The organism is Cupriavidus sp. CuC1, assembly GCF_044627735.1.
Taxonomy (GTDB): domain Bacteria; phylum Pseudomonadota; class Gammaproteobacteria; order Burkholderiales; family Burkholderiaceae; genus Cupriavidus; species Cupriavidus ulmosensis.
The window spans coordinates 1-55,224 of record NZ_JBIUHC010000021.1; the positions used below are offsets into that span (position 1 = coordinate 1).

Consider the following 55,224-nt stretch of genomic DNA (forward strand, 5'->3'; position numbering starts at 1 on the left):
TGCCGCCTTCGCCAGCGGTGGCCGTGCCGTAATTGCCAGCGGTGGCCGTGCCGCCTTCGCCAGCGGTGGCCGTGCCGCCTTCGCCAGCGGTGGCCGTGCCGTAATTGCCAGCGGTGGCCGTGCCGCCTTCGCCAGCGGTGGCCGTGCCGCCTTCGCCAGCGGTGGCCGTGCCGTAATTGCCAGCGGTGGCCGTGCCGCCTTCGCCAGCGGTGGCCGTGCCGTAATTGCCAGCGGTGGCCGTGCCGCCTTTGCCAGCGGTGGCCGTGCCGCCTTCGCCAGCGGTGGCCGTGCCGAGGGAGCCGACCAGAACATTGAGCTTGTCGCCAACCAGGCGAACGGCGCCGATCACGTCAACGTTCGCGGCGCGGGGCTCGTGGGCAAGGATGTAGTCCGCCGCCTCCGACTTGGTGCCGACAAAGCGCACCGTGGCACGCGGGAACTTGCACTTGCCGCCCAGCATGACGATGTCCGCGCTCGGCACTTCGAGTACCAGCCACTTGGAGTTTTCCTCCTGCCAGTAGTTGACGCACGAGTGGTCGCCCTGGCCGTAGAGCCAACCGTGCAGGCCGTTGCCGCACTCCGAGTTGGCTTTCCAGTCCGGGGCTGCGACTTCGCCGCCAACTTCGGGCCATGCGAAGCCGCCGCGGCTGGTCATGTTGTGCCGGCAGACGCGCAGCACGAGGGACGTTTGCTTGTGTTCCATTACAGTTGCCTCCGATGCTTCGCCCGGTTGCGAGCCTTGATGGCGGCGCGCTTGTTCTGAGCGGTGGTGTTGCGGGATGCTGTGCGGCGGCCTTTGCCCTTGCCGCGCGATTCGTATGGGCCGATGGCGCTCATCGCTAGCTGCCGGGCGGAACCCTGTAGGGCCATGGCCGCAGCGATGGCGGCGAACATGGCCCGGGCGCGTGCGAAAGGCGCGCTCATGCCAGCGATTCCTCGGGGCTGATTTCCTTGGCGATCACCTGGTCGATGAAGGCGATGAACTCGGGCCACTGGTCCTTCTTGAGCTCTGTGGCCTTGGCGACGCCGAAGCGCGCGAGCGTGGCGCGGGTGGTGTCGGGCCCCTGGTCGGCAGCGAGACGCAGCACGCGGGCCTTGATGTCCTTGTCATAGTCCAGCGCGGGCGCGTCGGGCTTCTGCTCGCCGGAAGAGCTCGTGGCTGTCGACGCAGACTGTTGCGACGACTGCTGGGTCGAAGCCGAGGCGGAGCCCTGGACGTTTCCCTCGGTGGAAGTCGCCGGTTCGGTTTTGGTCTGCGCCGCTTCCTTCTTGCCGGCCGCCTTCGCGATCACCGCATTGGCGGCTGCAGGCGCGTCGATGCCGGCCAGGTACTGCGCCGCGGCAAGTGCGTCTTCCAGGCTGGCGGCCTGGGTGTTGAAAGTCGCCTCGCTGCCGTCGGTAAAGACGCGGCGGACGTGGACGGCTACCTCTTTGATGCTGGGAACTGCGGACATGGGTGGTTCTCCTGTCGATGGGTCGCCCGCCGCGCGGGCAGGTGGTTAGGCTTCGTCGGTGATTTGGTTCAGTGCGCGGTCGAGCGAGATCGGGACCTTGAGGCCCAGCTCGAAAAGCGATTCGCGGATCTTGCGAACCTGTGCAATGCGGGCGGCACGCTGACCCACCTCGTTGGCGTGGGCGAAAGCGGTGTCGCGCTGTTCCTTGGTAATGGCGCCGATGCGGCACAGGGCCTCGACGGCGAAGACGTAGCGCACGGGCTGTGTAGCAGTGACGTCCTGGTCGAAGTGCACGAAGTTGGAGACGATCTCACCGGTTGAGGTGAGCGCGACGACGTGGCCGTCGGTGTAGCGCACGACCTTGCGGGCGGCGCGTGGCCGGGTCGGCATCGTGCGGATGTTCACTGCAGTGCCGTCCGGGAAGCGGACGCGCCAGGTATGGATGGTTGCCATGACGTGGCTCCTCGCTCAATAGCCGAGGAGGTCGCGGGCCGCGGCCATGGTGGCCGGGATCACGTCCTGCACGACATGGGCGATGCCGTTGCGGCACTCGACGCTGGACACGGTCAACGTGCCATCGCCGTTGTCGACCGTGGCCTGCGGCCGGTCGTGGGTGTCGATCCACCGGATCAAGTTCTGAGTCGTCATCTTCCTGCCCCGTTTGCTAACGTTGTTTTCCGTTCCTGCGTTAGCAATTTAGCAGGTGGCTTTAGCAAAGGTCAAGAAGTATTTTTAGCGTTTGCTAACGGCTCGGGGCGTGAAAAAGCCACCCGAAGGTGGCCTGAGTGGGGCGGGGTGCTGCGAGCGTTACTTTGTGGGCTTTTCGTCCACGTTCAGCAGGGAGATGATCTTGCGCAGGTAGTCCTCGCTGATGGCGCCGCGCGGGCTGGCATTCTCCAGCGCCAGGTTCACGATTGTGGCGAATTTGGCGGGAGAAACCTCTAAACCCGCGTCCTCCAGGAGCGCGCCGACCGAGAGCACCGCATCGGTGACCAGGTTGCTGGCCGGTGGTTCCTGTTGCGGGCCGTTGATGTGGAACGGCACGAACTTCGCGCCCTTACCGGCCTTAGCGCCCATCGCTGGTAGGTGCGCCTTTGGTTCTTCGTGCTCGATATCCATCCAACCCTCGGAAAGCTTTAGCGCTTCCTCGATGGATCGCGCCCGGTCTTCCTTGATCGGCCGGTGGCCACTTGCTAACTGTGAGAGGTAACTCGCGGTCTTTAGACCCAGCAGATTGGCCACACGTGTTGGGCCGCCATGGAGCGTGTATATCCGCTTCAAGTTCTGTCTGCGCTGCTCCTCTATAGGGGAGAGTGGCTTTGCTGGCTTAAGGGCCTCTGTCATGGTCGGTCTGCCGCGTTTCTCGTTCTAGATAGCCCGCAGGGTACTAAAAGCTAACAATTAAAGCAACTGCTAAAAAGCTCTACACCGTGCGATGTACGCGTATGCTAAAGTCTACGTTAGCAAATAACGGACGGAGATTAGCAAATGGATGCTACCCAGGTGGAAACCAACGCACTAAGTGCGGTATTCGATGCAAGGAGGGCCAATCTGCGCCTGCTGGCAAGCAAGCACGAGAGCATTTCTGGCCTCGCTGCTAAGCTGCACATGCGCCACCCTTCGTACCTTTCCCAGCTAATCGGGCCCAACCCGCAGCGCAACGTTAGCGAACGGACAGCACGTGCGTTCGAGACCCGGCTCGGCCTGCCGGCTGGCTGGTTGGATCTGGCGCGGGGGTGAGATGGGAAACGCAGCGATCGCGGAGGCGGTTGACCTGTTCGCCGGGCTCGGGGGTTTTTCCGAGGGGGCGGAGATGGCGGGGATACGGGTCGTATGGGCCGGAAACCATTGGCGCGTTGCCGTCGACACCCATGCGGCAAACCACCCTGGCACACGGCACGCCTGTCAGGACTTGCACCAGGCCAACTGGGCCGAAGTGCCGCGCCACGATATTTTGCTGGCTGCTCCCTGTTGCCAGGGACACAGCAGGGCGCGCGGCAAGGCCGCCAACAACCCGCAGCATGACGCCAGTCGCTCGACGGCATGGGCTGTTGTCTCCGCGCTTGAGTATCACCGCACGCCGGCAGCGGTCATCGAGAACGTGCCCGAATTCCTCGAGTGGGCTTTGTACCCGGCCTGGGCCATGGCGATGAATCAGCTTGGCTACAGCCTCGCGCCGCACATCGTCGATGCTGCCGACCACGGTGTGCCGCAACACCGTCAGCGCATGTTCATCGTGGCGACGCGGAGCAAGCACCCGTTGCAGCTGACGCTGCCGAAGCGCGAGCACGTGCCGGTGTCCTCGATCATCGATTTCAGTGCCGGCAAGTGGTCGCCCGTGGAAAAGCCGAAACGCAGCCCTAAGACGCTCGCGCGCGTGGCCGCCGGCCGCGCTCGGTTCGGCGATCGTTTCATCATGCCGTACTACGGCAAGGGCTCTGGCCTAACAGGCCGCAGCCTTGATCGTCCCGTCGGCACCATCACTACGGTGGACCGCTGGGCCATCGTCGATGGCAACCGTATGCGCATGTTCTCCAAGGACGAGTGCCGAGCGGCCATGTCTTTTCGCGCTACCTACATCCTGCCGCGGCAGCACAAGCTGGCCGTGCACATGCTCGGCAACGCCGTCTGCCCGGTCGTCGGGCGCGACGTACTCGAGGCGCTGCGCGCTGCGGCTTGATTCGAAGGAAAACACATGACAAAGGGCAGGGGTTGATATGGCGGCCGTACTGAAAGAGGCGATGGCCGCGGCGGCCATTCAGGCGCCGGCGGCACTGCGGGCCTGCAAGGGCTGGCTGCTGTGGCGATTCGAACAGTTCGACGACGAGCCCAAGCCGCGCAAGGTGCCGTACTACGCCGGTGGCGGCAAGCGGTTCGGGGTGCAGGGGAACCCGCAGGACCGCGATAATCTGGTCACGTTCGACGTGGCCATGCGCGCGTACCAGTCGGGGCGCTATGACGGCATTGGCCTTGCCATGCTGACGGACTGGGGCATGGTGGCGCTGGACTTCGATGACTGCGTGGCCGGTGGGGTGGTCGATCCGCGCGTTGCCTCAGTGGTGGCGGGCACCTATTGCGAGCTGTCGCCGTCGGGGCGCGGCGTGCGCGCCTTCGTGCATGGCGCGCTCCCGGACAAGAAGTCCCGCGCGCGCGAAGGCTCGTTTGGCTTCGAGACCTTCCACGCGAAGGGCTTCGTCACCATCACCGGCAACGCGCTCGACATCTGCACGCTGGTGGGCGACGAGGACACCGTGGCGCCGCTGTCGCCCGCGGTGACGGCGCTCTATACCGAGCGGTTCGGCGCGGCGCGCCTGGTGGCCGCGGCGCCGGCCGGCGAGACGGAAGCGGATGCGCTCCTGCTCACGCACGCGCCGAAGCTGGGTGCCAAGCAGGAGGACCTGCGCGCGTGGCTCGACGAGATCGACGCCGATTGCGACTATGACACGTGGTCCAAGGCCGGCATGGCGCTTCACCACGAGTCGGACGGAGAGCCGTGGGGCCTAGATATCTGGGATGCCTGGAGCGCCAACGGCTCGAAGTACCCAGGCCACGATGCGCTTGAGAGCAAGTGGGCATCCTTCGGCCGCCAGACCGGTACGCCGGTCACGGCGCGCATGATCCGCCGCGCCGCCGGGGTCGCCGCCAGCAAGGGCGCGCCGATCCTCGATGCCAAAGACGTCATGGGCACCGCGCGCTCCATCATCGATCAGGAATATCAGGGCGACAGCGGCAACACGCTCGTGCGCACGCGCGGCCTGTGGTATGAGCACGCCGGCCCGTGCTATGCCGAGAAGCCCGACGAGTCGGTGCGCGCTTCCATGTGGCGGTTTCTGGACGGTGCGCTGAAGTACGGCAAGCAGGGCGCCGTCGAGGCCTTCAACCCCAGCAAAGGGCAGGTGGATAGCGCACTCGACGCGCTGCGGGCCCAACTGTTGGTGGAGAACGTTGCGCCGCCGTGCTGGTTCCCGGGCTACAGCGGGCCGGATGCTGCGCACACGGTCTCGGTCACCAATGGCTTGCTGCACATCCCGACGCGCCGCCTGCTGCCGCACTCGGTGGGCTTCTTCACCCTCAACACCTTGCCCTATGCCTGGGACGAGCAGGCGCGGTGCGCTGAGTGGCTGGCATTCCTTGACCGGGTGTGGCCTGACGACCAGGAGAGCAAGGACGCGCTGCAGGAGATGTTCGGCTACCTGCTGACGCCGGACACCAGCCAGCAGAAGATGTTCCTGCTGGTGGGCCCCAAGCGCTCGGGCAAGGGCACGATCGGCCGGGTGCTGTCGGCGCTGATCGGGCGCGAGAACGTGGTGAGCCCCACGCTCACCAGCCTTACCACGCAGTTCGGGCTGGAGCCGCTGATTGACAAGCTGGTGGCGCTGATCCCCGATGCGCGGGTGGGTGCTCAGTCCAACACCCAGGCGATCGTCGAGCGCTTGCTTATGGTCTCGGGCGAGGACCGCATCACGGTCGACCGTAAGAACAAAACGGCCTGGTCCGGCACGATGTCGGCCCGCTTCGTCGTGCTGACGAACGAGACGCCCCAGCTGGGGGACGCCAGCGGCGCGCTGGCCGGGCGCTTCATCACCATCGCCATGCAGCGCTCGTTCTTCGGCCAGGAGGATCTCGGGCTCACCGCGCGCCTGCTGGCCGAGCTGCCCGGCATCTTCCAGTGGGCGCTGGAGGGTCGCGCGCGGCTGCAGGCGCGCCGCTTCTTCACGCAACCGGAGAGTGGTCTGGAGCAGGCAGAGGAGCTTGCCGAGCTCTCCAGTCCCGTCTCCGCCTTCGTTAAAGACTATTGCGAATGCGGCTCAGCCTATGAAGTCGAGGCCTCGACGTTGTATGAGGCATGGCGCTCATGGTGCTCAACACAGGGCAGGGACCATGCCGGCACGGCGCAAACCTTCGGGAAAATGCTGCGCGCTGCGAATCCGCAAGTTTCGCATGTACGCCCGCGCGTTGCCGGTGGCGGGCAAATCCGCTGTTATCGCGGAATTAGGCTAAATCCGCTGGTTTCTGCGGATTTGAATTCGTTTTGAGTCTCACTGAGTTCTATTGAGTAATGACTCAACTCGTTACGTATGTATAGAGAAAAGAGGATATGTGTATATAGGCCGTAATGAGTTGAGTCACGGAGCACGCGGCTCACGCGACTCAAACAGCAATCCGCAAAATTTTGCGGGAAAGGAGGTCACCATGGTAAAGCGCATGGTTGCGATTAACGATCAGGGCTTGCGGATCGGTGAGGACCACCAGAATGCGAAGCTCACCGACAGCGACGTGGAGCGTATCCGCCAGCTTCACGGGGAGGGGCTGAGCTACCGGACCCTGGCCGACAAGTTCGAGGTGAGCAAGTCGCTGATTGCGCTCATCTGCCGATGGGAGCGTCGGGCACAGACCGCGAAGAACTGGAGGGCCGTGCACGTACCGGAAAGTTGATCCGATCCAATGGTGGCATGAAACTGACACCGGAAAAGCTCACTGCCTTCTGCGCCGCCCTCGCCGAGACCTGCCAGGTCGGCAAGGCGTGCAAGGCCGTCGGCATTTCGCGGCAGACTGCGTACCACTGGCGCGATGAGATGCCCGACTTCGCCGCCGCCTGGGACCGCGCCATGCGCATCGGCGTGACTGCCCTGGAGGACGAGGCCCACCGGCGCGCCTTCGAGGGCATCGACAAACCGCTGACGCACCAGGGGCAGTTCACCTACCTGTACCGCAAGGCCAAGGACGCGGACGGCAATCCGCTCCTCGACGAGCAGGGCAACCCGATGATGGAGCCCGTGCTCGACGAGCAGGGCAACCACAAAGTGGCCGCGGTGCGCGACTACAGCGACACGCTCGCCATCTTCCTGCTCAAGGCCCACGATCCCGAGAAGTACCGCGAGAACAGCAAGGTGGAGCTGTCCGGCAGCCTGGCCCTGACCGAGATGACCGACGAAGAGATCCGCGCGGAGATCGCGGCCCTGGCTGCCACCGGCGTGGTGCTGCCGGGCGCGCCAACCGATGGCAGCGAGTTCGTCTGAGCATCGCGCGCGCCTCGAGCGCGCATTGCTGCTAGCGCGCGAGCTCAAGCGGCGCCATCCGTGGTCCCCGCTCCCCGGCCCGCAATCTCTGGCCTACACTTCCCAGGCCAAGATCATCGGCTACGGGGGTGCGGCCGGCGGCGGCAAGACCGACCTGGCATGCGGCAAGGCGCTGACCCGGCATCGCAAGGTCATGATGCTGCGCCGCGTGGGTACCGAGTTGACCGGCATCGAGGATCGGCTCGAGGAGCTGATCAGCAACAAGCTGGGCTACAACGGGCAAAAAAAGATCTGGCGCACCCAGCGCCCCGACGGCAAGCCCTTGCAGATCGAGTTCGCCAGCCTGCCCAACGCGGGCGACGAGAAGGGCTACCAGGGACGCCCTCATGACCTGCTCGTGTTCGACGAGGCGGCCAACTTCCTTGAGGGCCAGGTGCGATTCCTGCTCGGCTGGCTGCGATCCGTAGATCCAAACCAGCACTGCCAGGCGCTGCTCACGTTCAACCCGCCCACGTCGGCGGAAGGGCGCTGGATCATCACCTTCTTTGCTCCCTGGCTGGACCCCAAGCACCCATGCCCGGCCGAGCCCGGCGAACTGCGCTGGTTTGCCATGATCGACGGTACCGAGATCGAGGTCCCGGATAGCACGCCGTTCATGCGCAATGGGGAGTTGATCACCCCCGAATCGCGGACCTTCATCCCCTCCCGCGTCGCGGACAACCCTTTCCTGATGGGGACTGGCTACATGGCTACCCTGCAAGCCCTGCCCGAGCCGCTGCGCTCGCAAATGCTCTATGGCGACTTCATGGCGGGCGTGAAGGACGACGCCATGCAGGTCATCCCCACAGCCTGGGTGGAGGCGGCGCAGGCGCGCTGGAAGCGGCACGATGCGAAGCCAGGCCGCATGGACTCCCTCGGGGTCGACGTGGCCCGCGGCGGCGAGGATCAGACCGTCATCTCGCGACGCCACGGCATGTGGTTCGACGAGCTGATTGCCTACCCCGGCACGCAGACCCCCGATGGCCCGACCGTCGCAGGGCTGACCATCGCGGCGCTGCGCGATCGGGCGCCCATCCACATCGACGTGATCGGCGTCGGCGCCTCGCCGTACGACTTCCTGAACCAGGCCGGCCAGCACGTGCTGGGCATCAACGTGGCGGAGGGCTCCACGGCTACCGACAAGTCCGGCCGGCTCACCTTCGCCAACCAGCGCAGCCAGTACTGGTGGAAGATGCGCGAGGCGTTGGACCCCGCCAATGCCACCGGCATCGCGCTGCCGCCTGATCAGCGGCTACTGGCGGATCTCAGCGCGCCGCGCTGGCGCCTGCAGGGCAGGACCGTCCAGGTCGAGAGCCGCGACGAGATCATCAAGCGCATCCAGCGCAGCCCGGACTACGCCAGCGCAGCCATCCTCGCGCTGATCGACACACCACACCTCGCCGACGTCCGCGCGCTCCAGGGCGGACGCAACAAGGAATACGACCCCTACGCCGCCAACCGTTGAGCGGTGCACTTACCTGGGCGGGCGCCGCATAGATTCGCGGCATGACGCGCATAGCCATCGTGAACCCCGCTGAGTGGATCCCCCGTATCGGGGATCTGCTCGCCGCTAATTGGGCCGAGACCGGTTTCGACTTCCCATTCGCGCCTGATGTCGAGGGCTACGGGCGGGCATTCGACGCCGGCCTGGTGTTCGCCGTGGCCGCGCTGGATGGCGAGTCGGTGGTCGGCTACTGCACGGTGGTGGTGACGCCGCACCCGCACAACCCCGCCGTGCTGATCGCCGGCAACGATGCGCTGTTCGTCGATCCCGCTTACCGCAACGGCCTGACCACTGGTCGGTTGCTCAAGGCAGTGGAAGCCGAGGCCAAGGCGCGCGGCGCGGTGCGGATGCTGTGGCATTGCCGGGCCGGCACGCCGCTGGCCGACATGCTGACTCGGCACGGCTATGCGCCTGTGGACATTGTTGTGATGAAGGAGCTTTGACATGGGCATCGAGATTGGAACCGCGCTGTGGGCCGCCGCCGCAGCATCGGCTGCAGGCGCAGCGGTGAGCTACGTCAACGGCCAGGCACAAGCAGGCGCGCAGAAGGATGCCGCTCAACAGGCCAAAGACGCAGCAACCGCGCAGGCCAACCAGGCTGACCAGGCCAACAACCGCGCCAACGCCAAGAGCCCGGACATCAACGCCATGCTCAGCGCGAACCAGCAGGCGGCCAAGGGCGGGGCATCCGGCACCATGCTGACCGGCACAACCGGCGTGGACCCGACCCAGCTGCAGCTCGGCAAGAACACCTTGCTGGGCTCCTGATCGATGAGCGACTACACCGGCGACAACCAGTCGAACGCGATGGCTCCCCCGCGGGACAAGATTTACACACGCTGGGGCCAGCTCAAGAGCGAGCGCGCCAGCTGGTGGGCCCACTGGAAGGAGATCAGCGACTACATGCTGCCCCGCAGCGGGCGCTTCTTCGTCCAGGATCGGAACCGCGGCGATCGCCGGCACAACAACATCTACGACTCGACGGGTACTCGCGCACTGCGCGTGCTTGCCGCCGGCATGATGGCGGGCATGACCAGCCCGGCCCGCCCGTGGTTCAAGCTGACCACGTCCGACAGGGAACTGGCGAAGTACGGCCCGGTCAAGATTTGGCTGAACGAGGTGACCGCGCTGATGCGCAGCGTGTTCGAGCGCTCGAACACCTACCGCGCGCTGCACTCGATGTACGAGGAACTGGGCGCGTTCGGCACGGGGTCGTCTATCGTCCTGCCGAACTACAAGAACGTCATCCACCATTACCCGCTCACCACGGGCGAGTACTGCATCGCCACCGACCACGAAGGCCAGGTCTCGACGCTCTACCGCGAACTGCAGAAGACGGTGTCCAACCTGGTCGGCGAGTTCGGGCTGAACAACTGCTCGACCACGGTCAAGAGCCTGTACCAGCGAGGCAGCCTCGACCAGTGGGTGACGATCATCCACGCCATCGAGCCGCGCTCGGACCGCGATCCGACCAAACGCGACGCGAAGAACATGGCCTGGAGTTCGACCTATTTCGAGGTCGGCGCGGAGCGGAACCAGTACCTGCGCGAATCCGGCTTCAAGGAGTTCCCCTCGCTGTGCCCGCGCTGGGCGACAGCCGGCGGCGACATCTATGGCAACAGCCCTGGCATGGAAGCGCTGGGCGACGTCAAGCAGCTGCAGCACGAGCAGCTGCGCAAGGCGCAGGGCATCGACTACAAGACGAAGCCGCCGCTCCAGGTGCCGACCAGCATGAAGGGACGGGACGTCGAAACGCTGCCGGGCGGCATCTCATTCGTCGATGCGGCCAACCCGCACGGTGGGATCAAGACCGCATTCGAGGTCAACATCGACCTGCAGCACCTGCTGCTGGACATCCAGGACGTGCGCCAGCGCATCAACAGCACGTTCTACGTCGACATGTTCCTGATGCTGGCCAACAGCGTCGATCAGCGCATCACGGCGACGGAAGTGGCAGAGCGTCACGAGGAAAAACTGTTGATGCTCGGCCCCGTGCTGGAACGCTTGCAGAACGAACTGCTGGGCCCGCTGGTGGAAATGGCCTTTGCACGCATCGTCGAGGCCGGCATCGTGCCGCCGCCGCCCGAGGAGCTGCAGGGCCAAGACCTGAACATCGAGTATGTGTCCCTGCTGGCACAGGCACAGCGCGCGGTAGGCACCAACAGCGTAGACCGCTTCGTCGGCAACCTGGGCGCGGTGGCGCAGTACAAGCCCGACGTTCTCGACAAGTTCGACAGTGACAAGTGGGCCGACGTGTACAGCGACATGCTGGGCGTGGATCCCGAACTGATCGTGGCCGACGACAAGGTGGCGCTCATTCGGCAACAGCGCGCGCAGGCGCAGCAGGCCGCTCAGCAGGCAGCGATGGCGAATCAGACGGCCGACACCGCGCAGAAGCTGGGCAACACCCCAACCACGGGCGGCAACGCCGCCAGCGACATCATGCAGATGTTCACCGGATACACGACAGGAGCCTAACCATGATTACCCCCAACGTTGGCCGCATCGTCCACTTTTATAGTCGCGCACACGTCGAACCCGAGGCCGCCATCGTCACGTACGTGCGGGGCGACCGCATGGTCAACCTGACTGTGTTTGACCGCAACGGCGATTCGCGTGCGGCCACGTCGGTGACGCTGGTGCAGGACGGCGATCCGACGCCGACCAATCACTACGCCGAGTGGATGCCGTATCAGAAGGGCCAGGCCGCAAAGACCGAAGCACTAGAAGCCAAGTTGCAAGGAGCCTGACATGGCGCTCACCAGCATGAAGCGGGACGCCGACGAGGCGTACGAGGTCTGCTACGACTCCAGCAAGTACGGATGGGGCCTGCAGATCAGCCTGGACTCGGACCAGGTCGAGAAGCTTGGCATCACCAAGGCGATGCGCGCCGGGCAGCAGGTCAGCGTGCGGGCGCTCGCCGTCGTCGTGTCCGTCACCGAGAGCTTGGAGTCGGACGGCGACAGCACGGGGCCGGACATCTCGCTGTGCCTGCAGATCACGGACCTCGATCTCACGCCCCAGGGCACGGCCAACGCCGCAAAGGCAGCGTCGATGCTGTACGGCGACGGCGAGTGAGCGGTGCACTTACCTCGTTTGCCTGCCGATAGATTGCTGCCATGAGCAATTACGACCCGCTGGATACCCGCAGCCAGGACCGCGCCAAGGCCGATAGCGACCTCCGCGCCAAGCTGGTTCGCGAAACCGAAGAGGCGGATCTCCGATGGCTCATGGGCAGCAAGCGCGGGCGCCGGATCGTATGGCGCTCCCTGGATAGGGCGGGCGTGTTCCGCCTCTCGTTCAACACCAACGCGATGCAGATGGCTTTCGCCGAGGGGAACCGCAACGAGGGGCTTCGCATGCTGGCGCAGATCCACGCGCTTTGTCCGGAGCTCTACCCGGTGATGGTCAAGGAACAGACAAATGTCAACCGAAACGCTGATGACGGAAACAACGGCCACAACGACCACTGAAGGCCAGCCTGCATCGGAAACGACCGGCACGCCCGCTACTGCTGCGGAGCAACCCGGTCAACAGCAGCAAGCGACCGAGGGGCAGACCACCGAGACGGCAAAGCCTGCCGGTGAGGGCGGCGAGTCGACGAGCGAGCAGGCGAAGCCCCAGGGCGCGCCGGAGAAGTACGAATTCAAGGCCGCCGAAGGGCAGCCGCAGTTCGACACCCAGGTGATCGAACAGTTCTCGGAAGTCGCTCGCGAATTGAACCTGCCCCAGGACGCTGCGCAGAAGGTGCTCGACAAGATGGCCCCGGTATTGGCCGCTCGTCAAGCCGACGCGCTGGAAGCCGCTCGCACACAGTGGGCGGAGACCGCGAAGGTCGACAAGGAATTCGGGGGCGACAAGCTCAACGAAAACTTGGCCGTCGCCAAGAAAGCGCTCGACCAGTTCGGCACGCCGGAACTGCGCACGCTGCTGAATGAGTCCGGCTTGGGCAACCACCCCGAAGTGCTGCGGGTGTTTTACCGGGCCGGTAAGGCAATCAGTGAGGACCGTTTTGTCCCCGGCGGCGCCGGCGGCAAAGGTCAGCAAGGCCAGCGCGATCTCGCGTCGGCCCTGTACCCCTCTCAGCAATCGTAAAGGAGCCTAAAACATGGCAACGCTTTCCACCACCGCGCTGACCCTTGCCGATTGGGCGAAGCGTATCGACCCCGATGGCCGCGTTCCGGTCGTCGCGGAACTGCTCTCGCAGTCGAACGAGATCCTGGAAGACGCGATGTTCGTCGAGGGCAACCTGCCCACCGGCCACCGCGTCACCATCCGCACCGGTCTGCCCCCGGTCTACTGGCGCTCGCTGAACCAAGGCGTGCCGCGCAGCAAGTCGATCACGGCCCAGGTGGATGAATCCGTCGGCATGCTGGAAGCCTACTCCGCGGTGGACGTGGACCTGGCCATGCTGAACGGCAATACCGCGCAGTTCCGCCTGTCGGAGGATTCCGCCTTCCTGGAGTCGATGAATCAGACCCAGGCACAGACCATGTTCTACGGCAACCCGGTCACCGACAACCGCCAGTACCTCGGCCTGGCGCCGCGCTTCGGCACGATCTCGGGCGCCGGTAATGCCCAGAACATCATCGATGCCGGCGGCACCGCATCAAACAACACCTCGATCTATCTCGTGGTGTGGGGCGACCAGACTGTGTTCTGCACGTTCCCGAAGGGCTCGAAGGCCGGCTTGCTGCACGAAGACCAAGGCCAGCTCACCGTGTACGACGCGAACAACAACCCCTACCAGGCGCTGCAGACCCGCTACCAGTGGAAGAACGGTCTGGTGGTGAAGGACTGGCGCTATGTGGTGCGCATCGCCAACATCAACACCACCGACCTGCTCGGCCAGTCCGGCACCCAGGCAGCCACCGCAGCCACCGCGATCATCAACCTGATGGCCCGCGCGATGGACCGCATCCCGAACTTCGGCATGGGCCGCGCTGCGTTCTACATGAACCGCACCGTCGCCTCGCTGATGCGCGTGGCTGCACTGAACAAGTCGAACGCGGCTCTCTCGATCGAGAAGTCGCTGTCGCAGTTCGGCACGCCGCAAGCATGGACCGGGTTCCTCGGCGTCCCCCTGCGTCGCGTCGACCAGATCTTGAACACCGAAGCCCGCGTGGTCTAAGGAGAACCCAACCATGTACCAAGACGCTTTCCTCCAGTTCAGCGCCGCGCAAGCGGTCACGGCCGCCGCGGCTTCCACCAACGTCATCGACTGGGGCACTGCTCGCGACATGGGCACCGGTGACAACCTCGAGATCGACATCCGCGTCAACGTTGCCGCTGCGGCGGCCGGCGCGGCCACGGTGCAGTTCCAGTACCAGACGGCAGACGATGCGGGCTTCACGACCAACGTGCAAACCGTGGTGCAGACCGATGCGATCCCAAAGGCGTCGCTGGTAGCTGGCGCCACCATCCCGTTGCACGTCGACCGCTCGGCCCCGTATGCCGCACGCCGCTATGGCCGCCTGAACTACAACGTGGGCACCGGCCCGCTGACCGCCGGCACTTTCACGGCTGGCATCGTCAAGACGCTGCAGGATCCGCAAACCAGCTACGCGAGCGGCTTCGCCGTTCTGTAAGGAGCAACACCATGCCCCGTTACCGCATCAACGCACTCTCCTTCATCGACAACAAGCTTGTACAGGAGGGCGAGGAGATCGACACCGACGCCACGCCGAGCGCGCACTGGGAGCCCCTGGATAAGGCCGGCGATAAGGCTCGCGTTGCCGCTGAAGCTGCCGAAGCTGAGCGTGTTGCAGGACTCCAGCAGCAAGCCAATGCGGTGCAAGCCGCAGCGCAGGTCCTCGCAGCCGCAGGCGTGGCCGACTCACTGGCATAACGCTCCGTCCTTGTCGTATGCCAATTCGGGGGCCGCGTGCCCCCGTTACTTTTAGGGGAGTCACATGGCGAGCGAAGTCGACATCGCAAACCTGGCGCTCGGCCACCTTGGCGATAACGCTGTCGTGGCCAGCCTCAACCCGCCGGATGGCTCGGCGCAGGCTGACCACTGCGCAAGGTTTTACCCGATCGCGCGCGACTCCCTGCTGGAGATGCACAACTGGGGCTTTGCGACCAAGCGCATCAAGCTGGCGCTGCTGAGTTCGGCATGGCCCGAATGGACATATGCCTACGCCCAGCCGAACGACGCGCTGAATCTCCTTGCCGTGCTGCCGCCGGACGCCACCGACGACTACAACATGGTGCCCGGCTACCAGACGAACAACGTGCCCGTCACCCTTGGTACCGGCTACGTGCCGCAACCCTATTCGGCAGAGGCCGACGACTCGGGCAACAACATTATCTACACCGACCAGGTGAGCGCGGTGCTGCGATACACGGCGCGCGTCACGGACGTGACCAAGTTCCCCCCGCTGTTCATCATGGCGCTGGCGTGGCATCTGGCGTCGATGCTGGCAGGCCCGATCATCAAGGGCGACGCAGGCGCGGCAGAAGCCAAGCGCTGCGCAGCCATGATGCAGGCGTGGCTTAGCAAGGCAGTGGAGTCGGACGCCAATCAGCGGCGCATCGCGCCGGCCCATACCGTCGGCTGGATCTCGGGGCGCTGATATGGCAAACGTGCGTACCCTAGAACGGTCGTTTGCTGGCGGCGAGGTCACGCCGGAATTTTTTGGCCGCATCGATGACGTGAAGTTCCAGACGGGCGCGGCAAAAATGCGCAACTTCCTTGCGTTGCCCCACGGGCCGGCCGCGAACCGACCCGGCTTCGGTTTCGTGCGCGAAGTGAAGGACTCGACACAGAAGACGCGCATCATCCCGTTCGTCTACTCGACCACGCAGACCATGGTCATCGAGGTGGGTGCGGGCTATTTCCGCTTCCACACCCAGGGCGCTACCCTGATGAATGGTGGCGTGCCGTACGAGATCACGAACACTTTCGCCGCGGCGGACCTGTTCGATATCCACTATGTGCAGTCGGCGGACGTGCTGACCCTGGTGCACCCGAACTACCCGCCGCAGGAACTGCGCCGGCTTGGCGCGCTGAACTGGACGCTGACATCGATCACCTTCACGCCGACCATTACGGCACCGACGGGCGTCGCGTCAGTGGCGACGCAGGCCACCAGCCCGTCGAACCTGCGCGATTATTCCTATGTAGTGACCGCCATCGGCAGCAACGGCAAGGACGAGTCGCTCGCGTCGACGTCGGCCTTGACCGCGCCGCAGAACAACCTGCTGCAGACAGGCGCCTACAACACCATCACGTGGGCTGCGGTGTCGGGGGCGGTGCGGTACAACGTCTACCTGCAGCGAAACGGTCTCTATGGCTACATCGGCCAGACCGATGGCCTGACGTTCAAGGACGACAACATCACGCCGGACTTGTCCAAGACGCCGCCGCTGCAGTACAACCCGTTCCCGGGCGTTGGCGCCTACCCGGGCGCGGTGAGCTACTTCGAGCAGCGTCGATGCTTCGCCGGCACGCTCAACAGTCCACAGAACATCTGGATGACCAAGAGCGGCACCGAGTCGAACATGGCGTACTCGCTGCCGACTCGTGACGATGACTCGATCAATATCCGTGTCTCGGCGCGGGAGGCGAACACCATCCGCCATCTGGTGCCACTCTCGAACCTGGTGCTGCTGACCAGCTCAGCCGAGTGGCGCATGACCAGCATCAACACGGATGCGATCACCCCGAGTTCGGTCAGCGTGCGGCCGCAGTCCTATATCGGCGCGAACAACGTGCAGCCGATCATCGTCAACAACAACCTGCTCTATGCCGCCGCGAGGGGCGGCCACGTGCGCGAGATGGCCTACGCCTGGCAGGCCAACGGCTATATCACGGGCGACTTGTCGCTGCGCGCGCCGCACCTGTTCGACGGGCAGAACATCGTCGACATGGCCTATGCCAAGTCCCCGCAGCCGATTTGCTGGTTCGTCTCGGACTCCGGCAAGCTCCTCGGCCTGACCTACGTGCCGGAGCAGCAAGTCGGTGCGTGGCACTGGCACGACACCGACGGCGCTTTCGAGTCGGTGGCTGTCGTGGCAGAGGGCAACGAGGACGTGCTCTATGCCGTAATCAGCCGCACGATCGGCGGCGTCCAGAAGCGCTACGTTGAGCGCATGGCGTCGCGACGCTTCGCCACCCAGGCGGATGCGTTCTTCGTCGATGCAGGCCTGACCTATTCCGGCGCCGCGGCTACCGTCATCAGCGGGCTGTCGCACCTGGAAGGGAAGACGGTCAGCATCCTGGGCGATGGCTCGGTGTTCCCACAAGCCGTGGTGACCGGCGGCCAGGTCACGCTGGCATTCGCCGCGAGCAAGGTGCAGATCGGCCTGCCGATCACCGCCGACCTCCAGACGCTGCCGCTGGCGATGCAGATCGACAATGGTTTCGGCCAGGGTCGCGCCAAGAACGTGAATAAGGCGTGGCTGCGCGTCTACAACTCGGGTGGCATCTCGATCGGGCCCGACGCCAACACACTCGTGCCCGCCAAGCAGCGCACGACCGAACCCTATGGGACCGCGACCGCGCTCAAGACCGATGAAATTCCGGACATGCTCACGCCGACCTGGGCGGCGGCCGGCCAGATCTTCGTGCGGCAATCTGATCCGCTACCCCTGACCATCGTGTCACTCACGCTGGAGGTGGCGATCGGCGGGTAGTGGTGCACTTATCCCGGCGCCAGCCCGGTACCTTCCGGGCAATACACTGAAAGGGTAGAGCATGGCTTTCTCCGCTCTCGCATTCCAAGGCGCCGGCGCCGGCATGAGTACCGTCGGCAGCTACTTCTCCTCGCAGACGCAAAAGGCTGCGCTCGGCACGCAAGCCGACGCAGCCGACATCAACGCACGCATGGCCGAGTCCAGCGCGCAATCGGCGCTATACCAGGGACAGCAGCAGGAGATTGCCGCGCGGATGAGAACCGCGCAGCTCAAGAGCACGCAGCGCACCGCGATGGCGGCCAATGGCGTGGACCTGGGCAGCGGCAGCGCGGTCAACGTGCTCACGTCCACTGACACGATGGGCGAGATCGACGCGAACACCATCGCGGCCAATGCCGCGCGGGCGGCGTTCGGCTACAGGACCCAGGCGACCAATTTCCAGAACGATGCGCTCATGAAGCGGGCAACCGCCAGCGGCATCAGCCCGATCGCTTCCGCCACCAGCACGCTGCTGAGCAGCGCCGGCCAGGTAGCCAGTTCGTGGTACACCATGAACAAGGCCGGGGCGTTCGCAGACCCCGACGTCGCAGCGGCCAATAAGACCAGCGATCCTATTTACACCCTCGGCGGCCGCAAAGGCTGGTGGAGCCAGTAATGCCGCGCGTACCCACATATGACACCCTGCAGGCCACGCCGACTGTTCAGCCTAACGTGCGCGTCGACGCGCCGCAGATGCAGGACGTGGCGGGGCAGCAGGCCCAGCAGATGGGTCAGGGGCTCATGCGCGCCGGCGACGCGGCCGGGCGCGTCGCGCTCGACATGCAGAACGAGGCAAACCAGCTGCGGGTGATCGATGCCACATCGGCCGCTCGCGAGAAGCTGTACGATCTCATGTATAAGCCCGAGACCGGCCTGCTGCAGCAGAAAGGCTGGAATGCCTTGCAGCGCGACAGCGGCAAGGATCTGGCCACCGAGTACAGCGAGAAGTTCCAGGAAGTCGCCTCGGGCATCGCCGATACGCTCGGCAACGACGAGCAGCGGCGCTTGTTCTCGCAGCAGACGATGCAGCTCCAGGCGCAGCTGCACGGCACCGCCACGCAGCATATGGGCAGCGAATACCGAACCTATCAGGGCGGTGTGATGGATGCCGAGATCAAGAGCCAGCAGAACGCGATCGGCCTGCTTGGCGCGACCGACCCCGGCCAGATCAACCCGGCCACCGGCAAGTCGCGCATCGAGGAATCGGCGCAATCCATTTTCACCGCGGCGCGCGCCAAGGCGCGACTGGCCGGCTTGCCGCAGGCACTGGCTGATACCCAGGCGCTGGACGCTGTGAGCGGTGCGCACAAGCTCGCCGTCGATGGCCTGATCGAGTCCGGCAAGTACGAGCAGGCGTCCGCGTACCGGGAGCGGTACAAGGACCAGTTCAACGCGCACGACCTGCTTGACGTGGCGCAGAAGATCGATAACGTGGCGAACCTCAAGCAGGGCTATGCCGCAGTCGACAGGACGTTTTCCACTGTTGCGCCGCAGCTGAACCCGTCCAGCTTCGACCGGGCATTCAATATCGCCGTGGGCACGGAGTCTGGCGGCCGGCAATTCGGCGCCGACGGCAAGCCGCTGACCAGCCCGAAGGGCGCCATCGGGATCGCCCAGGTCATGCCGGACACAGCCCCCGAGGCTGCCAAGCTGGCCGGCCTACCGTGGGACGAGAACCGGTACAAGAACGATCCGGACTACAACAAGGAGCTCGGTCGCGCCTATTTCCAGAAGCAGGTGCAGGACTTTGGCGGCAACTTGGCGCAGGCCTACGCCGCCTACAATGCCGGGCCCGGTGCCGCGCGCGACGCACTGGCTAAGGCCAAGAAGGACGGCGGCGATTGGCTGGCGAACCTGCCCGTCGAGACCCAGGCCTATGTGCACAAGAACATGGCCGCGGTCGCCGCTGGGGCTGGCGCGCCCAAGATGCCGACACAGGAAGAGCTGCAGCAGCAGGTGCTGGCTCAGATGCCGCCCGACACGAACCCCAAGGTACGCAAGGCCGTCGAGCAGGAAGTCGAACGCCGCTTCGCCATTGTCAAGCAAAGCAAGGAGCAGCTGGCTGGGCAGGCCGTGGACGACGCCATGACCTGGCTGCGCGCGAACGATTACAACTGGTCGGCCATGCCGGTCAGCCTGCAGTCGCGCGTGCCGTCCGACAAGATGGACAACCTGATGGATTACGCCGCCAAGGGGGCGAAGGGCATCCCAGTGCAGACGAACCTGTCGCTGTACCAGATCCTGTCGAGCGACGACTACCTGCGCAAGCTCACGCCGCAGCAGTTCGCGGAGACCCGGCAGCAGCTGTCGGATTCCGATTTCAAGAAGTTCGCGGACCGGCGCGACGCGCTCACCAATCCCAACGCGGCCAACGGGCCGAGCGAACTCAACACCCAGGCGATTGGCCGCGCCCTGGAGGATCGACTCGCCCTGATGGGCGTCGATACCAAACCGAAGCACACCGACACCGAAGCGCAGGCGCGGCTCGGCATGGTGCGCAAGATGGTAGACGACTGGGTGCTGAACGCGCAGCAAACCGTCGGCAAAAAACTGGGCGACGCCGAGACGACGAGGGCCATCGACGATCTGTTCCGCCAGTCGGTTACGCTACGCAGCACGTTCATGGGCATGGCCGGTGACGCGAAGACGCAGCCGCTGCTGTCGCTCAGCAAGGCCAGCGACATCCCGGACGAGGCGCGCAAGGCCATCGAAAGCCAGTTCAAGGCGCGGGGCATCACCCCGAGCGATGCCGACATGGTCGGTGCGTTTATCCGGGGCAAGCTCTCCATCCGCCAGAACACCGCCCGCAACGGGGCAACCGGGAACTACTAAATGCCTGACCAATTCGACGCCGCCGCCGCGGTGGACGGCTTCCTGGCCGATCAGACCGCTAGCCAGCTCAAGACCAGCATGGCCCTGTCGGCGCAGGAGAAACCCGACTTCGTGGCCGAATCGCGCCGGCTGTCGCAGACCCTGGGCCTGCCGCCGCAAACCGTGGCCAGTGACATCGAGAGTGCGAAGCAGCGCGCCACCGTCGAGACGTTCGACGCCGCGGCGTACGCGCGCGACTTCCCGCAGGCAGCCAAGTTCATGGCCGACCCGCAGAACGCAGCCGTGGCTCACGATGATACGCAGAACCTTGGCGCACTGGACAGCACGCTGAGCGCCATCGGCGCCGCTGCTCGCTACATGGTCAGCGCCGACGATAAGGGCGGCCTGCTGCGCGACATCTGGGCGGGCGTGCACGGTGCGAACCGTGGTGCCGCTGGTGTGTTCCAGGCCGGCGCCGAACTGGCCGCGCCACTGCTCGACCCACTGGCCGGCACGATCCTGCCTGAGAACCCGTTGCGGCGCGCCGCGGCCTCGTTTGCCGGCATGGGCGCATACTCCGGTCAGTCCATGAAGGAACTGAGCCCGCCCAGCAACAGCGTCATTGGCGGCGGGGTGTCGAGCGGGGTGCAGTCGCTCACGCAGAACATGCTGACCCTGCCGCTGGCCTTCTTCCCGGGCGGGCAGGCCGCCGCGCTCGCCGGCATGGCTGGTGGTCAGGGCGGGCAGTCCTATCAGGACGCGCGGGAGAAGGGCTTGCCGATGCAGACGGCGCTGCCGTTCGCGGCGTCGCAGGCGGCCATCGAGTACGCCACGGAGAAGATCCCGATGCAGCGGCTGCTCGGGGATCTTGCCAGCAACGCCACGCTGCGCCAGACGCTGGTGCACCAGATCGCCAGCGAGGTGCCAGGCGAACAGATCGCCACCGTGCTGCAGGACGCGAACGAGTGGGCCATTCTTCACCCCGAGAAGTCTTTCAAGGACTATCTGGCGGACCGTCCGGCCGCCGCGGCGCAGACCCTGATCGCCACGGTCATCGGCGTGGGCGGCAACGTGGCCGTCATGCGCACCATCGATGGTGTGGTCAATGCTGACGCCAAGCAGCAACAGGCCGCCCAGCAGGCGGAGCGCAGCGCCCAGGCGCTGTCCGCGCTCGACCAGCTTGCCGCGGCTTCCAAGCTGCGCGAACGCGCACCCGACACCTTCGAGCAGTTCGTCGCCCAGGCCACGCAGGACGGGCCGGTGCCCGACGTCTATATTGATGCCAAGGTGCTGGCACAGTCCGGCGTGGCCGAGCAGGTGGCAGCCGTGTCGCCGGCGGTGGCTGAGCAGTTCCAGACCGCGCTCGATACGGGCAGTGACATCCGAATCCCGGTGGCCGACTTCGCCACAAACATCGCGGGCACCGAGTACGCGCAGGGGCTGCTCGACCACCTGAAGACCGACCCTAATGGCATGAGCCGCGTCGAGGCGCAGGAATACATGCAGTCCCACGCCGAGCAGCTGCAGCAGGACGTGGAGAAGGCACTGGCCGAGAAGCAGGGCGACGACACGTTCAAGGCATCCGCCGAGGCGGTGAAGGCCGAGGTGCGCAGCCAGCTCGAGCAGGCGGGTCGCTTCACCGCCCCGGTGAATGATGCCTACGCCTCGATGGTAGGCAACTTCTACGCCGTGATGGCGGCGCGCCTGGGGCTCACACCCCAGGATATGTTTGCGCGCTACCCGCTGCAGGTGGCGGCGCAGCGCATTGCCGGCGGTCAGCAGTTGGATCAGGGTCAGCGCGGCGCGTTCAACCCGGCCACCAACACCATCACGCTGCTCAAGAATGCCGACCTGAGCACCTTTCTGCACGAGACCGGGCATTTCTCCCTTGAGGTGCTGACCGACCTCGCTGCTCGGCAGGACACACCGCAGCCGGTCAGGGACGATGCGGCCGCGCTGATGAAGTGGTTCGGCCTGCGCGACCTCGACGAGTGGCACGCACTGGACTTCGAAGAAAAACGCAGCCACCACGAGCAATTCGCCCGCGGCTTCGAGGCTTACCTGTTCGAGGGCAAGGCCCCCAGCATCGAGATGCAGGGCCTGTTCCAGCGCTTTCGCGCATGGCTGCTCAACGTCTACAAGGAGCTCAAGGCTCTGAACGTGGAGCTCACCGACGAGGTGCGCGGCGTGATGGATCGCATGCTCGCCTCGACCGAGGAGATCAAGCTGGCCGAGCAGGGCCGATCCATGATGCCGCTGTTCACGTCCCCCGACCAGGTCGGGATGACGCCGGAGGAGTTTGCCGCCTACCAGGCGCTGGGCGTGGACGCAACGAACGATGCGATTCAGGATCTCCAGGCGCGCGGCCTGCGCGATATGCAGTGGATCCACAATGCCCGGGGGCGCGAGATCGCACGCCTCAAGAAGGAATCCGCCGCCCGCCGGGCGGAAGTCCAGATGGATGTCCGGCGCGAGGTGATGAGCCAGCCGGTCTATCGCGCCTGGCAGTTCCTCACCGAGAAGCCGAAGAAGGTCGCCGGCGAGCAGACGCCGGAGCAGGCAGCGCACAAGAGCGCGATGGTCGAGTGGGAGAAGCAGCGCACCGAGGCCGGCGACGTGGCGCGCGAGAAGGCGAAGCGCGACGCCTGGGAGAACGCCGCCGAGTCCAAGGCGGACTATCCCAATGGGCAGGCGCGTGGCATGGCCAAGGGCCAGTTCCTCGCCCGCATGAAGAAGGACATCGACCTGACCGTGGCGCGCGCGCTGCTAGACTGGGAGCGCGCCAACCTGAAGCCGGAGCGCCCGGCGACCCAGGTCGAGGAGTCCCCGGATGCGCAGCACTACGGCAAGCTTGACCTCGATGCGGTGCGCAGCCTGGGCATTCCGGCCGAGATCACCGACCACATCAAGACCCTGCGCATGACCGGCAAGGAGGGTCTGCACCCGGACGTAGTGGCGGAACTGTTCGGCTTCACCTCCGGCGATGAACTGGTGCGTACGCTGGCCGCCGCGCCGACCCCGAAGGACGAAATCAATGCGCTGACCGACGTGCGCATGCTCGAGCAATACGGGGACCTGGCCGACGCACAGGCCATCGAGCGCGCCGCCGACCGTGCCATCCACAACGATGCGCGTGCCCGCCTGGTGGCGACCGAGGCGAATGCCCTGGCGAAAGCCACCGGCAAGCCGAAGCTGCTCGCCACCGCTGCGCGCGAGTATGCGCGGGCCATCATCGACCGCCTCAAGCTGCGCGATATTCGGCCCGGCCAGTACGCCGCTGCCGAGGCGCGCGCGGCGAAGGCGTCTGACAAGGCCATGAGCGCCAAGGACCTCGACACGGCGGCGGCTGAGAAGCGCAACCAGTTGGTCAATAACTACGCCGCCCGGGCGGCCTACGCCGCACAGGAGGAGGTCGAAAAGGGCCTGCGCTACCTCAAGAAGTTCGACAGCGAGGGCGTGCGCAAGAGCCTGGACGCCGACTATATCGAGCAAATCGACGCGTTACGCGACCGGTACGACCTGCGCCAGCAGTCCAACAAGGCCGCCGACCGTGGGGTCAGCCTGCGCACCTGGGTGCAATCGCGCCTCAATGCCGGCGAGATCCCGGACATTGCCGAGTCGCTGCTGAGCCCGCGTGAACGCGCCGCGTACCTGGCCGAGACGCAGAGCCGCGACGAGGACGGCGACCTTGTCTATGCCGACGACGAGGATCGACTCAAGCTGCTGGCCGAGGCCATCGACCGTAGCGCGAAGCGCCCGTACAAGGACCTTACCGTCGAGGAGTTTCGCGGCTTGGTCGAGACCATCAAGAACGTCGAGCACCTCGGGCGACTCAAGCACACGCTGCTGACCGCGCGCGACAACCAGACCTATGAGGCCGTGCGCGACGAGATCGCCGCCGGCATCAACGCGGATGCCAAAAAGGGCGGCAAGAACACCCGCACGGCAAACGACTGGCTGGGCCAGAAGCTGCAGGCTATCAAGCAGTTCGGCGCCGCCCACATCAAGGTGGCCACCTGGGCGCAGATTATGGACGGCGGCAAGGACAACGGCCCGGTGTGGCGCTACATCGTCCGGCCCGCCAATGAGCGCGCGTCGCGCGAGACGACCATGCGCGCCGACGCCACGGCGGCACTGGACGCCATCCTGAGGCCGGTGCTGGCGAAGGTGGCGGCGACCGACAAGCTTGGCAAGGGCAAGTTTTTCCCGACCATCGGTGACTCGCTGAATTGGCAAGAGCGGTTCGCCATCGCCCTGAACGTCGGCAACGAGTCGAACATGCAGCGCCTGCTAGGCGGCAAGGGTTGGACGATGGGCCAGATCAAGCCCGTGCTCGATACTCTGACCACGGCAGAATGGCAGGCCGCGCAGGCGATTTGGGACCACTTCGAGAGTTATCGCCCGCAGATCGCCGAGAAGGAAAAGCGGGTGTCCGGCAAGGAACCCGAGTGGATCCGCGCGCGCCCGATCAGCGTGCAGACCGCCGACGGGCAGGTGCTTACGCTGCGCGGCGGCTACTACCCGGTGGTCTTTGACCCTCGCGTGAACATGAAGGCGTCGCAGCACAGCGCGGCCGAGGAAGCCAAGAATCTGCTCAAGTCGGCATACTCGGCCGCCACCACGCGGCGCAGTTTCACCAAGTCGCGGGTCGATGAGGTGTCCGGCCGCCCGCTGCTGCTCAACCTGCAGGGCCTGTATTCCGGCGTCAATGACGTCATCCACGATCTGGCCTGGCACGAGTGGGTTATTGATGCCAACCGGCTGCTGCGCTCCAAGAGCATTGACTCCGCCATCCGCGAGCACTACGGTCCCGAGGTCAAGCGCGAGTTCGAGAAGTGGCGCGACGACATCGTGGCCGGCACGCGCCGGCTTGACCACGCTATCGAGCGCGCTGCCGGATGGGCGCGCCAGAGTGTGAGCGCATCGGCCCTGACGTTCAACGTGGTCAGCGCGGCGATGCAGCCGCTCGGCCTGTCCAACTCCATCGTGCGCATCGGCGCCACATGGGTCGGCAAAGGCTTGGCGCGCTATGTCGCCTCGCCTATCGAGTCGACGCGCGAGGCGCAGGCCAAGTCGGAATGGCTGACGAACAGGACGCGCACGCGCTTTCGCGAACTTAACGAACTGCGCAACCAGGTTCAGGGGCAGACCGCAGCCAAGGAACTCCTGGGCCGGTACGGCTACTGGATGATGATGCGCGCCCAGATGATGGTCGATGTGCCCACCTGGTGGGGCGGCTACGAGAAGGCGATCGCCGAGGGGCACAACGAGGATACCGCCATCGCGCTGGCTGACCAGGCAGTGAAGGATTCGCAGGGCGGCGGCGAGGAGGTGGACCAGTCTGGCGTCGAGCGCGGCGGCCCGCTAGTCAAGTTGTTCACCGCCTTCTATGGATTCATGGGCACCACGCTGAACACTGGCTATCGGGACGCCAAGACCGAGGCCAGCAAGGCGAAGATCGGCGTCAACATGCTGCTGCTCTACAGCGTGCCGGCCGTGCTCGGTGCGATCCTGAAGGACGCGCTCACCCCCGGCGGCGGGGGCGACGATCCGGAGAAGCTGGCCAAGAAGCTCATTGCCGAGCAGCTCTCGTTCCTGATGGGCATGGTGGCATTCGGTCGCGAGTTCGACCAGGCCGGAAAGGCGCTGCTGGGTGAAGACAAGGGGCGTGGCTACAGCGGTCCGGCCGGCCTGCGCGTTGTGGTCGATTCTTACAAGATGGCGCAGCAAACGCACCAGGGCGAGTTCGACGACGGTTTCCGCAAGGCCTTCGTCAACCTGCTGGGCGACCTGGCCGGCCTGCCGGCGGTGCAGATCAATCGCACCATCACGGGGGCGCAAGCGCTCTCGGAGGGTAAGACAGCCAACCCGGCCGCACTGGTTTTCGGCTTCCAGAAGTAGTAACCCACGGGTGCACTTACCCGCGCTCCTATCGCACACCATTCCGGCAGTGCAATAGGAGCGTTTCGCATGACCATCAACTCCGCAACGCGCAAAGCCGGCCCGTTCCTGGGAGATGGTGCGACGACCGGCTTTCCGTTCGCCTTCAAAGTGTTTGCCAAAGGCGACGTCCAGGTGACGTTGACGAATACATCCGGGGTTGAATCGACCCTGGTGCTGGATTCTGACTATAGCGTCGCGATCAACGCAGATCAGACTGTGAGCCCGGGTGGCTCAATCACATACCCGAAGGCCGGTAGCCCAATGGCGGCCGGCTACAAGCTCACCGTCACGGGCGCCCTGCAGAATCTGCAACCGACCAGTCTTCCGAACAACGGCCCGTGGTACCCGAAGACAGTGGAAGATGCTTTCGACCGCGCTGTGATCCTGATCCAGCAGTTGGGAGAAAAGGTGGGGCGGGCTGTCCAGTTCCCGATTTCCGACTTGGTTCCGCCCAGCGTGGTCCTGCCTTCGGCTCCCGGACGGGCGAACAATGCGCTCGGATTTGATGCGAACGGAAACCCAATAGCGCTTCCTTTGACGATCGGTTCCGTCACCTCCCCAGTCGTCGCAAACCTCGTGCTGCTACGCGCAGTGGTGAAAGGATCCGCAGTATCGGTCTTTGCTACCGGTTACTACACCGCTGGTGATGGTGGCGGCGGCCCCTACTACTACGACCCGACCGACACGACCAGCGTCGACAACGGGGGCACGATCATCGTTGCAACGGATGGTGGTCGGTGGAAACTCCAACTTCAAGGGGCTACACCTACGGTTTCGCAGTTCGGGGCGAAAGGCATTGGCGCTGCGTTTGATGACACTTCGGCGTTTAGCGCAGCAGCGGCGTCAGTCGGCGCGAATGGCCAGGTGCGCGTACCGAAAGGAACCTGGAATCTCACGTCGAACCCGACCCCGGCCGTTACCTGGATCGTCGAAGCCGGCGCGACGTTTGTCGGCTCAGGCGCTCTCTGCGTGCCGCTGAACTACCCATCAACAGGCCGCGTGGTCAAACTCGGCGCAGGTGGCACATACGGGCACGCTACCAAGATTGGTGCCCAATCCGCATGGCTGGAAGCTATTCGCGTCAATACCGAAGCGAACGCCGATCTGGTGGTTCTTTCGTCTATCGGTCAAGGCGGTATTCTGGGTGGCTCGCAGACGATTGACTTTGCCACGCCTGGCTCGATGGGCTGTATCGGCGTGATCGGGTTCGGCATCAACAACAACACTGATCAGACGAAGATCCAAACCGCGTACGCGGGGTACTTCGAGGCACGCCGCTTCATCAACGGCGCGAACAACGCCGGGTCTGCACAGGGCGTTGAGATTGATATTGCAAACTTCGGCTCGCTAGTAACGCAGACGCCGCTATCCCCCAACAATACGGGGATCAGCGAAGGGTTCCGTATTGCATCTGGCGCGGGTGCGGCGGGAGCTGTGAAGGCTTCTGCCGCGATGACGATTATCAACAACGGGGCGAACTTCGATAAAGGCATCATTTTCCAGAGCACCGCGCTCGATACGACCAGCGGCGAAGGAAAAGCCATCGAGTTGTTCAAGGCTCACGGCATCGTCTGGTACAGCAGCGGTGGCAGCGTGGTCGCACGCATGCGCAGCGATGCGCAGAATGCCGCGCTTGGAATCGTGTTTACCGACTCTAATGTCCTACTTCAGACGATGGCAGGCGCAAACCTGTTTTCGTTTGATACCTCCGGAAACTTCGGCTTGATCGGCGCGGGCGCTGTCATCAAGAACGGCGGCCTTCAAGTCATTGGTGCGCGGCAAACCGGGTGGGGGGTAGCTTCTAACGGCAGCAAGGCCGCGTTCAACGGCTCTACCGCAACCCTCGCACAGACATCGGCAGCACTCGCGCAGCTGATCGCAGACCTGACTACACACGGACTTATCGGAGCCTAACGATGGAAAAGCTCACCTTTGAATTTACCGGCGCCGAAATGGCAGTCATCAACGAGGGGTTGATGCAAGTCCCTTATGGAAAGGCCGCCCCTGTGGTCAATGGCATTAATGCGCAGATCCAGGCGGCATTCAATAAGCGAAAGGATGAAGAGGCGCCGAGCGGTGCAACCCCTCCGCCTGATGAGGGCCGCGGCGACTGAGGCATCGCAGCGTACGCATAGCAAACAAATACCAGGGTCCCCATATGCCAGAAGATTTCAAACAGAACGCAGCGTTCAAAGATGCCGTCAAGGAGGGCATCGCCGAATGGCTGAATCAGCAGTTCGCCGCCTTCGGGCGATGGACCTTTTACGGACTGCTCTCGCTGGCAATGGGGGGCCTTGTGTACTTCGCCCTGGTCGGGCTTGGCTGGAAGAAATAGGAGCCGCAATCATGATCCTCTCCATCATTTCCCTGCTCGGCGGCGGCCTACTCCGTCTGCTGCCCGAGGTCTTCGCGTTCCTGAACAAACGCACCGACAACGATCACGAGCTCGCCATGATGGACAAGCAACTCGCGCTCGAACAACAGCGTGGTGCAAACCACCAGGCCGAGGTCGAGCTGCAGACCAGTAGCGAGCAGATTGTCCACATGCTCGATGCTCAGGCCGAGGCGCTCAAGGCCCAGATGCAGATCACGGGGATCAAGTTCGTCGACGCGCTCAACTTCCTGGTGCGACCGATCACCACCTATTACATGCTGGCGCTGTACGGTCTCGCCAAGTGGGCGATGTTCATGGTGGCGTACAAGTCCGGTCTGAATAGCTGGGACGCCATCCTGAAGATCTATGGCCCTGACGACGCCGCGATGCTGTCCGGCATCCTGGGCTTCTGGTTCGTCGGCCGCTGCTTCGAGAAAGGCCGCAAGTGAAAGCCGCCCTCGAGTTGCTGGTCACCCTCATCATGCGGTTCGAGGGCTGCCGGCTGACTGCCTATCAGGACGTGGCCGGGATCTGGACCATCGGCTACGGCGAGACGCTCGGGGTCAAGGAGGGCATGGTCTGGACCCAGGCGCAGGCTGAATCGGTGCTGCGTATGCGCGTCGCGCAGTTTCTGCTGGGGGTCTACCACCGTGCTCCCATGCTCTGGCTGGAGCCGCCGGAGCGCGCCGCGGCGTGTGGCAGCCTAGCGTACAACATCGGCCTGGGCGCCTTCAACGCCAGCACGGTGAAGCGGAAGACCAACGACGGGGAGTGGCAGGCCGCTGCCAATGCGTTCCTGCTCTGGAACAAGGCTGGCGGCCGGGTCGTCAATGGGCTGACCATTCGCCGCCGGGCCGAGCGCGGCGTCTACCTATCGGCCTGACCGTCAACCCTTCCAGGCGATAGGTGCGGTGGCAGAACAGGACGTGACACCGCTAAACCCGTTCCGGCCAATCGAGAGCTTTATCCGTTGCTCGTTCACCTGCTCGATCTGGCGACCCTTCCGTTGTGCCACGTCGTGCGCCACGCTGGTGAGCGCAGCCTTACATGCCGTGGCCACCGCGGCGGATTCGGGGATGAACTGGTACCGGCCGTAGTTGACGGTGAGCGCAAAGCCGCCCGGGGTATCCTCGACCGCATACTCGGTGTCCCGGTCGAAGGGCGTCATCGGCTTGTCGGTGTATGCCATCGGCGTGGTGCATGCGGCCAGGCTGGAAAGGGCGAGGCCCGCAACGAGTGTTCTTACCAGCATTGTGTTCTCCCGGTCATTTTGACGCTATCGTACCGCAGCCCTTGGGTGCTGTGCGCGCCCCGTCAAGACGTGGGTCATAAGCTTTTCGTAAACCTAGTGTAAACAGGCACTTACGCAAAGGAGACTAGGAAACCTATGACCCGGGTTCCCGCTTGTAAGTTGTTGATTTATAAGCGGGAAATACCTTTTTCGACGGTGGGTTAATAGCCTATCCGGGGTTCGAATCCCCGTCTCTCCGCCAGAACAACGGAAAAAGCCCTTGATACTCAAGGGCTTTTTCTATTTCCGGGGCAGGTTTCAGGGGCACTACATCGGGGCACCACATCGGGGCACCACGTAGGGGCCACCACGTGCATCTGGAGTCCTGGCATCAGGTGGGCTCCCCATGCATAGAAAAAGCACCTGTCGCAGGTGCTTTTTTAATCTCCCACGGTTGAGGGGGAGGGGACCGAACCGGGTCGGCAAACTCATTGGGATCCGGTTCGGACTTGCAAGCCTAATCGGCTTGCTTGATCTCACTGCCATGTTGGCCAGAGGATCATCTGCCGCTTACCTTCGCTTTGCTACTGCGTGTCTCAGTCGGCAGATCTTCAGTATAGGTCGGCGCACGGCGGGGTCAACCTGAGTTTTATGGCGGGCCTTCGTGCTTGTGAGTTCTGGCGCACGTGGCGATCCGCGAGCATTCCCGAGGCCGTCGCGGCGAACGCGCCGTGCTACGATCGATAAAAAATCGGGATGAGACATTCAGTGAGCCAAGACATTGCAGCGCGCTTCAATGCGGAGTTGGCCCCGCGCATCGCCCAGACGATCACGGATTTGTTCAAGGGCCGCATTCAGGTCGCGGTGGTGCCGGACGAGAGGCCTGGCCGGGCGGCGCGCGTCCACCTTTGCGGCGAACCGTTCGATGAGCCGCGGCGGTTCGCGCAGCAGTTGAACGTCTACCTGTCGTGGGACGGGCTTGAGGTGGAAGCGCTGTTCGCTGCCGGTGGCGCGGAAAAATTCGAGCACTATCTCGCTGCCCTTCCGGGCAAGATGCGCGCGTGGCAAACGCCCCGGCAGATCGATTTCGGGACGCGCTCGCAGGCGGACCCTACCGTGCTGCTTGGCGGGCTGGATTTCGAGCATTGAGCTGCTCCCGCCTTCTCACCGCATCCCCAGCAGCCTCTCCACGTTTCGCGCCAGGTCCAGCAACTGCGGGGCGACTTCCCGCTCGCGCGCGGCGAATGGCCCGGCCGGTGCCGATACCCCGCAGTTAAAGATCATCCATTGCGAGTCCACTGGCCGGAACAGCGGCACGGCAAAGCCATAGACATCGCTGCGCCATTCGCCACGGTTCACGCAGTAGCCCTTGGCCTCGAAATCCTGCCGCAGGCGGGGGAACTGCGGCTGGAAGGCCAGGAAGGCATCCGGGTCCTGCAGGCGCAGGCGATTGAGCACGCTGTCGCGCTCTTCGGCGGGCGCCTTGCATAGCCAGGCCTTGCCGATGGCGGTGGTGAGCATGGGCAGCGCGGCGCCGATGTCCGGTGTGACGACGAGGCTGTCGGTGGAGCGGGCGGTCTCCACATAGATCATCTGCGTGCGGTCGCGCATGCCTAGCGACACCGCGCCGCCGACGCGATCGGCGAGTTCTTTCATCAATGGCCGGGCAATCTGGCGGATATGCATGCTGGCCAGCAGCGGATAGCCGAGCGAGAGCACGGGCGCGCCAAGCCGATACTTGGCCTGCGTGGCGTCGCGGCGCAGGTAGCCGAGCACGGTCAGCGTGTGCGTGAGCCTGGCCACGGCCGACCGGGACTGGCCGGTGCGTTGTGCAAAATCCTTGTTGCCGAGCAGGGATTCGCCAGGACGGTAGGCCAGCAGGATATCGATGCCGTGCGCGAGCGTGGTGGCGAACTGGCGGTCGCCGGTGTCGCGCTCGTTGGCCACGGGCGTGCCGCGCGAAGGCGTCGATGCCATCACGCGATCCCCAACGCGGTCTCCACGCGCCGCACCATCCGCAGCAGCCTGGGACCCATTTCGCGTTCGAGCTTTCGTGGCGTCATCCTGGCGCTTGGCGCCCCGCAATTGAAGACCAGTATCTCGCCGTCGATCTCGGCACGCATCGGCACGGCCACGGCATGCACGTCGCGCTGCCATTCCCCGCGCGACTGGCAGAAGCCGAGCGTGGCGAAATCGTGCGCCGCGGCTTCCAGCGCGGCGGCGTGCGCGTGCCATTGCCCGGCATCGCTGGCGCGCAGCGCAGCCAGCACCGGATCGCGCTCGCCGGGCGGCGCCTGGCAGAGCCAGGCGCGTCCGATGGCGGTGGGGAGCATGGGCAGCGAGGCGCCGATATCGGGCCGGAAGGCGATGGCGTCGTGCCCGCGGCTGGTTTCCACGTAGACCATTTGCAGCCGGTCGCGCAGGCCCAGCGAGACCGAGCCGCCCACTTCGTCGGCGAGCTGCTTCATCAGCGGGCGCGCGAGCTGCCTGACCTTGAGGCTGGCCAACAGCGGGTAGCCAAGCGAGAGCGCGGTGGAGCCCAGCCGGTAGCGGCGCAGCTCGGTGTCGTAGAGCAACAGCCCGCGCGCCGCCAGCGTGTACGTCAGGCGGCTGATGGTGGCCTTGGACAGCCCGGTGCGCGCAACCAGCTGCTTGTTGCTCATGACGGGCTCGCCTACGCGAAAGCACTGCAGCAGCGCCAGGCCGTGCGCCAGCGTGGTGGCGAAGGCGGGGTCCGGATGATGGGGGCGGGGCGGCATCGGGCGTGAGAGGAAGACAGTTCAAAGGCGGAGCATGGGCTGCGCCGCAGGGCCGGGATACGCATCCATCATAGCCATCGCCGGGCATTCCGGGCACGCCTCGCGTTCAAGATAGCGAAACATCGATCCGCTTTTCAGGCACTGCTTGCTAGGCTGGTTTCCACGCAGCCGATCCCGGCGGCACTTACCGGATGGAGCAAGACAGATGATCAGGGAACCGGACGCCTTTCAGGCCTTCCTGGCCGAATTGCGGCGTTTCGTGCGCGAGCGGCTGGTGCCGCGCGAGGCCGAGGTGGCCGCGCTCGATGCAATACCCGAAGCGCTGGTAAAGGAAATGGCCGAGCTGGGCTTGTTCGGTTTTTCGATTCCCGAGGCGTACGGCGGCGCCGGCATGACGACCGAGGAACTCGTGCTGGCGGCGCTGGAGTTGTCCCAGTGCTCGGTGGCCTTCCGCGCGCGGGTGGGCACCAATACCGGCATTGGCTCGGAAGCGCTGGTGGCGGATGGCACGCCCGAGCAGAAGCGCCGCTACCTGCCCTTGCTCGCCAGTGGCGAGCTGACCGGATCGTTCGCGCTGACCGAGCCGGAGGCCGGCTCGGATGCCACGGCGTTGACGACTTGCGCGCGGCGCGACGGCGACCACTATGTGCTCAACGGCACCAAGTGCTTCATCACCAACGCCCCCCTTGCTGGCTTGTTCACGGTCATGGCGCGCACCGATCCCGCGCGCAGCGGGGCCGCCGGCATCTCGGCATTCATCGTGGAGCGCGGCACGCCGGGCCTGACCACCGGGCAGCCGTATCGCAAGATGGGGCAAGAGGGCTCGCCGGTCTCGGCGGTGCACTTCAACGATTGCCGCGTGCCCGCCGCCAACCTGATCGGGGGCGAGGAAGGGCAGGGCTTTCGCACCGCGATGAAGGTGCTCAACAAGCAGCGCATCCACCTGGCCGCGCTGTGCACCGGGCCGGCCATCCGCATGCTGGATGAAGCGATCCGCTTCGTCACCGAGCGCAAGCAGTTCGGCCAGCCGCTGGCGGAATTCCAGCTGGTGCAGGCGATGATCGCCGATTGCCAGACCGAGATCTTTGCTGCGCGCGCGCTGATCATGGAGACAGCGCGCCAGCGCGATCGCGGTGAGGACGTGACCATGCAGGCCTCGATGTGCAAGTACTTCGCCTCCGAGATGTGCGGGCGCGTGGCGGATCGCTGCGTGCAGATGTTTGGCGGCTACGGCTATATCGCGGACTTCGGCATCGAGCGCTTCTATCGCGATGTGCGCCTGTTCCGCCTGTACGAAGGCACCAGCCAGATCCACCAGCTCAACATCGCCAAGCGCACGCTGGCGCAGGCGGCGGCCGGCAAGGCGTAGAGGCCAGCGGGCCATCAGAACGACACAGAACAGCCGCCGGCCATCATGCCAGGTGGCGTCATTCCGTCAAGGAGACACCATGTTGAAAACCATGCTTGCCGCGGGCTCCGTCCTGCTGACCCTGCTCGGGCTTGCGCAACCTGCGCTTGCCGAGGCAGCCTATCCCGCTAAAGTGATCCGCCTGGTCGTGCCGTTCCCGCCGGGTGGGTCCACCGATACGCTGGCGCGCTTGCTGGCCGAGCAATTGAAGGACGAACTCGGCCAGACCGTGGTCGTTGAGAACAAGGCTGGCGCGGGTGGCAATATCGGCGGCGATGCGGTGGCCAAGGCGGCGCCGGACGGCTATACGCTGCTGCTGGCCGCGGCCGGTCCCACCGTGATCAATCCCAGCCTTTACGCGCGCATGTCCTATGACCCGCTGCGCGACCTCGCGCCGGTCACGATGCTGGCGCGCGAGCACAACCTGATGGTGGTCAACCCTTCGGTGCCGGCGCGCAACCTCAAGGAGTTCATCGCCTATGCCAAGAGCAAGCCCGAGCAGCTCAGCTTTGGCTCGCCGGGCAACGGCTCCCCGGCGCAACTCGCGGGCGAGTTGCTGAACCATTCCGCCGGCATCAAGCTGCAGCACGTACCGTACAAGGGCAGCGGCCCCGCGGTGGCCGACCTCATCGCCGGGCATATCACGCTGATGATCGACAACATGCCGGCGTTGCTGCCGTATGTGCAATCGGGGCGCCTGCGTGCCTTGGCGGTAGCCAGCGACAAGCGCGCCAGCGCCTTGCCCGATGTGCCGACGGTCGAGGAGGCCGGGCTCAAGGGCTATGTGGTGACGGCGTGGAAGGGGCTGATGGCGCCGGCCGGCACGCCGCGCCCGATCATCGCCAAGCTGCATGACGCGACCGTGAAGATCCTGGCCAAGCCGCAGATTCGCAAGCGCCTGGTGGACCTCGGTGCGGAGCCGGTCGGCAACACGCCCGAGCAGTTCGCCGCGCTGATCCGCAGCGATACGGCATGGTGGGGCGCGCTGGTGAAGTCGACCGGCACCACACTGGACTAAGCGCGATGTCGACCATGCCATCGCACCCGGACAGCCCAACCGATACGCGCCTCACCGAACTACGCGAGGCGGTGCGCCGCTTCGTCGAGGCGCATGCCATCCCCAGCGAGGACTCAGCGCTGGCCCACGACGTAGTGCGGCTTGACGCGGTCACGCGCGGCTTGCAAGCGCGCGCACGCGAGGCCGGCATCTACGCCCCGCACTTGCCGCGCGAATACGGCGGCCTTGGCTTGAACTGGAGCGAGCGTGCGCAAGTGCTGGAGGAAACGGGGCGCAGCTTTCTCGGCGCGCCCGCGCTCAATTGCGCGCCGCCCGACCAGCCCAATATGATCAACCTGCTGCAGCAAGGCACGCCGGCGCAGCAGCGCAAGTACCTGATGCCGCTGATCCGCGGCGAGATCCGTTCCTGCTTTGCAATGACCGAGCCGGCGCCCGGCGCGGGCTCCGATCCCGGCATGCTGCGCACCATTGCCGAGCGCGCGAATGGCAACTGGGTGCTGAACGGGCACAAGTGGTTTATCAGCGGCGCGGTGGGCGCGGCCTTCGCTATCGTGCTCGCACGCACGGAAGACGGCGCCACGATGTTCCTGGTGGATGCCGATAACCCGGGCTACCGGCTGGTGCGCAATATCGCTGGCATGGACGGCTACCAGATCGGTGGGCACGGCGAGATCTTGCTGGCCCAATGCGTGGTGCCGGACGACGCCGTGCTGGGCGAGCCGGGCAAGGGCTTCGACTATGCGCAGGCGCGCCTGGAGCCCGCCAGGCTGTCGCACTGCATGCGCTTTGTCGGCCGGGCCTCGCGCGCCATGGAAATCGCCCAGCGCTATGCCGCGCAGCGCGATTCGTTCGGGCAGCGTTTGTGCGAGCTCCAGCAGATCCAGGCCATGGTGGCGGATTCGCATATCGACCTGCACGCCAGCCGGCTGATGGTGCGCGATTGCGCCATGCGCATGGACGCAGGCGAATCGGTCAAGCACGAGTCGGCCATGACCAAGGTCTTTGTGTCGGAAGCCGTGTGGCGCGTGGCGGACCGTGCTGTGCAAATCATGGGCGCGCAAGGGATTTCCGACGATACGCCGGTCTCGATGATCCAGCGCGAGCTGCGGCCATTCCGCATTTACGACGGCGCATCGGAGCTGCATCGCGCCACGCTGGCGCGGCGCATTTTCAAGATCGGCATGCGGCCCTGAGCCATCTTCCACCACACAACAACATCTCCTCGGCACCATCATGAACCACACAGATCAAGACGCGCCCGCCGCGCGGCAGAACGGACCGCTTGCCGGTGTGCGCATCCTCGACATGGCTACGGTGGTAGCCGCGCCATTTGCCAGCACGCTGTGCGCGGACATGGGCGCGGACGTCGTCAAGCTCGAGTTGCCCAATGGTACCGATCCGCTGCGCGGGCTCGCGCCGGTGAAGGGCAAGTTGCCGCTGTACTGGAAGGTCACCAACCGCGGCAAGCGCGGCATCACGCTGGACGTGCGCAAGCCGCAAGGGCGCGCGCTGTTCCTCAAGATGCTGCCGCAGTTCGATGTGCTGGTGGAGAATTTCCGCACCGGCACGCTGGACCGCTGGGGCCTCGACGCCGAGACCCTGCGCGCGGCCAATCCGAGCCTGACGATCCTGCACCTGACCGGTTTTGGCCAGACCGGGCCGTATGCCGGGCGCGCCGGCTTTGCACGCGTGTTCGAGGCGATGAGCGGGTTCACCAACCTGGCGGGCGACCCGTCGGGCTCCCCCATGCACATGAACTATCCGATGGGCGACATGGTGGCCGGCCTGTTCGGCGCGTTCTCGATCGCGGCGGCGGTGGCCGACAGCCGCCGCGCGCAGGCGCATGGCAACGAGGCGCGCGGGCGCGAGATCGACTTGTCGGCTACCGAAGCACTGTTCCGCCTGCTGGAGCCGCTGGCCGTGGAGTACGAGCAACTGGGGCAGGTGCACAATCGCGCGGGCAATCGCGCCACCTACACCGCGCCGTCCAATATGTACGCCACGGCGGACGGGCACTGGGTATCGCTGGTGGCCTCGTCGGACCCGATCTTCCGCCGGCTTTGCCATGCCATCGGCGATCCGGCCATGGCCGACGATCCGCGCTATGCCAGCAACCCGGAGCGAGTACGCCATCTCGATGCGCTCGACGCTGCCGTCAAGGCCTGGTTTGCCACGCATGACTACGCGGCCGTGGCGCAGGCGCTGGGCGTGCACGAGATCCCGTTCAGCAAGATCTTCACCATTGTCGATATCCTGGAGGATCCACATTTTCTGGCGCGCGGCGCGGTCGTCCGCTTGCCTGACCCCGATCTCGGCTCGATTCCCGCGCCCTGCATGGTGCCGAGGTTTTCCGGCCATGCGCCGCCTGCGCCCCGCAGCGGCCCCGCGGTGGGCGAGCACAACGCGGCGTTCTATGGCGAACTTGGCCTGACGCCGGCCGACCTGGAAACGCTGCGCGAGCTGCAGGTGGTCTGACCCGCGCGGGGCACCGGCGTTGCGGCCGCCTCCTGCGCAACTCGTGCTACAGTGGCCTGATCCGATTCTCCGGAGGAGCATCATGGCTAAGGATTCCACGCCGCATCTTCAGGCAATTGTCCAGACAGCGCCGCAGGCCGGGCGCTACGTATGGGTGATCACCCTGGTCGACTTCGCTGCGCAGCTGGTCAAGCGCACCATTGTTTCGGACGATACCTTCACCACGTCGGACGCGGCGCGCGTGGCTGGCGACGCGCAGCTCAAGGCAATGGCGGCGGATAAATAGCCGCTACGCGCGGCATGGGCCGCGCAGCATTGACACAGCCGGCGCGCAGCGGCCCACGCGGTGGCTGCATGCGCGAGGCGCGGGAGCGATGATGAGCATGTGCGAGGCCTGTGCGCAGATACGGCCCGGCTCGACTGGCGGCACGGGGCATCCCCGGCTGCTGCTGACCGATACGCAGCGCATCAAGCCGCGCGGCCAGCCCGCGATCACCTTTGCCACTTACACCTGTGCCGACTGCGGCTGCCGCTGGCGCCACGAGAGCGACAAGAACGGCAAGGGACCAGGCTGGTCGATGCAGCCCGCGGACGACGCGGACTGACGCTGGCTGACCGGTTTGAAGGCATTGCCGCCACCGCCCGGCAACAGGGCGGGGCGAAATCGTGGAAGCGCGGCGCCGGCGGGCCGCATCCACCCACCCACCATCAATAGGGGAGCGCAAGTTGGACACTGGACCTTTCACCCGCTACAAGGGCTTCGATCTCTACCCGTTGATCTATCGCCACCAGGCGGAACGCACCTGGCCCGAGCGCCGGCCGGATCGCAGCTTCAACGCGTCGGTGGTGATCTGCCGCGAGGGGCATGAGCCGGGGACCGAGCGCTCGCGCGTGTTCCGCCTCAGCGCCGCGCCCTGGGACAATATCGGCACCGCGCGCCGCGGTGCCGTGAAGTTCGGCGAGGACATCATCAACGGCCTGGTGCCGGGCGAGTCGGTTACTGCGCTGTAGGGTTCGGTCGGGCGCGGTAGGCGCCGCCAGCCGCTGTGGCTGCGGGCTGCCACAGCGGCGCTTCATCACGGCGCCATGGCATCACGGCATCAAGGCATCACGGCATCACGGCATCACGGCATCACGGCATCACGGCATCACGGCGTCATGGCGCTGTACACCGTGTTCCTGAACCACGCGCGGTAATACTCGCGCTGCCCCGGCGCCTGCATCATCCAGATCGCCACGGTCTTCTCCTTCGGGTCGACCCAGAAGTAGGTGCCTCCGACCCCACCCCAGTAGTAGTCCCCGACCGATCCCGGCGTGGCCGATTCGCCGGTGCCCGTGCGTGTGCCGAAACCCAGGCCGAAGCCATAACCCGGCCCCGGCAGGTAGGCCGCGCCGCGCGCCAGGGAACGGGCGCCGATGGTGCCAAGGTGGTCGGCCGTCATGTAGGCGACCGTTTTCGGCGACAGCAGGCGCACCCCGTCGATCTCGCCGCCATTGAGCAGCATCTGGGCAAAGCGGAAGTAGTCGGCCGCGGTCGACACCAAGCCGCCGCCACCCGATTCAAGCTTCGGGGCGCGACGTACGTCGATCAGCCCGACCGGCACCTTGCTGTCGGGATCGATGGCAAAGGGCTCCGCGATGCGGCCTTGCTGAGCCGGAGGCACCCAGAACCCGGTGTCCTTCATCTGCAATGGCGTAAAGATCCGCTGCTGCAGATGCGTGGCCAGCGTCTGGCCCGACACGCGCTCGAGCAGGGCGCCCAGCACATCGGTGGAGCGGCTGTATTCCCAGGTGGTGCCGGGCTGGAACTGCAGCGGCACCTTGGCCAGACGGGCGATGAATTCGGTATTGCTTTGTTCGGTGGCGTCCACGTCCAGGCGCTTGTATTCCTCCTTGACCAGGGACTTGCCGAAGACGCCGTAGGTCAGGCCCGAGGTGTGGCGCAGCAGGTCCTGCACGGTCATCTCGCGCTGGGCGGGCACGAGTTCCAGCACAGGCTTGCCGGCAGCGTCGGTCTTCTCCACGCCAACGCGCAGGCCCTTGAGCTCGGGCAGGTACTTCGACACCGGGTCGGCCAGCTGTACGCGGCCGTCCTCGACCATCATCATCACCGCCACCGAGACGATCGGCTTGCTCATCGAGTAGATGCGGAAGATCGAGTCCGGGCGCATCGGCACCTTGCGTGCCGTGTCCTGCCAGCCAATGGCCTGCGTGTTGACGATGCCGCCGTTGCGGGCGACCAGGTACACGGCGCCGGGAATGCGGCCTTGCTCGATATCGGCACGCACGCGTGCGCTCATGCTGTCCAGTTGCGTGGCGGAGAAGCCGGTCGTGAGCGGTGCGGTATTTTGCGTGTTGGCCGGGGCCGCGCAGGCGGCCAGCAGCGCGACCGCCAGCACCGGCAAAGTGCTACGTATCATTTGTCTCGTCCTTTGTCTTATCGTTGTCTTGGCAATGTCTTATCGACGCGGTATCGATGAGGCACCGATGTTGCATCGGGAAGGGCTCAATTGCGGCAAATGCAACGGGATCATCGCACGCATGGGGGCGCGCGTGAATCGAGGCTCACCCGAATCGGGCCGCGCGCCATGCTACGATCCCGACAAATCATCGGAGGTGAAGATGTCAAAACACGTGTTCACTCGCAGCCAGTACCTGGCCATCCTCAATGAAAGCCTGAAGAACGATCCGAGGTGGCAGCCAGGCATGGCCTTTGTGTTTCATCCGCTGGGCGCGGACGCATCCAGCGCGACCGGCGTCGGATGCACCGGCCCCGACGAGGCGCTTCCCGTCTACGCGGAGATCGAGCGGGTGGCGGCGGACTTGATCGAGGTGAGGGACGCGCAGTAGGGGGCTGGCGCGGTGACGCAATGCGGGGCCGGGCAGAAGGTATCACGCCGTGTATCGCGCCGTGTGCGCGACGCAAAGGCGAGCCCTCCTGCCGACCTGCGTACAATACCGCCCCAGACAGACTCTAGCGGAACAAGCCGTGAAAAAGACCGACCTCGAAAAGAACAAAGCCTTGAAACTCGCAAACAGCCTGAAGCTGTCCGCCGCGGTCCGTGCCGGCCGTGATACCGGCCCGGCCAAGGTCGATCGTCGCGAACAGCGCCGGCTCGACCAGGAACAAGGCCTGGTGCCGTTTGCCTGCAAGCTGGATGCCGAACTGGTGAAGCGCTTGCAGGCACTTGCACCGGCGCATGCCGGTGGCATGAGCGGCCTGCTGAAGGAAGCGCTGGAACGCGGCCTGCCGCAGGAAGACGCGGCAGCCTGATTGCAGCACGCTGGCAGGGTGGGCATGAAGCACTGATTTGTGCGTTTTTGTCCACGCGAACAGTGTGGTACGCAGGACCGTAGCAAGATGGAAGCAAGCAAAACGCCCGCTGGGTTTCAGCGGGCGTTTTGCTGTTCAGGGGTTTTCAGGGTTGTCTCCCGGATGCCGTTCCTGTCTGAGCGAGGGCAAACGCTCAATGCACGAACAGCCAGATCAGCAGCAATACAAAGGCGGGGACACCGAGTAGCCAGGCGAGAATGTAGGGCATGATCTCCTTCCTTTCCTATCTGTTTTCCACGGTTCCACTATAGGTAGAGCGGATTTGGCGCGGTGTCCGGCACGTTCCGCTTGCGGTGTAGGACGGGGCTGACGAGCACGGAGAGGGGGGGAAATCGGGGCAGCGCGGTTGCCCGCGGCGAGGCACGCCTGGGCGAAAGGAACGGAGCGGCCGCGGGGACCGCTCCTGGGGACCACGGCCTGTGGCCGTCATCCCCCCGGGGTGGAGCAAAGGGCGCTCAGTCCTCTTCGCCTTCTTCCGAGTCGAGGAAATCGCGGCGAAGCATCCAGTTTTCGATGGCTTCGTCGCAGATTTTCTTGAGTTTTTGCTTCTCCGGCACTTTGTCGAACAGCTCAAAGTTCACCAGCGCGATGCCGGCATCGGAAATGTAGAACAGGCGGCCGGGCTCGTCGTAATGCACGATGCGCCCGTCGATGCCGCTTTCCTCGCTGTCGACCGGCATGTCTTCCAGTTCGACCACCCGGCAGGTGAAGCGGGGCGCGCGAGTGTGGGTCAGATATTCAAATTCGTCATGCATGACCTCGCCGCCCTTGGGCGTAAAGATCGCGAAGCCCCAGATAAAGCGGGGCATCGGCAGATCGGACAGATCATCAATCTCGTCCATGGTGTTCTCCCTGATTCGATAACCCGCATTATCGCTCGGCCAGGGCGCAAGCACCAAAATGTTCTGGCGATGACCTGCCTGGGCGCTTGCTTGGGCGCTGCTTGGGCGCCTCCTGGGCGCTGCCTGGGAGCCCTATTTCGCGGCGTGGCAGTTGGCGTAGGCCGGCGGCGCGCTCTCGCCCTTGGTCAGGTCCTGGAGCATGCCTTCGTCGCCCTTGGTGATCCACAGGTGGGCGCCATGCGCATAGCGGGCGCCCGAGCCGGTCAGCACGCTGGCAAAGAGCAGCGGCTTGCCGTCCAGCCGCAGGATGGCGATCTGGTTGTCGGTGCTATTGAAATAGCGCGCCGTGAGCTGCTTGCCGTCGTCGCACTGGTAGCGCACGGTTCGGGGCGGGTCGAAGCGCACGCCGTCGATGCCGGCCTTGGCCTTGGCCATGGCGGGGGCGGCGGCCAGGCCGATGGCGGCGGCGATGGCGCAGGTGGTGACGCGCGTTGTGGCGCGGGTAGCGGTGTGAAGCAGGGGCGAACGAAGAGGCATGTGGCTTCCTTGGTAGCCAGCTCGGTAGCTAGCTCGGTAGCTAGACGCTGGTGAGACAGACCCGGTCATGACGGCCGTATTCCCCACGGGACGCGCGGCCGGGTGGCATCCCTGCCGCGTGCCGCCCCTCAGGCCAACATATAGCCGCTTGCCAGCTCCCGGAAGCTGGCTACCTCGGCCGCTTGCCAGGCGGCGTCGTGGCCGTGCTCCTCGGCCAGGATCTCGGCCACCCGGGGTGCTGCCGCGCAGGCGGCGCTGGCTTCCAGGAACAGCGCGCGATTGCGGCGTGCCAGCACGTCCTCGACCCGCCGTGCCAGCTCGAAACGCGCGGCAAAGCGCACATGGGCAGCAGTCAGCCCGGCGCCGGGCACCAGCATTTCCTCGTTGCCGGGCAGCGCGTGCAGCATGCCGACCTCGTTGCCGTAGTAACGGTCCGGCGAGCCGCTGGCGGGCGCAGTCAGTTTCGCGGGCAAGCCTTGCGCGCCGTGCAATGGCAGTTGCGCGGTCACGCAGGGCGCGGCCGGCAGCATCTGGCGCTGAATGGCCGTGCCCATCACGTCCTCGGCCATCTTGCGGTAGGTGGTCCACTTGCCGCCGGTGACGGTGATCAGGCCGGCTTTGGACACCAGGATGGTGTGCTCGCGCGAGAGCGAGGCGGTGGAGGCTTCGCCGGTGGCCTTGACCAGCGGGCGCAGGCCGGCCCAGACGCTGGTCACGTCGGCGCGGGTTGGCGCGCGCGACAGGTAGCGTGTGGCGGTCTCCAGGATGAAATCGACATCGTCGGCGCCGGCGCGCGGCTCCAGCGGCAGGTCCTTGCGTGGCGTATCGGTGGTGCCGATGATGGTGTGGCCGTTCCAGGGGACGACGAAGAGCACGCGGCCATCGTCGGTCTTGGGGATCAGGATGGCACGGTCGCCGGGCAGGAAGCTGCGCGGCAAGGTCAGGTGCACGCCCTGGCTGGGGGCCACCATGCTGCGCGCCTGGCCGTCTTCCATCTGGCGCACGGCATCGACCCACACGCCGGTGGCGTTGATCACGCAAGACGCCTTCAGATCGAAGCTGGCGTCGCCCAGCACGTCCTTCACGGTGACGCCGTCGATCACGCCGTTGCGCTGCGACAGCCCGCTCACGCGCAGGTAGTTGATGGCCGTGCCGCCCACGTCGAACAGCGTGCGCATCAGCGCGATGGCCAGGCGGGCGTCATCGAACTGCCCGTCGAAATACAGGTTGCCGCCGCGCAGGGGCCGCCCGCCCACGTGCTCGGCCAGGGTCGGTGCCGCCGCCAGCGTTTCGCGGTGGTTGAGCCAGCGGCTGCCGGACAGGTTGAGCCCGCCGGCCAGCATGTCGTAAAGCTTCAGGCCGATGCCGTAGAAGGGCTGGTCGAACAGCTGGTAGGCCGGCACCACGAAGCCGAGCGGCCACACCAGGTGCGGCGCGTTGCGGGCCAGCAGGCCGCGCTCATGCAGCGCCTCGCGCACCAGGCCGATATTGCCCTGCGCGAGGTAGCGCACGCCGCCGTGGACCAGCTTGGTGGCCTTGCTGGAGGTGCCCTTGGCGAAGTCGGCGGCTTCCACCAGCAGCGTGCGGTAGCCGCGCGAGGCGGCGTCCACCGCCGTGCCCAGGCCGGTGGCGCCGCCGCCGATGACGATGACATCCCACTTCGGCTCGCGCTCGAGGGTGGCGAGCAGGGTGGCGCGGTCGGGCGGCAGGATGGGAGTGTGCAGTGTCTGCATGATTCCTTGTTTGATGCGAATGCGTGTCGCGGTGATGCTGATACGTATCTGGCGCGTGCGGTGGTCAGCCCGCGCTCAGTTTGCCGAATGCGGTGGCGCGCCGTCCTCCCGCGCCCAGTCGCGTGCGCGCTCTACCGCGCGATGCCAGCGCCAGAGCCGGTATTCACGCGCATCGGCCGACAGGTTGGGCTCGAAGCGATGCTCCACCTGCCACTGGCTGGCGATCTCGTCCTCGCCGCTCCAGTAGCCGGTGGCCAGTCCCGCCAGGTAGGCGGCGCCAAGCGCGGTGGTCTCGGTCACGCGCGGTCGGACCACGGCCGTGCCGAGCAGATCGGCCTGCATCTGCATCAGCAGGTCGCTGCGCGACGCGCCGCCGTCCACGCGCAGCTCGGCCAGCGAGATGCCGGCGTCCTTTTGCATGGCGTCCAGCACGTCCACGCTCTGCAGCGCGATCGACTCCAGCGCGGCGCGCGCAATGTGCGGGCGTCCGGTGCCGCGTGTGAGGCCGACCAGCGTGCCGCGCGCGAACGGGTCCCAGTGCGGCGCGCCCAGGCCGGCAAAGGCCGGCACCAGCACCACGCCTTCGGTATCGTCGCACTGGCGCGCCAGCGGCTCCACCTCGGGTGCGCTGTTGATGATCTGCAGCCCGTCGCGCAGCCACTGGATGGTGGCGCCGCCCATGAACACGCCGCCTTCCAGGCAATATTGCGTGCGGCTGGCGGCAGTCGTGGTGCCGCCCAGTTGCCAGCCAATGGTGGTGAGCAGGCGATTATGCGAAGTGACCGGCTGCGATCCCGTGTTCATCAGCAGGAAGCAGCCCGTGCCGTAGGTGTTCTTGGCCATGCCCGGAGACAGGCAGGCCTGGCCGTAGGTGGCGGCCTGCTGGTCGCCGGCGATGCCCGCAATCGGGATCTGGGCGCCAAACAGCCGCAGCGCCGTGCGCGCCACCTCGCCGCTGGAGGGCACCACCTCGGGCAGCAAGCTGCGTGGGATGTCCAGCAGGTCGAGCAGGGCATCGTCCCACTGGAAGGTGTGGATGTTGAACAGCATCGTGCGCGACGCGTTGGAGACATCGGTGACGTGGCGCTTGCCATCCGTCAACTGCCAGATCAGCCAGCTGTCGACCGTGCCGAACGCCAGCTCGCCACGCGCCGCGCGTTCGCGCGCGCCCTCGGTGTTGTCCAGCATCCAGCGTAGCTTGGTGCCGGAGAAGTAGGCGTCGATGATCAGGCCGGTCTTGTCGCGGAACAGCTCGCCGTGGCCGTCGGCCTGCAGCGCCTCGCACATCGGCGCGGTGCGGCGATCCTGCCAGACCAGCGCGCGGCCGATGGGCTCGCCGGTCTGGCGGTCCCACAGCACGGTGGTCTCGCGCTGGTTGGTGATGCCGATGGCGCTCACCTGGCTGGCCGCGACGCCGGCGTCGTTCAGCACGGCGTGCGCCACCGCCAGCTGCGACTGCCAGATCTCGTAGGGATCGTGCTCGACATGGCCGGGGTGCGGGTAATATTGGCGAAATTCGCGCTGCGCGACCCGTGCCACGTTGCCGGCGTGATCGAACAGGATCGCGCGCGAGCTGCTGGTGCCCTGGTCGAGCGCCAGCACGAATTGCGGCAGGCCCGAAGGCTGATTTTGCTTCATGCGTCTTGTCCTGGATTGACTGCTTTTACCATTGCATTAACCATTGCAGGCGTGCCTTGCCGGCCGCCAGGATCCTTCATGTCCGATACCTTGCCCGCCAGCCAGAACCCCGTCGTGTCCCGCGTTGCCGCTTCGCTCGCGGCGCGCAGCCGTTTCGATGCCGGCGCGCATCTGCGCCTGACCGTGGAAGGCCGCCAGGTGGGCTGGCTGCCGCGCGCGCATGCGCGCATCCTGCGCGCGCAGGATGCGGTGCCGGCCGTGCTGGGCGAGCCGCGCGATGGCAGCGTGGCGCTGCTGCCGGACTGCGGCGATGCTCCCGCTCGCAGCGCCGCGCTGAAGGTGCTGGCGCACTGGCTGGCGGATGCCGGCCATGTGCGCGGCTGGCGCGACGAGCTGTTCGCCGTCACGCCGGAACTCGCGGCGCCGGCCTTCGCGGTGATCGAGCGCGCGGCGGCGCGCTTTCTCGGGCTGCTGACCTTTGCCTCGCACATGAACGGCGTCATTGCCGGCGAGCGCGCGCTGTGGATTTCGCTGCGCAGCGCCGCCAAGGCGGTCGACCCCGGCATGTGGGACAACCTGGTGGCAGGCGGCATGCCGCACGGCAGCGACCCGCTCGCCACGCTGGTGCGCGAGTGCGACGAGGAGTCAGGCATTGCGCCCGAACTGGCGCAGCGCGCAGAAGCCCATGGCGTGATCGAAGTGCTGCGTGAAATCCCCGAGGGCGTGCAGTGGGAGGCCGTGTACGTGTACGACCTGTTGCTGCCGCCGGATTTCGTGCCGCAAAACCGCGACGGGGAGGTGGCCGAGCACCGGCGTATCGAGCCGGAGGCATTGCTTGCTATCATGGCGGATGGCGCCATGACGGTCGACGCGACCCTGGTGACGCTGGATGCGCTCAACCGCCGCGGCTGGAGCGCCCCCGGCAGCCCCCGCCCTTGATCGGCGCGCACTAGACACAACCACACACGATGAGCAATACCGGATTCATTCTCACCATTTCCTGCCCGGACCAGCCGGGCATCGTCCATGCCGTCTCGGGCCTGCTGTTCCAGCACGGCTGCAATATCGTCGACTCCGACCAGTTCGGCGATGAATTCACCGGCCGCTTTTTCATGCGGGTGCATTTCACGCCGGCCGCCGGCGGCCCGGACCTGGCCACGCTGAAGACCGCCTTCGCGCCGATCGGCGATCAGTTCTCCATGCAGTGGGACCTGTTCGATGCCAGCGTCAAGCCGCGCGTGATGATCATGGTGTCGAAGATCGGCCATTGCCTGAACGACCTGCTGTTTCGCGCCAAGGCCAGCGGCCTGCCGGTGGAGATCGCCGCCATCGTGTCGAACCACCGTGATTTCTACCAGCTCGCCGCGTCGTACGATATCCCGTTCTTCCACCTGCCGATGATGAATGCCTCGGCCGAGCAGAAGGCCGCGCAGGAGAACAAGGTGTTCGAGATCGTGCGCGAGCAGAACATCGACCTGGTGGTGCTGGCGCGCTACATGCAGGTGCTGTCCGACGACCTGTGCCGCAAGCTGGCCGGCCGCGCCATCAATATCCATCACTCGTTCCTGCCCAGCTTCAAGGGCGCCAAGCCCTACTACCAGGCGCATGACCGCGGCGTGAAGCTGATCGGCGCCACCGCCCACTACGTGACGGCTGCGCTGGACGAAGGCCCGATCATCGAGCAGGAAATCGAGCGCGTGGATCACAGCATGGACCCCGAGCAGCTCACTGCGGTGGGGCGCGACGTGGAATGCGTGGCGCTGGCGCGTGCCGTCAAATGGCATGCCGAGCACCGCATCCTGCTCAACGGCCACAAGACCGTCGTTTTCAAGTAATCCCGCAAGCAAGCCCTCCACCCGGTGCCCGGCGCCAGTCGCGCCGGCACCGCCTCGCCCGCAGGGGAGCCGGCGCCGTGGCTGGCCGCTCTCAGGCCTGCGCGACCACACAGCGCACTCCGCTTTCTTCCAGCATGCTCTCGAACGGCGGCTTCAGCGGCTGGTCGGTAAAGAGCCGGTCGATCTCCGAGACGTGCGCCAGTTCCACCATGGCCTGCCGGTTGAACTTGCTGGCGTCCGCCGCCAGCCAGACTTCGCGCGAATGCTCGATGATGGTCCGCGCTACCTTCACTTCGCGAAAGTCGTAGTCGCGCAGCGTGCCGTCGGCCTCGATGCCCGAGATGCCGATCAGGCCGATATCCACCTTGAACTGGCTGATGAACTCCACCGTGGCCTCGCCCACGATGCCGCGGTCGCGCGAGCGCAGCACGCCGCCGGCGACGATCACTTCGCAATCGGGGTTGTCGGCCAGGATGCTCGCCACGTTCAGGTTGTTGGTGATCACGCGCAGGCCGCGGTGATGCATCAGCTCGCGCGCGATTTCCTCGACCGTGGTGCCGATATTCAGGATCAACGAGCAACCCTCGGGCACGGCGCTGGCCACCGCGCGCGCAATGCGGGCCTTGCCCTCGGCATTGAGCACCTGGCGTTGGCGATAGGCGATGTTCTCCACCGTGGAGCCCTCCACCCGCACGCCACCGTGAAAGCGCGCCAGCATGCCGCCTTCAGCCAGCAGGTTGACGTCCCGGCGTACGGTCTGCAGGGTCACTCCGAACTTGCGCGCAAGTTCGTCGATGGAAGCGAAGCCCTGGCTGCGAACCTCTTCCAGCAGGGCGGTCTGGCGTGGATTTAGCGTCATACCCGCATTCTAGTTCAAACACAAACGAAAACAAATGATGCGGTGCACGATTGTTTTCTGTTCGTTTTTGTTCTAAAACGAGCAGGAAGCAAAGATTTGTGCGTTTGCATCATTGTTGTAAATGTGATGTATGTGGCATTTGAAATCGGAGACTCGATGCAGCTCAGATTGGAAGGCATCGCCCAGCAAGCAGGCTCGCAGGCGTATCTATATCCCATGTCGCTGACACCCGTGCCGGGCGCGGTGACCATCCTGCTAGGTGCCACCCAGGCTGGCAAGACCTCGCTGATGCGGGTCATGGCGGGGCTGGACCGGCCCAGTGCCGGCCGGGTCGAGGTGGACGGCATCGACGTGACCGGCATGCCGGTGCGCGAGCGCAACGTCTCGATGGTCTACCAGCAGTTCATCAACTACCCGTCGATGACCGTCTTCGACAATATTGCCTCGCCGCTCAAGCTGCGGCGCTCCAAGGATATCGATGGACAGGTGAGGGCGCTGGCCACCCGCCTGCATATCGAGCACCTGCTCGACCGCGTTCCCGCCGAGCTCTCCGGCGGGCAGCAGCAGCGCGTGGCGCTGGCGCGCGCGCTGGCCAAGGGCGCGCCGCTGATGCTCCTCGACGAGCCCCTGGTCAACCTGGACTACAAGCTGCGTGAAGAGCTGCGCGAGGAGCTGACCCAGCTTTTCGCGCATGGCAATGCCACCGTGATCTATGCCACCACGGAGCCGGCCGAGGCCCTGTTGCTGGGCGGCTACACCGCGGTGCTGGACGCCGGCGAGCTGCTGCAGTACGGGCCCACGCCGGAGGTCTTTCACTATCCCGCCTCGCTGCGCGTGGCGCGTGCCTTCAGCGATCCCCCCATGAACCTGATGGCCGGCAACCTGCTGGCTGGCGCGGTCACGCTGCCGGGCGGCATCGTCGTGCCCTTGCCCGAGGCAGGGGGGCACGGCGGCACGGTAACGGTCGGGGTGCGGGCCGGTGCGTTGCGCCTGGACGCCGCGCCGGGCTCCGTGCCGGTGGCGGGCCGGGTGGCGCTGGCCGAGCTGTCCGGGTCGGACACCTTCGTGCATATGGACTCACCGGTCGGCAACCTGGTGGCGCAGTTTCCGGGGGTGGTCGACCTGGAACTGGGCGCGCCGCTCACCCTGCACCTGGATCCCGCGCAGCTCTACCTGTTCGACGCGGCTGGCATGCGCATCCATGCGCCCAGCCGGCCGCTCAGGGTTGCCCCCGCTACTGCCGAGCTGGGAGCCTGAGATGACACGCATCGACCTCGACCTGTCCCATTCGTACCGGCCCGATCCGCAAGCGGACGAGGACTACGCGCTGCTGCCGCTGAAGTTCACGTTCAAAGACGGCGGCGCCTACGCCTTGCTCGGGCCCTCCGGCTGCGGCAAGACCACCTTGCTCAATTGCATTTCCGGCTTGCAGCGGCCATCGCACGGTACCGTCTCCTTCGATGGCCGCGACGTGACCGCGGCCACGCCGCAGGCGCGCAACATCGCCCAGGTGTTCCAGTTCCCGGTGATCTACGACACCATGACGGTGGGCGAGAACCTGGCCTTCCCTTTGCGCAACCGCGGCGTGCCCGCGGCCCAGGTGAAGGAGCGCGTGGGCCGCGTGGCCGAGATGCTGGACCTGTCCGCGTCGCTGGACCGCCGCGCCAGCGGCCTGGCGGCCGATGCCAAGCAGAAGATCTCGCTCGGGCGCGGGCTGGTGCGCCAGGACGTATCGGCCATCCTGTTCGACGAGCCGCTCACGGTGATCGACCCGCACCTGAAATGGCAGTTGCGCCGCAAGCTCAAGGAGATTCACCACGAGTTCCGGCTGACGCTGATCTACGTCACGCATGACCAGACCGAGGCACTCACCTTTGCCGACCAGGTGGTGGTGATGTCGCGCGGCAAGGCGGTACAGGTGGGGCCGGCCGATGCGCTGTTCGAGCGCCCGGCGCATACCTTCGTCGGCAACTTCATCGGCTCGCCGGGCATGAACTTCCTGGCGGGAACTTGGCGCGATGGCGCTATCGAAATTGCCGGGCGGCGCTATATGCCCGAGTTCGCGCCCACGGTCGCCGCGGCCTTGCAGGCGGCCGGCAGCTTCAAGGTCGGCGTGCGCCCCGAGTACCTGCGCCTGGCTGCGAGCACCGATCCGCAGGCCGTGCCCGCGCGCGTTGAGCGCGCGCAGGACATCGGCACCTACTGGCTGGTCACCGCCACCGTGCAGGATGCCAGCGGCCAGGCGGCCACCGTGCGCGGCCGGCTCGGCAACGAGGGCGCGGCGCTGCAGGCGGGCGAGACCGTGTGGCTGTCCGTGTTCAACCGTCATACCTGTTACTACGTCAACGAGGAGCTGGTGGCATGAGCACGCTGAAGCCCGTCAACCAGAAGGCCTGGCTGCTGGTCATCCCGGTGGTCCTGTGCGTGGCGTTCTCGGCCATCCTGCCGCTGATGACCATCGTCAATTACTCCGTGCAGGACATCATCTCGCCTGAACGGCGCGTGTTCGTCGGCACAGAATGGTTCCGCACCGTGCTGCGCGATGGCGAGCTGCACGACGCGCTGCTGCGCCAGCTCGGCTTCTCGCTGGCGGTGCTGGCAGTGGAGATCCCGCTTGGCATCCTGCTGGCGCTGTCGATGCCGGCCAAGGGGGTGAAGGCGTCGGCGGTGCTGGTGGTGATCGCGCTGTCGTTGCTGATTCCATGGAATGTGGTCGGCACGATCTGGCAGATCTTCGGGCGCACCGACATCGGCTTGCTGGGCGCGGCGCTTGCCGGCATGGGCTTTGCCTACAACTACACCGGCAGCGCGGTGGACGCGTGGTTCACGGTGCTGGTGATGGACGTGTGGCACTGGACGCCGCTGGTGGCGCTGCTGTGCTACGCCGGCCTGCGCGCGATTCCCGACGCGTACTACCAGGCCGCGCAGATCGACGGCGCCTCGCGGCTGGCGGTGTTCCGCTACATCCAGCTGCCCAAGCTGCGCGGCGTGCTGATGATCGCCGTGCTGCTGCGTTTCATGGACAGCTTCATGATCTACACCGAGCCGTTCGTGCTGACCGGCGGCGGGCCCGGCAACGCCACTACGTTCCTGTCGCAATACCTCACGCAGAAGGCCGTGGGCCAGTTCGACCTGGGCCCCGCCGCGGCATTCTCGATCGTCTACTTCCTGATCATCCTGCTCATGTGTTTCATTCTCTACAACTGGATGCAGCGCGCGGGCACCGCCGGCAGCGAGGACATGCCCAATGCGTGAAGCCAAACGTGCAGCCAAGCAAAGCGCCACCTACTGGCGCGCGGTGTTCCTGGTGGTGTACCTGGTCTTCGCCATCCTGCCGATCTACTGGATGCTGAACATGTCGTTCAAGTCCAACGAGGAGATCGTTTCCACGCTGTCGCTGTGGCCAAACGATGTCACGCTGGAGCACTACAAGACCATCTTCACCGATCCGTCCTGGTACTCGGGCTACATCAACTCGATGATCTACGTGGCGATGAACACGGTGATCTCCATCACGGTGGCGCTGCCCGCGGCCTATGCCTTCTCGCGCTACCGTTTCATCGGCGACAAGCACGTCTTCTTCTGGCTGCTGACCAACCGCATGACGCCGCCGGCGGTGTTCCTGCTGCCGTTCTTCCAGCTCTACACCACCATGGGCCTGATGGACACGCATCTTGGCGTGGCGCTGGCGCACCTGGTGTTCAACGTGCCGCTGGCGGTGTGGATCCTGGAGGGCTTCATGTCCGGCGTGCCGCGCGAGATCGACGAGACGGCTTATGTGGATGGTTACTCCTTCCCGCGTTTCTTCATCACCATCTTCCTGCCGCTGATCAAGGCCGGCGTGGGCGTGGCCGCTTTCTTCTGCTTCATGTTCAGCTGGGTGGAACTGTTGCTGGCGCGCACGCTGACCTCGGTCAACGCCAAGCCGATCGTTGCCACCATGACGCGCACGGTGTCGGCCTCCGGCATGGACTGGGGCGTGCTGGCCGCGGCCGGCGTGCTCACCATCGTGCCCGGCGGCATCGTGATCTGGTTTGTCCGGCACTACATCGCGAAAGGCTTCGCGATGGGCCGCGTGTAAGGAGAGGATGCCATGTTCAGCTGGATGGTATGGACCACCCCGGTGGCCGTGTTCTTCATCAGCATCGCGGTGATGCTGGTTGGCATGACGATGTGGGAGACGCGCGCCCCCACCATTGAGCGCAAGGGCTTCTTGCCCATCGCCACCACCCGCGGCGACCGCCTGTTCATCGGCCTGATGTGCGCAGCCTGGATCAACCTGGCGTGGGTGGGCCTGGGCGAGAAGATGATGGCGTGGTTCTCCCTGGCGGAGGAGCCTTCGATCTGGATCAGCCTGGTGCTCTCGATGCTTGCGTTGGGCCTGGTGATGCGCAAGGGCTGAGCCGCGCGGGTCGCGCACCCTGATCCGACATGACCGACAAGAATAAAGCGACGGATTTTTCGTCAATGGGCGTAGCGGCCTGCACCTTCCCCGGACCGCGACCCAGACAAAGAGCAGGGAGGGGGATTTTCGAGGAGACGTTCATGAAGGTGCACGTGAAATTGGGCATGACGGCGCTGGCCTGCGCGGCGGCACTCGCCTGCGGCCACGCCGCTTGGGCAGGCGAGGCCGAGGCCAGGAAGTGGGTCGACAGCGAGTTCCAGCCGTCGTCGCTCTCCAAGGACAAGCAGCTCGCAGAAATGAAGTGGTTCATGGACGCTGCCGCCAAGCTTAAGGCGAAGGGCGTGACGCAGATCAGCGTGGTCTCGGAGACCATCACGACCCACGAGTACGAATCCAAGACGCTGGCCAAGGCCTTCGAGGAAATCACCGGCATCCAGGTCAAGCACGACATCATCCAGGAAGGCGATGTGGTGGAGAAGCTGCAGACCTCGATGCAGTCCGGCAAGTCGATCTATGACGGCTGGATCTCCGACTCCGACCTGATCGGCACGCACTACCGCTATGGCGCCATCCTGCCGCTGTCCGACTACATGAGCGGAGCCGGCAAGGAGTGGACCAATCCCGGGCTGGATGTGAAGGACTTCATCGGCACCAAGTTCACCACCGCGCCGGACGGCAAGCTCTACCAGTTGCCCGACCAGCAGTTCGCCAACCTGTACTGGTTCCGTGCCGACTGGTTCGCACGCAAGGACCTGCAGGACAAGTTCAAGGCCAAGTACGGCTATGACCTGGGCGTGCCCACCAACTGGTCGGCCTACGAGGACATTGCCAACTTCTTCTCCAACGACGTCAAGGATCTCGACGGCAAGAAGGTCTACGGCCACATGGACTACGGCAAGAAGGATCCGTCGCTCGGCTGGCGCTTTACCGACGCCTGGCTGTCGATGGCCGGGTCGGCCGACAAGGGCCTGCCGAACGGCATGCCGGTCGACGAATGGGGCATCCGTGTTGGCGCTGACAAGTGCACGCCGGAAGGTGCATCGGTCTCGCGCGGCGGCGCCACCAACAGCCCGGCCGCAGTCTATGCGCTCACCAAGTACATCGACTGGATGAAGAAGTACGCGCCGCCGCAAGCCATGGGCATGACGTTCTCCGAAGCCGGCCCGGTGCCGGCGCAAGGGCAGGTGGCGCAGCAGATCTTCTGGTACACGGCCTTCACCGCCGACATGACCAAGAAGGGCCTGCCGGTGGTCAATGCGGACGGCACGCCGAAATGGCGCATGGCGCCGTCGCCTTATGGCCCGTACTGGAAGCAGGGCATGCAGAACGGCTACCAGGACGTGGGGTCCTGGACCTTCTTCAAGAACACCGATCCCAACCGCCTCGCGGCGGCCTGGCTCTACGCGCAGTTCGTGACGTCCAAGACGGTATCGCTGAAGAAGTCGCTCACCGGCCTGACCTTCATCCGCGACAGCGACATCCATCACGAGTACCTCACCAAGAATGCCGCGCAGTATGGCGGCCTGATCGAGTTCTATCGCAGCCCGGCACGGGTGGCGTGGACGCCCACCGGTACCAACGTGCCCGACTATCCCAAGCTGGCCCAGTTGTGGTGGAAGAACGTGGCGACCGCTGTGACCGGCGAGAAGACGCCGCAGTCCGCGATGGACAACCTGGCCGAGGAAATGGACCAGGTGATGGGGCGGCTGCAGCGCGCCGGCATGACAAACTGCGCGCCCAAGCTGAACGCCAAGAGCGATCCCGCCAAATGGCTGTCGGATGAGCATGCGCCATGGAAGAAGCTGGCCAACGAGAAGCCGAAGGGCGAGACCATCGCCTACGACAAGCTCTTGCAGGCGTGGAAGGAAGGGAAGGTGCGGTAAGCGTCCCCTTGCAGCGGTGAAGAACGGTGGCCTTGTGCCACCGTTTTTCTTTTACCGTGTGTGATGCCGCGTAGACATCAAAGATTTTCTGAGAATTTCCTTGACTGTCTATCTACCAGTAGATAATATTCACGACATGGAAGCCGCTGCTCCGCCCCAGCAAGGAAAGCTGAAGCAGGAAAGAGGATCCAGCGCAGCACCCGGGGAATCCCCGTTTTTTTTGGCCAGCTTATCTATCTACTAGTAGATACCAAACAAAAAGGACGAAGGTTCCAAAGCGTACCGATTCGATTCCGCCCAAGCGCGGGTCCTCAAATGCAAATGGAGAACATCATGACCTCGAACCTCTTCGCCAAGACCCTGATCACCGCCGCCGCCCTTGCCGCTGCCTTCGTGGCCGGCACGGCCCAGGCCTCGGGCCCCAAGGACAGCACCTTTGCCGGTGA

General features: G+C 65.3%; 59 protein-coding genes and 1 pseudogene (1 of these 60 only partly in view). 45 read left to right on the top strand and 15 right to left on the bottom strand.

The features are described 5' to 3' along the window. The 6 genes and pseudogenes from ACGLHR_RS11690 to ACGLHR_RS11715 all read right to left on the bottom strand — a co-directional run. Nucleotides 1–703: pseudogene (locus ACGLHR_RS11690) on the bottom strand (hypothetical protein); the annotation flags it as partial. Next, the gene (locus ACGLHR_RS11695; protein WP_400093943.1) at nt 703–924 is read right to left on the bottom strand and encodes a hypothetical protein; all 222 of its coding nucleotides are present in this window, start codon (nt 922–924) and stop codon (nt 703–705) included. The pseudogene ACGLHR_RS11690 and the gene ACGLHR_RS11695, both read right to left, overlap by 1 nt. Beyond that, on the bottom strand, nt 921–1,454 hold the full coding sequence (locus ACGLHR_RS11700; protein ID WP_400093944.1) for a hypothetical protein: 534 nt from the start codon (nt 1,452–1,454) through the stop codon (nt 921–923). The genes ACGLHR_RS11695 and ACGLHR_RS11700 overlap by 4 nt, the downstream gene beginning before the upstream one ends. Nucleotides 1,455–1,499: 45 nt before the next feature. Next, on the bottom strand, nt 1,500–1,907 hold the full coding sequence (locus ACGLHR_RS11705; protein ID WP_400093946.1) for a hypothetical protein: 408 nt from the start codon (nt 1,905–1,907) through the stop codon (nt 1,500–1,502). A 15-nt stretch (nt 1,908–1,922) separates the two neighbouring features. Then, nucleotides 1,923–2,102: a hypothetical protein gene (locus ACGLHR_RS11710; RefSeq protein WP_400093948.1), complete on the bottom strand. Its 180-nt coding sequence runs from the start codon at nt 2,100–2,102 to the stop codon at nt 1,923–1,925. Between the two features lie 159 nt (nt 2,103–2,261). Next, nucleotides 2,262–2,696 carry a hypothetical protein gene (locus tag ACGLHR_RS11715; protein WP_400093949.1) on the bottom strand — a complete coding sequence of 145 codons (435 nt, stop codon included), beginning with the start codon at nt 2,694–2,696 and terminating at the stop codon, nt 2,262–2,264. Nucleotides 2,697–2,942: 246 nt separating this feature from the next. Here ACGLHR_RS11715 and ACGLHR_RS11720 point away from each other — a divergent pair, with 246 nt between their 5' ends. The 26 genes from ACGLHR_RS11720 to ACGLHR_RS11845 all read left to right on the top strand — a co-directional run bounded on the left by ACGLHR_RS11720 (nt 2,943) and on the right by ACGLHR_RS11845 (nt 29,704). After that, entirely contained in the window at nt 2,943–3,194 is a 252-nt protein-coding gene (locus ACGLHR_RS11720; protein WP_400093951.1) for a hypothetical protein, read from the top strand. Nucleotide 3,195: 1 nt separating this feature from the next. Next, nucleotides 3,196–4,134, top strand: coding sequence for a DNA cytosine methyltransferase (locus tag ACGLHR_RS11725; RefSeq protein ID WP_400093952.1), 939 nt, complete (start codon nt 3,196–3,198; stop codon nt 4,132–4,134). Nucleotides 4,135–4,171: 37 nt separating this feature from the next. Continuing rightward, nucleotides 4,172–6,490, top strand: coding sequence for a phage/plasmid primase, P4 family (locus ACGLHR_RS11730; RefSeq protein ID WP_400093954.1), 2,319 nt, complete (start codon nt 4,172–4,174; stop codon nt 6,488–6,490). Nucleotides 6,491–6,647: 157 nt separating this feature from the next. Next, a complete protein-coding gene (locus ACGLHR_RS11735; protein ID WP_400093956.1) occupies nt 6,648–6,890 on the top strand; it encodes a helix-turn-helix domain-containing protein in 243 nt (80 codons plus the stop codon). A gap of 17 nt (nt 6,891–6,907) precedes the next feature. Further along, the gene (locus ACGLHR_RS11740; protein ID WP_400093957.1) at nt 6,908–7,474 is read left to right on the top strand and encodes a terminase; all 567 of its coding nucleotides are present in this window, start codon (nt 6,908–6,910) and stop codon (nt 7,472–7,474) included. Beyond that, the gene (locus ACGLHR_RS11745; protein WP_400093959.1) at nt 7,455–8,978 is read left to right on the top strand and encodes a terminase; all 1,524 of its coding nucleotides are present in this window, start codon (nt 7,455–7,457) and stop codon (nt 8,976–8,978) included. Before ACGLHR_RS11740 ends, ACGLHR_RS11745 begins: the two co-directional genes overlap by 20 nt. 41 nt (nt 8,979–9,019) lie before the next feature. Continuing rightward, a complete protein-coding gene (locus ACGLHR_RS11750) occupies nt 9,020–9,460 on the top strand; it encodes a GNAT family N-acetyltransferase (RefSeq protein ID WP_400093960.1) in 441 nt (146 codons plus the stop codon). Nucleotide 9,461: 1 nt separating this feature from the next. Next, nucleotides 9,462–9,785 (top strand): hypothetical protein, encoded by a 324-nt coding sequence (locus tag ACGLHR_RS11755; protein WP_400093961.1) that lies wholly within the window; start codon nt 9,462–9,464, stop codon nt 9,783–9,785. Between the two features lie 3 nt (nt 9,786–9,788). Continuing rightward, the gene (locus ACGLHR_RS11760; protein ID WP_400093962.1) at nt 9,789–11,495 is read left to right on the top strand and encodes a portal protein; all 1,707 of its coding nucleotides are present in this window, start codon (nt 9,789–9,791) and stop codon (nt 11,493–11,495) included. Between the two features lie 2 nt (nt 11,496–11,497). Further along, entirely contained in the window at nt 11,498–11,767 is a 270-nt protein-coding gene (locus ACGLHR_RS11765; RefSeq protein ID WP_400093963.1) for a hypothetical protein, read from the top strand. 1 nt (nt 11,768) lies between these two features. Further along, entirely contained in the window at nt 11,769–12,095 is a 327-nt protein-coding gene (gene gp10, locus ACGLHR_RS11770; RefSeq protein WP_400093964.1) for a capsid staple protein, read from the top strand. Nucleotides 12,096–12,136: 41 nt separating this feature from the next. After that, entirely contained in the window at nt 12,137–12,490 is a 354-nt protein-coding gene (locus tag ACGLHR_RS11775; protein ID WP_400093965.1) for an endopeptidase, read from the top strand. Continuing rightward, a complete protein-coding gene (locus tag ACGLHR_RS11780) occupies nt 12,441–13,112 on the top strand; it encodes a protease (RefSeq protein ID WP_400093966.1) in 672 nt (223 codons plus the stop codon). The genes ACGLHR_RS11775 and ACGLHR_RS11780 overlap by 50 nt, the downstream gene beginning before the upstream one ends. A 13-nt stretch (nt 13,113–13,125) precedes the next feature. Next, on the top strand, nt 13,126–14,148 hold the full coding sequence (locus tag ACGLHR_RS11785; protein WP_400093967.1) for a major capsid protein: 1,023 nt from the start codon (nt 13,126–13,128) through the stop codon (nt 14,146–14,148). Nucleotides 14,149–14,161: 13 nt separating this feature from the next. Further along, nucleotides 14,162–14,605, top strand: coding sequence for a Bbp16 family capsid cement protein (locus ACGLHR_RS11790; RefSeq protein ID WP_400093968.1), 444 nt, complete (start codon nt 14,162–14,164; stop codon nt 14,603–14,605). An 11-nt stretch (nt 14,606–14,616) separates the two neighbouring features. Next, complete coding sequence (locus ACGLHR_RS11795) at nt 14,617–14,865, top strand: hypothetical protein (RefSeq protein WP_400093969.1); 249 nt, start codon at nt 14,617–14,619, stop codon at nt 14,863–14,865. A 64-nt stretch (nt 14,866–14,929) separates the two neighbouring features. Continuing rightward, nucleotides 14,930–15,592: a hypothetical protein gene (locus ACGLHR_RS11800; RefSeq protein WP_400093971.1), complete on the top strand. Its 663-nt coding sequence runs from the start codon at nt 14,930–14,932 to the stop codon at nt 15,590–15,592. 1 nt (nt 15,593) lies between these two features. Then, nucleotides 15,594–17,654 carry a hypothetical protein gene (locus tag ACGLHR_RS11805; protein ID WP_400093973.1) on the top strand — a complete coding sequence of 687 codons (2,061 nt, stop codon included), beginning with the start codon at nt 15,594–15,596 and terminating at the stop codon, nt 17,652–17,654. 61 nt (nt 17,655–17,715) lie between these two features. Next, a complete protein-coding gene (locus ACGLHR_RS11810) occupies nt 17,716–18,309 on the top strand; it encodes a hypothetical protein (protein WP_400093974.1) in 594 nt (197 codons plus the stop codon). After that, entirely contained in the window at nt 18,309–20,525 is a 2,217-nt protein-coding gene (locus ACGLHR_RS11815) for a transglycosylase SLT domain-containing protein (protein WP_400093975.1), read from the top strand. The genes ACGLHR_RS11810 and ACGLHR_RS11815 overlap by 1 nt, the downstream gene beginning before the upstream one ends. After that, a complete protein-coding gene (locus ACGLHR_RS11820; RefSeq protein WP_400093977.1) occupies nt 20,526–26,405 on the top strand; it encodes a hypothetical protein in 5,880 nt (1,959 codons plus the stop codon). It begins immediately after the preceding gene. Between the two features lie 69 nt (nt 26,406–26,474). After that, nucleotides 26,475–28,361, top strand: coding sequence for a hypothetical protein (locus tag ACGLHR_RS11825; protein WP_400093978.1), 1,887 nt, complete (start codon nt 26,475–26,477; stop codon nt 28,359–28,361). Between the two features lie 2 nt (nt 28,362–28,363). Next, nucleotides 28,364–28,561, top strand: coding sequence for a hypothetical protein (locus ACGLHR_RS11830; RefSeq protein ID WP_400093979.1), 198 nt, complete (start codon nt 28,364–28,366; stop codon nt 28,559–28,561). 44 nt (nt 28,562–28,605) lie between these two features. Then, nucleotides 28,606–28,782, top strand: coding sequence for a hypothetical protein (locus ACGLHR_RS11835; RefSeq protein ID WP_400093980.1), 177 nt, complete (start codon nt 28,606–28,608; stop codon nt 28,780–28,782). A gap of 11 nt (nt 28,783–28,793) precedes the next feature. Then, nucleotides 28,794–29,270 (top strand): hypothetical protein, encoded by a 477-nt coding sequence (locus ACGLHR_RS11840; protein ID WP_400093981.1) that lies wholly within the window; start codon nt 28,794–28,796, stop codon nt 29,268–29,270. After that, nucleotides 29,267–29,704 (top strand): lysozyme, encoded by a 438-nt coding sequence (locus ACGLHR_RS11845; RefSeq protein ID WP_400093982.1) that lies wholly within the window; start codon nt 29,267–29,269, stop codon nt 29,702–29,704. Before ACGLHR_RS11840 ends, ACGLHR_RS11845 begins: the two co-directional genes overlap by 4 nt. A 3-nt stretch (nt 29,705–29,707) precedes the next feature. Here the strand turns inward: ACGLHR_RS11845 and ACGLHR_RS11850 are convergent, their stop codons facing one another. Next, on the bottom strand, nt 29,708–30,073 hold the full coding sequence (locus ACGLHR_RS11850; RefSeq protein ID WP_400093984.1) for a hypothetical protein: 366 nt from the start codon (nt 30,071–30,073) through the stop codon (nt 29,708–29,710). 747 nt (nt 30,074–30,820) lie between these two features. Between ACGLHR_RS11850 and ACGLHR_RS11855 the strand changes: the two genes are divergently transcribed. Continuing rightward, nucleotides 30,821–31,201 carry a DUF5594 family protein gene (locus ACGLHR_RS11855; protein ID WP_318231374.1) on the top strand — a complete coding sequence of 127 codons (381 nt, stop codon included), beginning with the start codon at nt 30,821–30,823 and terminating at the stop codon, nt 31,199–31,201. Nucleotides 31,202–31,216: 15 nt separating this feature from the next. Here ACGLHR_RS11855 and ACGLHR_RS11860 read toward each other — a convergent pair whose 3' ends face one another. Together ACGLHR_RS11860 and ACGLHR_RS11865 are read right to left on the bottom strand one after the other, a co-directional pair. Further along, nucleotides 31,217–32,029 (bottom strand): IclR family transcriptional regulator, encoded by an 813-nt coding sequence (locus ACGLHR_RS11860; RefSeq protein ID WP_400093986.1) that lies wholly within the window; start codon nt 32,027–32,029, stop codon nt 31,217–31,219. Then, the gene (locus tag ACGLHR_RS11865) at nt 32,029–32,811 is read right to left on the bottom strand and encodes an IclR family transcriptional regulator (RefSeq protein WP_400093987.1); all 783 of its coding nucleotides are present in this window, start codon (nt 32,809–32,811) and stop codon (nt 32,029–32,031) included. Before ACGLHR_RS11865 ends, ACGLHR_RS11860 begins: the two co-directional genes overlap by 1 nt. A 205-nt stretch (nt 32,812–33,016) precedes the next feature. Here ACGLHR_RS11865 and ACGLHR_RS11870 point away from each other — a divergent pair, with 205 nt between their 5' ends. The 7 genes from ACGLHR_RS11870 (at nt 33,017) to ACGLHR_RS11900 (ending at nt 38,723) form a co-directional block, all read left to right on the top strand. Beyond that, complete coding sequence (locus ACGLHR_RS11870; RefSeq protein ID WP_400093988.1) at nt 33,017–34,180, top strand: acyl-CoA dehydrogenase family protein; 1,164 nt, start codon at nt 33,017–33,019, stop codon at nt 34,178–34,180. A 79-nt stretch (nt 34,181–34,259) separates the two neighbouring features. Further along, nucleotides 34,260–35,237 carry a Bug family tripartite tricarboxylate transporter substrate binding protein gene (locus ACGLHR_RS11875; RefSeq protein WP_400093990.1) on the top strand — a complete coding sequence of 326 codons (978 nt, stop codon included), beginning with the start codon at nt 34,260–34,262 and terminating at the stop codon, nt 35,235–35,237. Between the two features lie 14 nt (nt 35,238–35,251). Then, on the top strand, nt 35,252–36,430 hold the full coding sequence (locus ACGLHR_RS11880; RefSeq protein ID WP_400094048.1) for an acyl-CoA dehydrogenase family protein: 1,179 nt from the start codon (nt 35,252–35,254) through the stop codon (nt 36,428–36,430). Between the two features lie 40 nt (nt 36,431–36,470). Continuing rightward, entirely contained in the window at nt 36,471–37,712 is a 1,242-nt protein-coding gene (locus ACGLHR_RS11885) for a CaiB/BaiF CoA transferase family protein (protein ID WP_400093992.1), read from the top strand. Between the two features lie 82 nt (nt 37,713–37,794). Then, nucleotides 37,795–37,998, top strand: coding sequence for a hypothetical protein (locus ACGLHR_RS11890; RefSeq protein ID WP_006163545.1), 204 nt, complete (start codon nt 37,795–37,797; stop codon nt 37,996–37,998). An 88-nt stretch (nt 37,999–38,086) separates the two neighbouring features. Next, the gene (locus ACGLHR_RS11895; RefSeq protein ID WP_400093994.1) at nt 38,087–38,317 is read left to right on the top strand and encodes a hypothetical protein; all 231 of its coding nucleotides are present in this window, start codon (nt 38,087–38,089) and stop codon (nt 38,315–38,317) included. Between the two features lie 121 nt (nt 38,318–38,438). Next, complete coding sequence (locus ACGLHR_RS11900; RefSeq protein WP_267603750.1) at nt 38,439–38,723, top strand: hypothetical protein; 285 nt, start codon at nt 38,439–38,441, stop codon at nt 38,721–38,723. 137 nt (nt 38,724–38,860) lie between these two features. On the opposite strand, the gene ACGLHR_RS11905 is transcribed toward ACGLHR_RS11900, so the two are convergent. Next, on the bottom strand, nt 38,861–40,132 hold the full coding sequence (locus ACGLHR_RS11905; RefSeq protein WP_400093996.1) for a serine hydrolase domain-containing protein: 1,272 nt from the start codon (nt 40,130–40,132) through the stop codon (nt 38,861–38,863). A 202-nt stretch (nt 40,133–40,334) separates the two neighbouring features. Between ACGLHR_RS11905 and ACGLHR_RS11910 the strand changes: the two genes are divergently transcribed. Next, nucleotides 40,335–40,562: a hypothetical protein gene (locus tag ACGLHR_RS11910; protein ID WP_267603748.1), complete on the top strand. Its 228-nt coding sequence runs from the start codon at nt 40,335–40,337 to the stop codon at nt 40,560–40,562. 139 nt (nt 40,563–40,701) lie between these two features. Then, entirely contained in the window at nt 40,702–40,986 is a 285-nt protein-coding gene (locus ACGLHR_RS11915) for a hypothetical protein (RefSeq protein WP_043347749.1), read from the top strand. A 515-nt stretch (nt 40,987–41,501) separates the two neighbouring features. On the opposite strand, the gene ACGLHR_RS11920 is transcribed toward ACGLHR_RS11915, so the two are convergent. The 4 genes from ACGLHR_RS11920 to glpK all read right to left on the bottom strand — a co-directional run bounded on the left by ACGLHR_RS11920 (nt 41,502) and on the right by glpK (nt 45,796). After that, a complete protein-coding gene (locus ACGLHR_RS11920; protein ID WP_043347745.1) occupies nt 41,502–41,888 on the bottom strand; it encodes a hypothetical protein in 387 nt (128 codons plus the stop codon). A 132-nt stretch (nt 41,889–42,020) separates the two neighbouring features. After that, on the bottom strand, nt 42,021–42,425 hold the full coding sequence (locus ACGLHR_RS11925; protein ID WP_400093998.1) for an MliC family protein: 405 nt from the start codon (nt 42,423–42,425) through the stop codon (nt 42,021–42,023). Nucleotides 42,426–42,553: 128 nt separating this feature from the next. Then, entirely contained in the window at nt 42,554–44,158 is a 1,605-nt protein-coding gene (locus ACGLHR_RS11930; RefSeq protein ID WP_400094000.1) for a glycerol-3-phosphate dehydrogenase/oxidase, read from the bottom strand. A 75-nt stretch (nt 44,159–44,233) separates the two neighbouring features. Then, on the bottom strand, nt 44,234–45,796 hold the full coding sequence (glpK, locus tag ACGLHR_RS11935; protein WP_400094001.1) for a glycerol kinase GlpK: 1,563 nt from the start codon (nt 45,794–45,796) through the stop codon (nt 44,234–44,236). Nucleotides 45,797–45,874: 78 nt separating this feature from the next. On the opposite strand from glpK, the gene ACGLHR_RS11940 reads away from it, so the two are divergent. Further along, a complete protein-coding gene (locus ACGLHR_RS11940) occupies nt 45,875–46,735 on the top strand; it encodes a DUF4743 domain-containing protein (RefSeq protein WP_400094003.1) in 861 nt (286 codons plus the stop codon). Nucleotides 46,736–46,764: 29 nt separating this feature from the next. Then, nucleotides 46,765–47,631: a formyltetrahydrofolate deformylase gene (gene purU / locus ACGLHR_RS11945; protein ID WP_318231362.1), complete on the top strand. Its 867-nt coding sequence runs from the start codon at nt 46,765–46,767 to the stop codon at nt 47,629–47,631. Between the two features lie 91 nt (nt 47,632–47,722). Here the strand turns inward: purU and ACGLHR_RS11950 are convergent, their stop codons facing one another. Continuing rightward, nucleotides 47,723–48,490, bottom strand: coding sequence for a DeoR/GlpR family DNA-binding transcription regulator (locus ACGLHR_RS11950; protein ID WP_400094005.1), 768 nt, complete (start codon nt 48,488–48,490; stop codon nt 47,723–47,725). Nucleotides 48,491–48,646: 156 nt separating this feature from the next. Between ACGLHR_RS11950 and ACGLHR_RS11955 the strand changes: the two genes are divergently transcribed. From ACGLHR_RS11955 to ACGLHR_RS11985, 7 genes are all read left to right on the top strand, one after another. After that, the gene (locus tag ACGLHR_RS11955) at nt 48,647–49,747 is read left to right on the top strand and encodes an ABC transporter ATP-binding protein (RefSeq protein WP_400094006.1); all 1,101 of its coding nucleotides are present in this window, start codon (nt 48,647–48,649) and stop codon (nt 49,745–49,747) included. Nucleotide 49,748: 1 nt separating this feature from the next. Further along, nucleotides 49,749–50,855 carry an ABC transporter ATP-binding protein gene (locus ACGLHR_RS11960; RefSeq protein WP_400094008.1) on the top strand — a complete coding sequence of 369 codons (1,107 nt, stop codon included), beginning with the start codon at nt 49,749–49,751 and terminating at the stop codon, nt 50,853–50,855. Next, nucleotides 50,852–51,745 carry a carbohydrate ABC transporter permease gene (locus ACGLHR_RS11965; RefSeq protein ID WP_043347729.1) on the top strand — a complete coding sequence of 298 codons (894 nt, stop codon included), beginning with the start codon at nt 50,852–50,854 and terminating at the stop codon, nt 51,743–51,745. The genes ACGLHR_RS11960 and ACGLHR_RS11965 overlap by 4 nt, the downstream gene beginning before the upstream one ends. Then, entirely contained in the window at nt 51,738–52,571 is an 834-nt protein-coding gene (locus ACGLHR_RS11970) for a carbohydrate ABC transporter permease (RefSeq protein WP_400094010.1), read from the top strand. The genes ACGLHR_RS11965 and ACGLHR_RS11970 overlap by 8 nt, the downstream gene beginning before the upstream one ends. Before the next feature lie 12 nt (nt 52,572–52,583). Beyond that, a complete protein-coding gene (locus tag ACGLHR_RS11975; RefSeq protein ID WP_400094011.1) occupies nt 52,584–52,892 on the top strand; it encodes a DUF2160 domain-containing protein in 309 nt (102 codons plus the stop codon). Between the two features lie 155 nt (nt 52,893–53,047). Beyond that, nucleotides 53,048–54,778 carry an ABC transporter substrate-binding protein gene (locus ACGLHR_RS11980; RefSeq protein ID WP_400094049.1) on the top strand — a complete coding sequence of 577 codons (1,731 nt, stop codon included), beginning with the start codon at nt 53,048–53,050 and terminating at the stop codon, nt 54,776–54,778. 333 nt (nt 54,779–55,111) lie between these two features. Continuing rightward, nucleotides 55,112–55,224 carry the 5' portion of a copper resistance protein CopQ gene (locus ACGLHR_RS11985; RefSeq protein ID WP_400094013.1) on the top strand. Its footprint extends 478 nt past the window's final position, so the window shows 113 of its 591 coding nt (coding positions 1–113); the start codon lies at nt 55,112–55,114; the stop codon falls past the right edge of the window.

What these genes read in the sequence shown, in the direction of transcription:
- ACGLHR_RS11695 (WP_400093943.1), bottom strand. Translation starts at nt 924, where the DNA reads ATGAGCGCGCCTTTCGCACGCGCCCGGGCCATGTTCGCCGCCATCGCT.
- ACGLHR_RS11700 (WP_400093944.1), bottom strand. Translation starts at nt 1,454, where the DNA reads ATGTCCGCAGTTCCCAGCATCAAAGAGGTAGCCGTCCACGTCCGCCGC.
- ACGLHR_RS11705 (WP_400093946.1), bottom strand. Translation starts at nt 1,907, where the DNA reads ATGGCAACCATCCATACCTGGCGCGTCCGCTTCCCGGACGGCACTGCA.
- ACGLHR_RS11710 (WP_400093948.1), bottom strand. Translation starts at nt 2,102, where the DNA reads ATGACGACTCAGAACTTGATCCGGTGGATCGACACCCACGACCGGCCG.
- ACGLHR_RS11720 (WP_400093951.1), top strand. Translation starts at nt 2,943, where the DNA reads ATGGATGCTACCCAGGTGGAAACCAACGCACTAAGTGCGGTATTCGAT.
- ACGLHR_RS11725 (WP_400093952.1), top strand. Translation starts at nt 3,196, where the DNA reads ATGGGAAACGCAGCGATCGCGGAGGCGGTTGACCTGTTCGCCGGGCTC.
- ACGLHR_RS11730 (WP_400093954.1), top strand. Translation starts at nt 4,172, where the DNA reads ATGGCGGCCGTACTGAAAGAGGCGATGGCCGCGGCGGCCATTCAGGCG.
- ACGLHR_RS11735 (WP_400093956.1), top strand. Translation starts at nt 6,648, where the DNA reads ATGGTAAAGCGCATGGTTGCGATTAACGATCAGGGCTTGCGGATCGGT.
- ACGLHR_RS11740 (WP_400093957.1), top strand. Translation starts at nt 6,908, where the DNA reads ATGAAACTGACACCGGAAAAGCTCACTGCCTTCTGCGCCGCCCTCGCC.
- ACGLHR_RS11745 (WP_400093959.1), top strand. Translation starts at nt 7,455, where the DNA reads ATGGCAGCGAGTTCGTCTGAGCATCGCGCGCGCCTCGAGCGCGCATTG.
- ACGLHR_RS11750 (WP_400093960.1), top strand. Translation starts at nt 9,020, where the DNA reads ATGACGCGCATAGCCATCGTGAACCCCGCTGAGTGGATCCCCCGTATC.
- ACGLHR_RS11755 (WP_400093961.1), top strand. Translation starts at nt 9,462, where the DNA reads ATGGGCATCGAGATTGGAACCGCGCTGTGGGCCGCCGCCGCAGCATCG.
- ACGLHR_RS11760 (WP_400093962.1), top strand. Translation starts at nt 9,789, where the DNA reads ATGAGCGACTACACCGGCGACAACCAGTCGAACGCGATGGCTCCCCCG.
- ACGLHR_RS11765 (WP_400093963.1), top strand. Translation starts at nt 11,498, where the DNA reads ATGATTACCCCCAACGTTGGCCGCATCGTCCACTTTTATAGTCGCGCA.
- gp10 (WP_400093964.1), top strand. Translation starts at nt 11,769, where the DNA reads ATGGCGCTCACCAGCATGAAGCGGGACGCCGACGAGGCGTACGAGGTC.
- ACGLHR_RS11775 (WP_400093965.1), top strand. Translation starts at nt 12,137, where the DNA reads ATGAGCAATTACGACCCGCTGGATACCCGCAGCCAGGACCGCGCCAAG.
- ACGLHR_RS11780 (WP_400093966.1), top strand. Translation starts at nt 12,441, where the DNA reads ATGTCAACCGAAACGCTGATGACGGAAACAACGGCCACAACGACCACT.
- ACGLHR_RS11785 (WP_400093967.1), top strand. Translation starts at nt 13,126, where the DNA reads ATGGCAACGCTTTCCACCACCGCGCTGACCCTTGCCGATTGGGCGAAG.
- ACGLHR_RS11790 (WP_400093968.1), top strand. Translation starts at nt 14,162, where the DNA reads ATGTACCAAGACGCTTTCCTCCAGTTCAGCGCCGCGCAAGCGGTCACG.
- ACGLHR_RS11795 (WP_400093969.1), top strand. Translation starts at nt 14,617, where the DNA reads ATGCCCCGTTACCGCATCAACGCACTCTCCTTCATCGACAACAAGCTT.
- ACGLHR_RS11800 (WP_400093971.1), top strand. Translation starts at nt 14,930, where the DNA reads ATGGCGAGCGAAGTCGACATCGCAAACCTGGCGCTCGGCCACCTTGGC.
- ACGLHR_RS11805 (WP_400093973.1), top strand. Translation starts at nt 15,594, where the DNA reads ATGGCAAACGTGCGTACCCTAGAACGGTCGTTTGCTGGCGGCGAGGTC.
- ACGLHR_RS11810 (WP_400093974.1), top strand. Translation starts at nt 17,716, where the DNA reads ATGGCTTTCTCCGCTCTCGCATTCCAAGGCGCCGGCGCCGGCATGAGT.
- ACGLHR_RS11815 (WP_400093975.1), top strand. Translation starts at nt 18,309, where the DNA reads ATGCCGCGCGTACCCACATATGACACCCTGCAGGCCACGCCGACTGTT.
- ACGLHR_RS11820 (WP_400093977.1), top strand. Translation starts at nt 20,526, where the DNA reads ATGCCTGACCAATTCGACGCCGCCGCCGCGGTGGACGGCTTCCTGGCC.
- ACGLHR_RS11825 (WP_400093978.1), top strand. Translation starts at nt 26,475, where the DNA reads ATGACCATCAACTCCGCAACGCGCAAAGCCGGCCCGTTCCTGGGAGAT.
- ACGLHR_RS11830 (WP_400093979.1), top strand. Translation starts at nt 28,364, where the DNA reads ATGGAAAAGCTCACCTTTGAATTTACCGGCGCCGAAATGGCAGTCATC.
- ACGLHR_RS11835 (WP_400093980.1), top strand. Translation starts at nt 28,606, where the DNA reads ATGCCAGAAGATTTCAAACAGAACGCAGCGTTCAAAGATGCCGTCAAG.
- ACGLHR_RS11840 (WP_400093981.1), top strand. Translation starts at nt 28,794, where the DNA reads ATGATCCTCTCCATCATTTCCCTGCTCGGCGGCGGCCTACTCCGTCTG.
- ACGLHR_RS11850 (WP_400093984.1), bottom strand. Translation starts at nt 30,073, where the DNA reads ATGCTGGTAAGAACACTCGTTGCGGGCCTCGCCCTTTCCAGCCTGGCC.
- ACGLHR_RS11860 (WP_400093986.1), bottom strand. Translation starts at nt 32,029, where the DNA reads ATGGCATCGACGCCTTCGCGCGGCACGCCCGTGGCCAACGAGCGCGAC.
- ACGLHR_RS11865 (WP_400093987.1), bottom strand. Translation starts at nt 32,811, where the DNA reads ATGCCGCCCCGCCCCCATCATCCGGACCCCGCCTTCGCCACCACGCTG.
- ACGLHR_RS11870 (WP_400093988.1), top strand. Translation starts at nt 33,017, where the DNA reads ATGATCAGGGAACCGGACGCCTTTCAGGCCTTCCTGGCCGAATTGCGG.
- ACGLHR_RS11875 (WP_400093990.1), top strand. Translation starts at nt 34,260, where the DNA reads ATGTTGAAAACCATGCTTGCCGCGGGCTCCGTCCTGCTGACCCTGCTC.
- ACGLHR_RS11880 (WP_400094048.1), top strand. Translation starts at nt 35,252, where the DNA reads ATGCCATCGCACCCGGACAGCCCAACCGATACGCGCCTCACCGAACTA.
- ACGLHR_RS11885 (WP_400093992.1), top strand. Translation starts at nt 36,471, where the DNA reads ATGAACCACACAGATCAAGACGCGCCCGCCGCGCGGCAGAACGGACCG.
- ACGLHR_RS11890 (WP_006163545.1), top strand. Translation starts at nt 37,795, where the DNA reads ATGGCTAAGGATTCCACGCCGCATCTTCAGGCAATTGTCCAGACAGCG.
- ACGLHR_RS11895 (WP_400093994.1), top strand. Translation starts at nt 38,087, where the DNA reads ATGATGAGCATGTGCGAGGCCTGTGCGCAGATACGGCCCGGCTCGACT.
- ACGLHR_RS11905 (WP_400093996.1), bottom strand. Translation starts at nt 40,132, where the DNA reads ATGATACGTAGCACTTTGCCGGTGCTGGCGGTCGCGCTGCTGGCCGCC.
- ACGLHR_RS11910 (WP_267603748.1), top strand. Translation starts at nt 40,335, where the DNA reads ATGTCAAAACACGTGTTCACTCGCAGCCAGTACCTGGCCATCCTCAAT.
- ACGLHR_RS11920 (WP_043347745.1), bottom strand. Translation starts at nt 41,888, where the DNA reads ATGGACGAGATTGATGATCTGTCCGATCTGCCGATGCCCCGCTTTATC.
- ACGLHR_RS11925 (WP_400093998.1), bottom strand. Translation starts at nt 42,425, where the DNA reads ATGCCTCTTCGTTCGCCCCTGCTTCACACCGCTACCCGCGCCACAACG.
- ACGLHR_RS11930 (WP_400094000.1), bottom strand. Translation starts at nt 44,158, where the DNA reads ATGCAGACACTGCACACTCCCATCCTGCCGCCCGACCGCGCCACCCTG.
- glpK (WP_400094001.1), bottom strand. Translation starts at nt 45,796, where the DNA reads ATGAAGCAAAATCAGCCTTCGGGCCTGCCGCAATTCGTGCTGGCGCTC.
- ACGLHR_RS11940 (WP_400094003.1), top strand. Translation starts at nt 45,875, where the DNA reads ATGTCCGATACCTTGCCCGCCAGCCAGAACCCCGTCGTGTCCCGCGTT.
- purU (WP_318231362.1), top strand. Translation starts at nt 46,765, where the DNA reads ATGAGCAATACCGGATTCATTCTCACCATTTCCTGCCCGGACCAGCCG.
- ACGLHR_RS11950 (WP_400094005.1), bottom strand. Translation starts at nt 48,490, where the DNA reads ATGACGCTAAATCCACGCCAGACCGCCCTGCTGGAAGAGGTTCGCAGC.
- ACGLHR_RS11955 (WP_400094006.1), top strand. Translation starts at nt 48,647, where the DNA reads ATGCAGCTCAGATTGGAAGGCATCGCCCAGCAAGCAGGCTCGCAGGCG.
- ACGLHR_RS11960 (WP_400094008.1), top strand. Translation starts at nt 49,749, where the DNA reads ATGACACGCATCGACCTCGACCTGTCCCATTCGTACCGGCCCGATCCG.
- ACGLHR_RS11965 (WP_043347729.1), top strand. Translation starts at nt 50,852, where the DNA reads ATGAGCACGCTGAAGCCCGTCAACCAGAAGGCCTGGCTGCTGGTCATC.
- ACGLHR_RS11970 (WP_400094010.1), top strand. Translation starts at nt 51,738, where the DNA reads ATGCGTGAAGCCAAACGTGCAGCCAAGCAAAGCGCCACCTACTGGCGC.
- ACGLHR_RS11975 (WP_400094011.1), top strand. Translation starts at nt 52,584, where the DNA reads ATGTTCAGCTGGATGGTATGGACCACCCCGGTGGCCGTGTTCTTCATC.